The sequence below is a fragment of the Colwellia sp. SU-HH00943 genome (assembly GCF_057546125.1).
The window spans coordinates 230687-288357 of sequence record NZ_BAAJLW010000003.1 but is presented as its reverse complement, the minus strand read 5'-3'; the positions used below and the strand labels follow the sequence as shown (position 1 = coordinate 288357).

41 protein-coding genes and 1 tRNA gene (2 of these 42 running past the window's edge) are annotated in these 57671 nt (G+C 37.5%); 14 read left to right on the top strand and 28 right to left on the bottom strand.

All coding sequences use genetic code 11. The features are described 5' to 3' along the window. The 3 genes from AC27GZ_RS09740 to AC27GZ_RS09730 form a co-directional block, all read right to left on the bottom strand. On the bottom strand, nt 1-477 hold the start of the coding sequence (locus tag AC27GZ_RS09740; RefSeq protein ID WP_487094769.1) for a FecR family protein. It extends 678 nt beyond the left edge of the window; 477 of the gene's 1155 nt are visible here — the first part of the coding sequence; it begins with the start codon at nt 475-477; the stop codon falls past the left edge of the window. Further along, nucleotides 474-1082 carry an RNA polymerase sigma factor gene (locus tag AC27GZ_RS09735; protein WP_487094767.1) on the bottom strand — a complete coding sequence of 203 codons (609 nt, stop codon included), beginning with the start codon at nt 1080-1082 and terminating at the stop codon, nt 474-476. Before AC27GZ_RS09735 ends, AC27GZ_RS09740 begins: the two co-directional genes overlap by 4 nt. Before the next feature lie 384 nt (nt 1083-1466). Next, nucleotides 1467-2975 carry an arylsulfatase gene (locus AC27GZ_RS09730; RefSeq protein ID WP_487094766.1) on the bottom strand — a complete coding sequence of 503 codons (1509 nt, stop codon included), beginning with the start codon at nt 2973-2975 and terminating at the stop codon, nt 1467-1469. Nucleotides 2976-4109: 1134 nt separating this feature from the next. Between AC27GZ_RS09730 and AC27GZ_RS09725 the strand changes: the two genes are divergently transcribed. Beyond that, nucleotides 4110-6977: a TonB-dependent receptor domain-containing protein gene (locus tag AC27GZ_RS09725; RefSeq protein ID WP_487094765.1), complete on the top strand. Its 2868-nt coding sequence runs from the start codon at nt 4110-4112 to the stop codon at nt 6975-6977. 719 nt (nt 6978-7696) lie between these two features. On the opposite strand, the gene AC27GZ_RS09720 is transcribed toward AC27GZ_RS09725, so the two are convergent. The 5 genes from AC27GZ_RS09720 to AC27GZ_RS09700 are packed head-to-tail and all read right to left on the bottom strand — an operon-like array spanning nt 7697 to nt 14193. Next, nucleotides 7697-9637 carry a purple acid phosphatase family protein gene (locus AC27GZ_RS09720; RefSeq protein WP_487094764.1) on the bottom strand — a complete coding sequence of 647 codons (1941 nt, stop codon included), beginning with the start codon at nt 9635-9637 and terminating at the stop codon, nt 7697-7699. 27 nt (nt 9638-9664) lie between these two features. Next, nucleotides 9665-10846, bottom strand: coding sequence for an N-acetylglucosamine-6-phosphate deacetylase (gene nagA / locus AC27GZ_RS09715; RefSeq protein ID WP_487094763.1), 1182 nt, complete (start codon nt 10844-10846; stop codon nt 9665-9667). Further along, nucleotides 10839-11747 carry an ROK family protein gene (locus AC27GZ_RS09710; protein ID WP_487094762.1) on the bottom strand — a complete coding sequence of 303 codons (909 nt, stop codon included), beginning with the start codon at nt 11745-11747 and terminating at the stop codon, nt 10839-10841. The genes nagA and AC27GZ_RS09710 overlap by 8 nt, the downstream gene beginning before the upstream one ends. A 29-nt stretch (nt 11748-11776) precedes the next feature. Continuing rightward, nucleotides 11777-12895 (bottom strand): SIS domain-containing protein, encoded by a 1119-nt coding sequence (locus tag AC27GZ_RS09705; RefSeq protein WP_487094761.1) that lies wholly within the window; start codon nt 12893-12895, stop codon nt 11777-11779. Between the two features lie 14 nt (nt 12896-12909). Further along, nucleotides 12910-14193 (bottom strand): D-tagatose-bisphosphate aldolase, class II, non-catalytic subunit, encoded by a 1284-nt coding sequence (locus AC27GZ_RS09700; RefSeq protein ID WP_487094760.1) that lies wholly within the window; start codon nt 14191-14193, stop codon nt 12910-12912. A gap of 259 nt (nt 14194-14452) precedes the next feature. Between AC27GZ_RS09700 and AC27GZ_RS09695 the strand changes: the two genes are divergently transcribed. Next, nucleotides 14453-15910, top strand: coding sequence for a Gfo/Idh/MocA family protein (locus AC27GZ_RS09695; RefSeq protein WP_487094759.1), 1458 nt, complete (start codon nt 14453-14455; stop codon nt 15908-15910). 83 nt (nt 15911-15993) lie between these two features. Next, complete coding sequence (locus AC27GZ_RS09690; RefSeq protein WP_487094758.1) at nt 15994-16590, top strand: peptidylprolyl isomerase; 597 nt, start codon at nt 15994-15996, stop codon at nt 16588-16590. 577 nt (nt 16591-17167) lie between these two features. On the opposite strand, the gene AC27GZ_RS09685 is transcribed toward AC27GZ_RS09690, so the two are convergent. The 3 genes from AC27GZ_RS09685 to AC27GZ_RS09675 form a co-directional block, all read right to left on the bottom strand. Next, a complete protein-coding gene (locus tag AC27GZ_RS09685) occupies nt 17168-19345 on the bottom strand; it encodes a prolyl oligopeptidase family serine peptidase (RefSeq protein ID WP_487094757.1) in 2178 nt (725 codons plus the stop codon). A gap of 30 nt (nt 19346-19375) precedes the next feature. Continuing rightward, nucleotides 19376-20158: an endonuclease/exonuclease/phosphatase family protein gene (locus AC27GZ_RS09680; RefSeq protein WP_487094756.1), complete on the bottom strand. Its 783-nt coding sequence runs from the start codon at nt 20156-20158 to the stop codon at nt 19376-19378. A gap of 64 nt (nt 20159-20222) precedes the next feature. Continuing rightward, nucleotides 20223-21665, bottom strand: a complete 1443-nt coding sequence (locus tag AC27GZ_RS09675; RefSeq protein WP_487094755.1) for an arylsulfatase — start codon at nt 21663-21665, stop codon at nt 20223-20225. A 190-nt stretch (nt 21666-21855) separates the two neighbouring features. On the opposite strand from AC27GZ_RS09675, the gene AC27GZ_RS09670 reads away from it, so the two are divergent. Continuing rightward, on the top strand, nt 21856-22773 hold the full coding sequence (locus AC27GZ_RS09670; RefSeq protein WP_487094754.1) for an endonuclease/exonuclease/phosphatase family protein: 918 nt from the start codon (nt 21856-21858) through the stop codon (nt 22771-22773). Between the two features lie 91 nt (nt 22774-22864). Here AC27GZ_RS09670 and AC27GZ_RS09665 read toward each other — a convergent pair whose 3' ends face one another. Beyond that, a complete protein-coding gene (locus tag AC27GZ_RS09665) occupies nt 22865-24613 on the bottom strand; it encodes a DUF885 domain-containing protein (protein ID WP_487094753.1) in 1749 nt (582 codons plus the stop codon). A 330-nt stretch (nt 24614-24943) separates the two neighbouring features. Between AC27GZ_RS09665 and putP the strand changes: the two genes are divergently transcribed. Next, nucleotides 24944-26446: a sodium/proline symporter PutP gene (gene putP, locus AC27GZ_RS09660; protein WP_487094752.1), complete on the top strand. Its 1503-nt coding sequence runs from the start codon at nt 24944-24946 to the stop codon at nt 26444-26446. A 106-nt stretch (nt 26447-26552) separates the two neighbouring features. After that, nucleotides 26553-28115, top strand: a complete 1563-nt coding sequence (locus tag AC27GZ_RS09655; protein WP_487094751.1) for a sodium/sugar symporter — start codon at nt 26553-26555, stop codon at nt 28113-28115. A 79-nt stretch (nt 28116-28194) separates the two neighbouring features. Here AC27GZ_RS09655 and AC27GZ_RS09650 read toward each other — a convergent pair whose 3' ends face one another. After that, nucleotides 28195-29469, bottom strand: coding sequence for a sugar MFS transporter (locus tag AC27GZ_RS09650; RefSeq protein ID WP_487095257.1), 1275 nt, complete (start codon nt 29467-29469; stop codon nt 28195-28197). Between the two features lie 270 nt (nt 29470-29739). Here AC27GZ_RS09650 and agaR point away from each other — a divergent pair, with 270 nt between their 5' ends. Both agaR and AC27GZ_RS09640 read left to right on the top strand, forming a co-directional pair. Further along, nucleotides 29740-30513 (top strand): transcriptional repressor AgaR, encoded by a 774-nt coding sequence (gene agaR, locus AC27GZ_RS09645; RefSeq protein WP_487094750.1) that lies wholly within the window; start codon nt 29740-29742, stop codon nt 30511-30513. A gap of 165 nt (nt 30514-30678) precedes the next feature. Next, entirely contained in the window at nt 30679-34050 is a 3372-nt protein-coding gene (locus AC27GZ_RS09640; protein WP_487094749.1) for a glycoside hydrolase family 2 TIM barrel-domain containing protein, read from the top strand. Between the two features lie 624 nt (nt 34051-34674). Here AC27GZ_RS09640 and AC27GZ_RS09635 read toward each other — a convergent pair. From AC27GZ_RS09635 to rlmE, 7 genes are all read right to left on the bottom strand, one after another. Then, nucleotides 34675-34759 (bottom strand) — tRNA-Leu (locus AC27GZ_RS09635). A 22-nt stretch (nt 34760-34781) separates the two neighbouring features. Then, nucleotides 34782-35189 carry a preprotein translocase subunit SecG gene (secG, locus tag AC27GZ_RS09630; protein ID WP_487094748.1) on the bottom strand — a complete coding sequence of 136 codons (408 nt, stop codon included), beginning with the start codon at nt 35187-35189 and terminating at the stop codon, nt 34782-34784. 2 nt (nt 35190-35191) lie between these two features. Further along, the gene (gene tpiA / locus AC27GZ_RS09625) at nt 35192-35962 is read right to left on the bottom strand and encodes a triose-phosphate isomerase (RefSeq protein WP_487094747.1); all 771 of its coding nucleotides are present in this window, start codon (nt 35960-35962) and stop codon (nt 35192-35194) included. A 149-nt stretch (nt 35963-36111) separates the two neighbouring features. Continuing rightward, nucleotides 36112-37452 (bottom strand): phosphoglucosamine mutase, encoded by a 1341-nt coding sequence (gene glmM, locus AC27GZ_RS09620; RefSeq protein WP_487094746.1) that lies wholly within the window; start codon nt 37450-37452, stop codon nt 36112-36114. 71 nt (nt 37453-37523) lie between these two features. Next, entirely contained in the window at nt 37524-38306 is a 783-nt protein-coding gene (gene folP / locus AC27GZ_RS09615; RefSeq protein ID WP_487095255.1) for a dihydropteroate synthase, read from the bottom strand. A 160-nt stretch (nt 38307-38466) separates the two neighbouring features. Next, nucleotides 38467-40422, bottom strand: a complete 1956-nt coding sequence (gene ftsH / locus AC27GZ_RS09610) for an ATP-dependent zinc metalloprotease FtsH (RefSeq protein ID WP_487094745.1) — start codon at nt 40420-40422, stop codon at nt 38467-38469. 153 nt (nt 40423-40575) lie between these two features. After that, entirely contained in the window at nt 40576-41205 is a 630-nt protein-coding gene (rlmE, locus tag AC27GZ_RS09605) for a 23S rRNA (uridine(2552)-2'-O)-methyltransferase RlmE (RefSeq protein ID WP_487094744.1), read from the bottom strand. A 91-nt stretch (nt 41206-41296) separates the two neighbouring features. Between rlmE and yhbY the strand changes: the two genes are divergently transcribed. After that, entirely contained in the window at nt 41297-41593 is a 297-nt protein-coding gene (gene yhbY / locus AC27GZ_RS09600; RefSeq protein ID WP_487094743.1) for a ribosome assembly RNA-binding protein YhbY, read from the top strand. A gap of 55 nt (nt 41594-41648) precedes the next feature. On the opposite strand, the gene AC27GZ_RS09595 is transcribed toward yhbY, so the two are convergent. The 5 genes from AC27GZ_RS09595 to AC27GZ_RS09575 form a co-directional block, all read right to left on the bottom strand. Then, a complete protein-coding gene (locus AC27GZ_RS09595) occupies nt 41649-42494 on the bottom strand; it encodes a hypothetical protein (RefSeq protein ID WP_487094742.1) in 846 nt (281 codons plus the stop codon). 3 nt (nt 42495-42497) lie between these two features. Next, nucleotides 42498-43997: a mechanosensitive ion channel family protein gene (locus AC27GZ_RS09590; RefSeq protein WP_487094741.1), complete on the bottom strand. Its 1500-nt coding sequence runs from the start codon at nt 43995-43997 to the stop codon at nt 42498-42500. A gap of 170 nt (nt 43998-44167) precedes the next feature. Continuing rightward, nucleotides 44168-45835: a glutamine--tRNA ligase gene (gene glnS, locus AC27GZ_RS09585; protein WP_487094740.1), complete on the bottom strand. Its 1668-nt coding sequence runs from the start codon at nt 45833-45835 to the stop codon at nt 44168-44170. Between the two features lie 107 nt (nt 45836-45942). Beyond that, on the bottom strand, nt 45943-47802 hold the full coding sequence (locus tag AC27GZ_RS09580; RefSeq protein WP_487094739.1) for a M1 family metallopeptidase: 1860 nt from the start codon (nt 47800-47802) through the stop codon (nt 45943-45945). A 254-nt stretch (nt 47803-48056) separates the two neighbouring features. Beyond that, nucleotides 48057-48974, bottom strand: a complete 918-nt coding sequence (locus tag AC27GZ_RS09575) for a flagellar protein MotY (RefSeq protein WP_487094738.1) — start codon at nt 48972-48974, stop codon at nt 48057-48059. 173 nt (nt 48975-49147) lie between these two features. On the opposite strand from AC27GZ_RS09575, the gene rnt reads away from it, so the two are divergent. Continuing rightward, nucleotides 49148-49849, top strand: coding sequence for a ribonuclease T (gene rnt, locus AC27GZ_RS09570; protein WP_487094737.1), 702 nt, complete (start codon nt 49148-49150; stop codon nt 49847-49849). A gap of 80 nt (nt 49850-49929) precedes the next feature. Here rnt and AC27GZ_RS09565 read toward each other — a convergent pair whose 3' ends face one another. Both AC27GZ_RS09565 and AC27GZ_RS09560 read right to left on the bottom strand, forming a co-directional pair. Then, nucleotides 49930-50535 carry a peroxiredoxin gene (locus AC27GZ_RS09565; RefSeq protein ID WP_487094736.1) on the bottom strand — a complete coding sequence of 202 codons (606 nt, stop codon included), beginning with the start codon at nt 50533-50535 and terminating at the stop codon, nt 49930-49932. Nucleotides 50536-50645: 110 nt separating this feature from the next. Next, nucleotides 50646-50990 carry a Grx4 family monothiol glutaredoxin gene (locus tag AC27GZ_RS09560; protein WP_487094735.1) on the bottom strand — a complete coding sequence of 115 codons (345 nt, stop codon included), beginning with the start codon at nt 50988-50990 and terminating at the stop codon, nt 50646-50648. A gap of 299 nt (nt 50991-51289) precedes the next feature. Between AC27GZ_RS09560 and sodB the strand changes: the two genes are divergently transcribed. From sodB to AC27GZ_RS09540, 4 genes are all read left to right on the top strand, one after another. Further along, complete coding sequence (gene sodB / locus AC27GZ_RS09555; protein ID WP_487094734.1) at nt 51290-51871, top strand: superoxide dismutase [Fe]; 582 nt, start codon at nt 51290-51292, stop codon at nt 51869-51871. A 414-nt stretch (nt 51872-52285) separates the two neighbouring features. Beyond that, complete coding sequence (locus tag AC27GZ_RS09550; RefSeq protein WP_487094733.1) at nt 52286-54220, top strand: PrkA family serine protein kinase; 1935 nt, start codon at nt 52286-52288, stop codon at nt 54218-54220. Between the two features lie 66 nt (nt 54221-54286). Further along, the gene (locus tag AC27GZ_RS09545; RefSeq protein WP_487094732.1) at nt 54287-55564 is read left to right on the top strand and encodes a YeaH/YhbH family protein; all 1278 of its coding nucleotides are present in this window, start codon (nt 54287-54289) and stop codon (nt 55562-55564) included. Nucleotides 55565-55576: 12 nt separating this feature from the next. Next, the gene (locus AC27GZ_RS09540; RefSeq protein ID WP_487094731.1) at nt 55577-57115 is read left to right on the top strand and encodes a SpoVR family protein; all 1539 of its coding nucleotides are present in this window, start codon (nt 55577-55579) and stop codon (nt 57113-57115) included. 34 nt (nt 57116-57149) lie between these two features. Here AC27GZ_RS09540 and fadR read toward each other — a convergent pair whose 3' ends face one another. Then, nucleotides 57150-57671, bottom strand: partial view of a fatty acid metabolism transcriptional regulator FadR gene (fadR, locus tag AC27GZ_RS09535; RefSeq protein WP_487094730.1) — the 3' portion only. It continues 192 nt past the right edge of the window; 522 of the gene's 714 nt are visible here — the last part of the coding sequence; its start codon lies off the right edge, out of view; its stop codon occupies nt 57150-57152.

Sequence of the window (57671 nt, the reverse complement as noted above, 5' to 3'; positions counted from 1 at the left end):
CACTTTTATTCGACTATTAGTATTAAGAACGACTATTGAACCATCCTGTAAGGGAATAGAGGTATGTTTACCAATAGCTGAAGCGTAATATCCGTTAGAACTTTCTATGTCGTCACCTAAAAACAGTATGGGTAGCAGATATTGCTGCAACATCAACATAAAACCTAACATACTTGCTGCCAAAGCCCATGCCCGACCTGAAAATAACGTACGTTTTAAAAAAGGCTCTTTTGGTGTTGGTTTTACTAGAGGAATATTTAGCTCAGTTAATACGAGTAATTCATTAGTAAATACATTAAGACTTTTAATTTCTTTAGCATGTGCTGGACTGCGACCCATCCATTCTTTAAGCGCGAGTAGATCTTCATCAGTAGGTTCAACGTCTGAATCAAGTCTTACGAGCCATTCTACAGCCTCTTGTTCAATTACTTTCTTGTCAAAAGGGTCCTTTGATGGAAACTCTATAATGTTCTTCATAATTTTTCCCCTTTTTGAGGCATATTGATACTTTGCCAACTTCCATTGTTAGATTCTTCAAGTTTTTGTTTATTTCGAACAAACTCCCGACATTTTAAAGTACCTTTCTGTAAATGCATTTCTACATTTCGTAATGAAACCCCCAAAACCTCAGCTATTTCTCGTTGTTTTAAACCATGCACTCTTCGTAGTAAAAATACTCTACGGCAAGTCTCTGGTAAAGCTGCAACCGCATCACAATAAATTCCTAAAGATTGCTCAGCTTCAACTTCGCTCTCTAAAGTAGAACTAGACTCTATAGCTACAGAATCATCACACTCTTCAAGATATTCAGTGATTTTATTCGACTTTTTGGTAAGCTCATTAACAGCAATATTTTTTGCTATCGTAAAGAGGTAAGATTTAGGATGCTCAATAGCTTTTTCTTGCTCTGCACAATATGCCTTAAGGTAGGCTTGTTGAGCAACATCTTCTATATCTTGCTGAGATTGTAAAAAGCGTCTAAGAAAGCTTTTGATAAAGGTACTGTTTTCAATAAATGCGCGGGTAACCACAGAGAGCTTCTTTCGAGAGTTTTCTGTAACCGCATTACTCTCTTGTGTCATATTGTGCCTGCCAAGTTTATATTAGTACTGCAAATCGCATTCAATTATAACAATTTCGATTCAAAATACCGAAGCTTGGTTTTTAAATTTTTTTGTTTTTTTTTAAAACACAGACTTTGTAGAGCTTTATTTTTGTTTTCTAAATAAAAATTCGTAGCAATTTCTAATTCTAATTAAGGGAAATATGATAACAGAACACTCTACGTAAGTAGTATCGATATCATATGGTTTTACTTTATTGCATTAAATTGAATAATAACTTAAGCATTAAGCGCAACAAAGCGACTAGTTAACAGTTAGAGAATACAGTTAAAAAAAAAGCCATTGCTTTAGCTAATGGCTTAATAATTAAAAAGTGACTTTTATTTAGAAGTTAAAAAGACTTTATTTAGATGTTAACTGTTCTAGTGGTGGCACTTTAAAGTCCCATCTTTCAAATACAGACGGGGTTCTTGCAGTCATTACATCGTATATTTTTTTCACCACCTCTGGATGATGAGCAGCAATATCTGTCGTTTCACCAATATCAGTTGATAAGTCATACAACTCAATTTTGCCAATTGGATCGTGTTTAAAGTAACGTACTCCTTTCCAGTTACCTATTCTCACCGCTTGACGATTTACCAATTCCCAATACAAATACTCATGTTCCACTTGCTTACCTTCGTTTGTAAGCGTCGGTAACATACTGATGCCGGTATGACCGTCGTTAGGTTTACCATCAACAATTTCTGCAAAAGTCGCCATCATGTCCCATTGTGCTGAGATATGATCAGATACTTGAGCAGGTTTAATTTTTTCAGGCCACTTAGCAACAAACGGCACTCGAATGCCACCTTCATATACCGCACCTTTTAAACCGCGAAAAGGTTTTGCGCTTTCAAAAAATTCAGAGTCAGAGCCGCCATTAAAGGTTGGGCCATTGTCACTGGTGAAAACAATTAAGGTATTTTCATCTAAACCTAGCTCTTTTAACTTAGCATTAATTTGGCCAACGTAATCATCCATTCGGGTAACCATAGCTGCGTATGCTGCACGCGGCGTACGGTGTGGCAAATACGATAACCAACCTTCTCCTCGACCTGTATACGGAGTTTCTTCAAATGCGCCTTCATATTGTTTTAACGAATCTTCAGGCACTTGTAATGAAACATGAGGAATGGTGACCGCGAAGTACATAAAGAATGGCTGGTTTTTATTTTGTTCAATAAAACTCAACGCTTCGTCGCGCATTAAATCAGGAGAATAGTCATTTTGAATAAACTTTTTATATGACTCAGGATCGTTGATATCAACACCTTCTTCAAGTGCTTGATGATCTTCAATGTATTTATTGTTCAGCATCACAACCGAATCATTTCGCCATAAATGCGTTGGGTAAAAGTTATGGGCGTATTTTTGATCTAAATAACCAAAGAAGTGATCAAAACCTTGTTTATTAGGTAATCCTGTTGACCCAGGGCCACCCATACCCCACTTGCCAATTACCGCTGTTTTATAACCTTGTTCTTGAAACATGTGTCCAATAGTGCGAGTACCTTCTGGTAAAGGGTACTGTCCTAATTCTTCAGGCCAGCCACCTCGCGAATAATTACTGCGAATGATAGTTTCACCTGTATGCTTACCTTCTACAAAGGTGGCACGTGCTGGCGCACAAATAGGACTGCCAGAATAATGTTGAGTAAAACGTATTCCTTGCGCCGCCATTTGATCAATATTAGGTGTTTTAATTTTAGTTTGGCCATACGCGCCTACTTCGTTGTAACCAAGATCGTCAGCTAATATATAGATAATATTTGGCTGCTGTTTAACGTTTTCGTTATTGCCACAGGCAGTTAATCCCATCAGTAGAGAGAGTATGGTCACGACCTGAGTTACTGTGATAGTGCGCATTATTATTCCTATTTATAATTTAACTATTTTTCAATTTCTAGCTAGTAAGCTTTTAGCGTCAATATTATTAAAGCCGTCATCTATTTAGAGATTAATAAATAAACGTGCTCTGTATTAAAAAAAGTTGAGACAGCCCCAAAAGTAAGACTTACAACATACATAACATTAACATGCAACGCAAGGTTACGAAAGTAAAAATGAAATATTGAAATCTTTTGAAAGCAGTAAGGTTATATATTGTGCAGAAATAAGTAGTGATGAAAGACTTTAATCCAGAAAAATGCCTCCAGCGCTAAAGACAAATAAATTCAACGAGAAATTAAGCCTCTTGTGATTATTCTTGGCAACTTTACAAGCCAAGAAACCTTCAAGCGTAGAAAGGCTTTCCCGTGGCACTTTACACATCAAGCTAAATTGAGCTCAAGTTATAGTGTACATAAGACTCTTTAAAAATTTGTTGCCCAAATTTCAGGGTGCGTGTGAGTATAAAAGCCACCTAAAAAGGTTTAAATATCGGGTTAGCTTTTTGGTGATGAATTAATCTTAATAGCGGCTTTGATTTTAAAAGTAGGGTTCTATTTATTACTGGATAATAAGAAGCTGAAACGAAAATTTATCGCTTTGTTACTACAAATTTTGATTAAATTTTTAAAAACAATTGCTAAATAAAAGATGACATAAAAAATTTATAATGAGAGATAAAAAGTTTATATGTGGTTGCTAAACCTCTAGATATCATTAACTTTAATTTAACACAAAACCACCTTAACCATCTGTTTTGATTGAAAATAATAAGAAAGCCATTGCTATAACTCTCTTTAATAAAAGCGAAAACCATTATAGTAAAAACATATAAAAACACCGAAGAAACAACGTTAAAAACAACGCAAGGAAAGCAAACAAACCTTCACTTAACTTCATTTTTTGATTTTATAGCTTTCATTTATCTTCGTATTTGTTATATTAGCTTAAGCTTTACACAATTGATTACATTTTTTTACTCATTACATTAGTTTAAAAGCGTCATTCAAACCCTTTTTGCTTCTTGATACATATAGAAAGCAAAAAATAGCATGTAAAGATAAAAAGCAACTTTCTAACAATGAGCCAAAAAGAGCTATAGGAAATGGAAATATGAAAGAGAATACAATTAAGAATTTAAAAGGAGCTCTAACTCCTTTATGTCTAGCTATACTTTCGTCTTTGTCTATAAGCAACTATGCCTATGCCGAAGAGGAAGAGGAAGCTTCAGAAACGGAACTGATCGAAATAACGGGTAGCCGAATTAAAAAAGCAGCTATCGAAGCAGTAACACCTATAGTTTCAGTTTCAGGTGATGATATCCGTGCAATTGGCGCGTTAAACCTGAGTGAAGCCTTAAATACGTTACCAATGGTCAACCCTGATTTAGGCGACACAACAAGTAACTACAATGGTAGTGCTGGTATGTCTAGTACTAACCTACGTGGTTTAGGCTCAGAACGAACGCTTGTTTTAGTTAACGGTCGTCGTCATGTACCTTCGTTTCCTGGCACTACATCAGTAGATGTTTCGTCAATCCCACAAGCATTAGTCGAGCGTGTCGAAATATTGACCGGTGGTGCATCTGCTATCTATGGTGCTGACGCTGTTGCCGGTGTTATGAACATCATCTTAAAGAAAGACTTTGAAGGCACTAAGTTAGATTTGTCTACAGGTATTTCAGGTCACGGCGACGGTGAACGTCTTAAATTTAACTTAACTCATGGTCAAGACGTTCTTGACGGTACAGGTAATGTAGTAGTTAATTTATCACTTTCTAAATCGAAAGACATTCCTGCAATTGCCCGTGACTATGTATATGTAGACAGAGGGTATGTTGTTAACCCTGAAGATCCAAACATGGACATTGAAGGTATTCCAAATCGCATCGCGATGGAAACAACAAACCTTGCATATAACCATGATCGTAACTTTTTAATGAATGACTTACCTTATCGTGTTGATGCTAATGGCAACAATGTTGCTATCGATACGCAAGGATATGATATACAAGACGCAGATAGAGGCTTTTATTACGCTAAAGTATTGGGAGATTTAGATTACTATTTCTCTAGTTACCACTACCAACTAATTTCAGTACCTACACAAAAAGCAAATATTAACCTTACTTGGCAACAAGAAATCTCAAACACATTAGATTTATTTGTCGATGCTAAATATGCGCGTTCTGAATCTGAGCAAAAATTTGCTCCACCAGCAGTTTATGGTGGCGTAACTCTACCTACTGACTATGATTTTTATAATGATGAACAGCAAGCATACGTTGACTCAACGGGTGCAGGTTTAGATTATGCTGGTTTCTTCCCTGAAGTTGGTCGTTCTGGCCGTGAATGGCAATCAGATCTTTTCCAAGTAGTTGTTGGGTTAGAAGGTACTATTGGCGATTACGAGTGGAATGCATACGTACAACACGGTCAAACCAAAAGTGAATCCACTAACATTAATAATATAAATCAAGAACAATGGCGTCGTTCTACTTTCCAAGATTACGGCTGGCATTCAATTGAAGGTCAATGGCATCGTGACTATGGTTGTAATTTATATGCGGACTGTACACCATTTAATGTTTTCCAACCATTATCACAAACTCAAATAGATTCTGTTTTATTAGATCCTCATACAGATCATAAGCGACTTAAACAAACTGTAGTTGCTGCTGGTATTACGGGTGACTTATTTGAACTTCCTTACGGCACAGTAGAATTTGCTGCTGGCGCAGAATACCGTAAAGAATCAAGTGCTGATGAATACTCAGATGTAAACTTAGCTGGTACAGCTGGCACTACTTATAAAGACGTTGTAGGTGACTATAGTGTTACTGAAGTATATGCAGAAATACGTGTTCCGCTATTAACTGATGTATTTATGGCTAAAAACCTAGCTGTTGAAGGTGCTGTACGTTATGCCGATTATAATTTAGCTGGTGGTAACACGAGTTGGAATATGGGCTTAGATTGGCGTCCAATTGATGATGTTAAGTTAAGAACGTCATATGCAAAAGCAGCTCGTGCGCCTAATATTACAGAAACATTCACTACAGAAAGTTACACCAATGAGTGGATTTATGAACCATGTAACCCATATTACTTAGATTGGGAACCTAGCCCACAAGAGCAATGTGCCAAAGAAGGCATTGATATGGAAAACAATACTGGCTACCCATGGAGTTACGCTGATATCAACTCTTCTGGTAACAAAGATCTAGAGCCAGAAGTTGCTTATACTAAGACTGCTGGTGTTGTCATTTCACCAAGCGCTATCGAAGGTCTAGAATTAACAGTTGATTATTGGGACATTGACTTGGAAGGCAAAATCGCTTCTCTTTCAACTCGTACTGTTCTTGATGGTTGTTACTTCTTAGGATTAGATAACCCAGACTTTTTCTGTGGTTTCCTTTCTCGTAATGAGCAAACGGGCTTAATTGACAATGTTAACTTAACGCAATTAAATCTAGCACAACACCACACTCGTGGTATTGACTACAAAGCGACTTATAGATTTAGCTTAGGCGACGTAGGTGAACTAGAGTTAGGCTTATTATGGTCTCAGTTGAAGGAGCGTACGTTACAAGCTGACGTAACTTCAGATGAAGAAGATACTGTTGGTCTTATGGCTCACCCTGAATGGCGCCGTAATACGCACATCACTTATACTTATGATAGTTTCTTAGTTAAATTAACTCATAGATATATTGGTACGCAAACTGACTCGCTTGACAATACGATTGAAGAGTATGACCCGTATGAAACAGGTTCTTACGACTATTGGAGCTTATTCGCGTCTTATAATATTTCAGATGACTTAAGCGCTTCTTTATCTGTTAATAACTTAACGGATAAAGAAACACCTGAGTTCCCAGGAGCTCACCGTGGTGGTGCAAACTACCGTTATGGTTACTCTAATGGTATGTACGATACTATCGGTCGTTACTTTACCGTAAACTTATCTTATAACTTCTAAGATTAGTCCGTATATGATGAGAGCTGGTAAACAGCTCTCATCATATTTTTCAACAACTCCTAGCAACACATTCCTATAGTTACTTCCTGCTCCGTATCACTACTTCCTGAACCTTATCACTCTTTCCTGCACCTTATCACTAAAGTGAATCACAATTGTTTTACTAATACATATCAAACCGTCAGACATATTTAATCAGGCTAACGTGCTATTAAGATGTTTATTTTTTCTATTCAACTATATAAAACCATTCAAAGCGCAAAACTGTTAAGTGTCAATTTCTCTACCCTTTTTAATCATTAAAACAATACTCTGCTCCGTTTAAACGCTAATAAAATACAATTTACAGTGTTTATTGTAGTCATGGTATTCGCAGTATTCACGGTAAATAGAGGCGATGAGCTACGAGCACCTTATAAGCTGGATTAAAAGCTTATCGAATAGCTAGATAAATACAAAAATACTTTTCAGAATTTAGAATTTAGAATTTAAGAACGGTAGGCACGGGTTTTACAAACTAAAGCACAAACTTCAATATGATGAAAAGGTTATTGAGTTTTACGCAAATATTTTAAAAGCTAAGCCCTGAGACTATGCCCTGAAAATAACCCCTGAAACTAAAGCACTGAAACTAAAGCACTGAAACTAAAGCCTGAGCGAAAACGCCGCTATACATAGTAATGTATAACGGCGTTTTTTGGTGAGTACTTAAAAGAGACTTATTGAGCGGTGTATTGGGTTGTGAATGGTTCGCTTTCACTCCACTTCGACCAATTCATTTCCATGTTTCGGGTTCTTGCACGCCAATAATAGGTAGTATTTAGCTGTAAAGTAAGATTAGGCCTTTGCTCACCATCAAATTCATCGTATGTAGAGACATGACTATTCATTCTTTCAACACGCTTGTTCCAGCGGTAATGTTCATCGCCACCGGCAAGAATGGTTTTCTTAGCTAACAACGCAGAAAGCTCAAGACGAAAAATATTAGTTTGCGTTTGAGTATTGATTGCATCAAATCCTGAATATTTGTTGCCTGTAGTATTCGCGACTGACTGGTAAAACAAGTTTTGTTTACGAGTGTCATTTCCCCAAATATCAAAGACATTTTCACTAAAATCATCACTGGTACTAATTTGCCATTGTACTTCTCGCACCGTATCAGCTTCATTTTGCTGGATACTTAACACCACAGGCGAGTAACCAAATCTTGTATTGGTTTTGTCTACTTTTGGGGTGTTGTTATTTAGCTGTGGTTTAAAAGTAACTTCATCAATGACGTTAAACGCTAAGTCTGTAACTTTTCCTTCATCAACCTTCCAGCCTTTGGTGTCATCATCAAACCCACCTTTTCGTCTAGTTAAGGTTACTGAAGGCTCATCACCTAGTTGGTAAATTAACGCGCTATAACCAAACTCACTACGGCTCATTTCAAAAGTGTTATAGTCAGTGATATTGTCAGTGTAATATTTTTCCGAATGCATGGGCTCTATGTACCCTGCGCTACTGGCAGCATTCAACCAAAGATGAGGGGCATCCATCGACTGCCCTCGGGAATAGGCATGAGTATGACCAAAAAAGTGACCCGTGAATGCGCCTGTATCTTTGCTGTACTTTTCTAATTCACTCACTAACTCACAAGATCCAACTGACTCCCCTTGATTCCAAAGTTCAGACAAACAACCGTGGTGGAATAAGCCAACTACATAAGATTTATCTTTTTCCTTGGCGTCTGCCAGTGTTGCTTTTAACCAATCAAGCTGTGCGGTTAATGTGTGTTTATTAAATTTACCGTGATAAACCGAAATTGGGTAACTGTCTAAACCAACGATGCGGATGTTTTGGTAATCTAAATAAAACCATTGTTCTTCAAAACCTTTTGAGCCGTTTTCTGGTGGCGAAAAATACATTTTGTACATGGATAATTCGTCATCATAGTAGTAATCGTGGTTGCCTGGTACAGGTATTAAAGGTACATAGGGAGTAATCGACTTCATTTCAGCAAATAAGTGTTTTTGCCAATAAGATCGGCTATAACCACCAAACTGAGATACATCTCCCGAAATGGTAATACCTGCCAAGTTTTCAGCACATGTATGAGGCTTTGTTGCATCACACTCAAAGGCTAAAATCCCCTTTTCAATAATGTTTTTCAGAACAGAGCGATAAGTCCAAATGGTTTCATCAGCCACTTTTTCATTTTGATCTAATTGAGTGTCGCTTAATGCGATAAACTTAACCTGCTTAATTTTGTCACCTTTAGCTGGCCATGTTTTAAAAGCATACTGTGGTGTTAAACTAATTTGACCTGCACTATTAACAGTCGAAATATAATATTCATACAAGGTGTTGGATTTAAGAGCCGTTAACTTGGCTTCAAAGACTTTTTTGTCTGGGTGCTCTATTGCATTGAAACTCGAAAATACGCCCTTATTACCAAATTCGCGATACCACACCTTAGGTTTGATCTGATTGGTTTCAAACATCACGGTCATGCTATTTGGACTTGGCGCTTGCAAATAGGGATGAATCAAAAATTCAGCAGTTAAGGTTGTTTTTGGTAAGTTAGTTTCAACAGTTTCAGTGCTAATTTTGTTTGAAATACTTGTGCAGCCAACAACAAAAAGTATCAGCAGCAGAGTGAGCACACTCAGGTTGGACATGTACTTATTCCTTTATTTGGAAAATGATTAATTAAATTGTGTTGCGTCGTTTGATAAGTGAACCAGCTGGCCATCCACCAAGGTTGCTGTGACTTCAAAGTTGTCGTTCATGACACACATACAAGCTCGCTTACCAACAGCGATACTGCCCAAGTGTTCATCAACACCAATGTGCTTAGCGGGTACTAAACTGGCCATATTGACGGCTTCTAATAAAGAAATGTCAGTCATATTCACCAAGTTTTTCACACTTAAGTTCAAGGTAAGTGTGCTGCCTGCAAGAGAGCCTGAGGCAGTTCGGGCTATTCCCTTTTCAACGACCACATCTAATTCACCTAAACGATAGGTGCCATCAGCAAAGCCTCCAGCGTTAATACAATCGCTAATTAACGCCATTTTTTCTGGCCCTTTTAACTGATACACCAATTGCATAATGGTGGGGTGTAAATGTACGCCATCAGCTATCACTTCTGCCACTGCATTTTTATCCATTAATACAGCACCAGCACAACCAGGATCTCTATGGTGAATACCGCTCATACCATTGAATATATGAACACCACCACAAGCACCAGCCGCTAATGCATCTTTAGCCTGTTGATAGGTGGCATTAGTATGACCGAGCATGACTCTAACACCTAAGGAATCTAAGTATTTAATAATGTCGGTAGAATCTTGTAATTCAGGCGCTAAAGCCATGACCTTGAGCGTGCCTTGACTCGCCTCGTATATGGCATCAATACGCTCTTTAGTTAAAGGTAAAAAGAATTTCTCGTTATGGGCACCTTTGTGCGTTTCAGTGAAAAATAGACCTTCGTTATAAGCGCCTAATACTTCCGCACCTATTATGTCTTTATGAGCTGCTTCACCCACCACACTAAAGGCTTTTAGTGTGGTGTCCCAATTTGCCGTGACCGTGGTAGCCAAAAAACCGGTAACCCCGTATTTAGCCAGTGATTTAGAAATGGTTTCAATGGATGACATTTTTGCGTCCATGACATCACACCCTTCACGGCCATGGATATGTAAATCTATCATGCCGGGCATTAAGTTTAATTCGCCAAGATCAAATACTTTTATGCCTACTTTCGGTGATTCTGTAATTTCAGTAATCACTCCGCCGTTAACTAACACGTAATGCTGTGACAATACTTCAGTTTCGGTGAAAGTTTTGTTCGCCTTTAAATAATAGGTTTTTTCATTAATCATTGTTTAATCCTAAAATTGCGGCACCACGAACACCGCTAGAATCGCCAAATTTAGCTCTTAGTACAGGCGGTGATTTAAAGCCGGAAAATAAGTGAGACTCTATTGCTCTGGGTAAACCTGACACCACCTCATCAACTAATGAAATGCCGCCACCCAACACTATAACATCGGGTTCTTGTAACTTAACAAGGGAAGCAAAGGTTTCGCCTAATATATCCAAATAACAATTAAGCACTTGTTGTGCTTGCTCATTATTTACCTTGAGGTTGGCACTCCATTGTTTGGCTTCTACAGGTTCAAAGCCTAAAAACTCATACAAACGCACAATGCCAGGACCAGCGATATAACTTTCAACGCATCCAACTAAACCACAACCACAAGTTATAACGGGCAATTGATATTTTTTTTGTAATTGAGCCGATAACGGCAGATGTCCATACTCACCCGCAATCCCCAACAAGGTGTCTTGCAACTGTCCGTTGACACACAAGCCTCCAGCTGCTCCAGTGCCAATTATGGCGCCAAATACTCTTTGATAACCTTGCCCTGCGCCTTGGTGTGCTTCAGATAATGCAAATAAACGTGTATCGTTTTTAATTGCCACAGGTCTAGTTAATAGCTCGGTTAAGTCTTGGCTAATCAATTGATTTGTTGCACAAGGAATATTGGCAGAAAGTACTTGCCCTTTGCCGTTGATTAAGCCCGGCATGCCCACACCCACTTTACCTTTTTGTTGGCTTAGTTGATCTGCGCGTTGCACTTGTTGCTGAATGGTTTGTAGGAAAGTTTGATAATTGTCAGTTGGCGTTGTTACACGCCAGCTGTCAATCATATTGAGATCTTGGTCAAATATGGCCGTTTCTATTTTTGTCCCGCCAATATCTAAACCGTATATTGTCATTCGAATTTACTCGTATAAATAGATCACATTCAGCTCAAAGGGTGAATAGTGACCCCTTGTACCACTCGATTAACTTCCCCTGTAGGACAAGGGTTGTCAGGTGTAATATCCAAATTTAATGACTTGTAAAAAGACAAGATCTGACAAAATGTTATGTAAGGTAACGCTAACCAAATATCATCAAGCGCTTTACCTGACTCTGGCAATATCGATTTTACATCTAAAACACAGTTAGCGATTTTATCGTTTTTCAATTCATTAATTAAATCAGTATCGTAACACTTAGTATAGGCGTCATTAGACGACAAAATAAAGATATCTGTTTCACCATTCACTAAAGATTTAGGACCGTGACGGAAGCCTAATGGTGACTCAAAGAAGCTTAACACTTTACCTGCAGACAACTCTAAAAATTTTAACGATGCTTCCCTTGCCATCGCAAGTAATGGTCCAGTACCTAAAAAGACAAAACGGTTACTACTACCATCTGCATATTCATTGATTATTTGATGAGAGTTCTGAATTAAATCACCTGTACAATCAATGGCTTTCGATAATTGCGCTTGATTTGGTGCTAACACACACAAGGTAGAGACAAACATTGAAGTAAAACTGCTTGTCATGGCAAAGCTATTGTCTAGTGTTTCTTTTGGCATAATTAAGCTTAACGCTTTACTATTGCCAACCGTACCCTTCGCTAATTCACCTTCTTCATTACACGTAATAACCAAGTGATAACACTGCTCTACAACTTGGTCAGCCAAATTCACAGCCGCTAAACTTTCCGGGCTATTGCCTGATCGTGCATATGAAACCAATAACGTAGGTTGCTGTTTAATTAAATAACTTTCTGGCGAACCTACAATATCTGTGGTGCTGATTGACTCAACTAAACGCCCCGTTGCTTTAGTTAAATAAGGTGCTAATGAGTCGCCTACATAAGCAGATGTTCCCGCACCTGTTAAGATAATTCTTAGGTTATTTAGCTTTAAAACTGGATCTAAGAAGGTTGAAATAGCTTCCGCATTTTCTGATACGATTTCTTCTGCCTGACGCCACATGTTTGGTTGCTGTGTTATTTCTGCAGCAGTCCAATAACCGTTTTTAGATTTCAGAACATCTACGTCTACATTTAATAGTTTATTCATTATTATTATTCCGTTCACGCTTGTTTAAAACAAGCTGTTGAATAAAATTCAGTCACTTGCATTATTCTATGGATAACCATTGCTTTCGCTTTAGCTTCAAGTTTACCGTCCCTAATAGCCCAATATTCATTTGGTAAAAACTGACTAATTAATGGTAACGGAATGGATATTTCGTTTAAATTGTCGAGCAATTTAGTTACGCTCGCCTCTATCGCATCAAGGTTCCAATAGTAACGAATTCTGTCACTGTAACTGAAACGGCGATAGATAGTTTCTTCATTTTCTGGTACTTGGTAGAACTTCTTCCAGTACTTGTTATTGTTGATCATCTGAGTTTCACAAACATCTCTTAACCCTGAGCGATTTGCCTCTGGTACTAACTCATCTTCTATGTAACTTAATGCAAATAACGCTTCTCTCATAGCAAAAGTTAACTGTGGACCTACTTTTAAAATAGCGAAGTGATCAGCAACTAATTCTTTGTATGCATTTGGTTTTTGGTAATCGGTTGAATGGGCTTCATACACTAAGTTAGGAACTTGAGTAACCATATCACTTAATTGCTTTGCTTTTGAAGAGACATAATCAGTTACACCCGTGTGATCAAACTCAACACCTGGCTGTACTACTAAACCAACAACTCGGCTCCAAACATTTTCTAAGCCCTTTGAGTCAAAAAAGCGTTTATGTAATTCAATTGTTTGCTGCGCTCTTTCATTTGGTGTTACTTCAATGGTATCAATTTCTTCAGTTGCTCCACCTGGCGGCGGTACTTCAGTACCAATAACATACACGATATCAGAGCTTCCAAACGCTTCAATGGCAGTTTGTTCTGCCACAAGACATAACTCAGCGGCACGATTGGCAATGATGCTATCGTCTAAATCAACTGCATCATCAGAACATGGCATGCTCGCGTCTAAATGAATTTTTTTAAAACCCGCTTTTACGTAGGCAGCAATCAATTCTTTTGATTTAGCCATTGCTTGCTCTGCCGTTTCATCTACCCAGCACACAGGGCCTAAATGGTCACCACCAAAGACAATTTTTTCTATTGGGTAACTAACAGTATTGGCAATATTATGAACGAAAGAAATAAAATCACTTGGTTTCATCCCTGTATATCCACCAAATTGATTGACCTGATTAGCCGTTGCTTCGATTAACACAAATGTATCGTCTGCAATGGCCTGACGAATAGCAGCTTCTATTACCAGCGGTTGAGCACAACAAACAGAATAAACCCCTACTTTCTGCCCTTTTCTGTTTGCTTTAATTATTTCGTTTATACTTTTCATCGAAATCCTTGGATTAGTGATGTGATTAACTATACTTTTCTTTCAAAAAAATAGTAATGACATTGATAATACAAAAATACTATCAGCTTTCATTTTCTTTCGCAATATAGCTAAACAATTAACTTTGGGTTTTATATATAGAAAAACAAATAAAACAAATTAGATATTGAAAGTTTTTGAAATATAATTTACCTTTATTGAAAATAGAAATGCATCACAGCTTTTGAGCTGACTAACCTATTAATGAACGGAAAAGCTTATGTCTGATTTAGAACGCCGTAATTTTTTAAAAACCCTTGCAACAGGTGCCGCAGCAACTGTTGTCGCAGGTTGCGCCACAACTTCTGAAAAAAACACCCCAATCCTCAAACAACAAGGTAAATCTGTTATGGGCATGACTGTGCCTAAAATGGACGTTGTTCGCGTTGCTTTCATAGGCGTGGGCGCGCGTGGTAAGTATCACGTTCGTCATTACTGTCATATTGAAGGAGTAGAAGTTAAAGCTATTTGTGATATCGACCAAGAGGCTCTGGATAATTCTGTTAAATACGTGACTGATCAAGGATTGCCAAAACCTGCCACCTATACAGGATCAGATTATGCTTATCGAGACATGTTAGCGCGAGATGACATCGATATCGTTATTAATGCAACACCATGGAGATGGCACACACCAATGAGTGTCGAAACTATGGAAAGTGGTAAACACGCATTTGTTGAAGTGCCAGCAGCAACTACTATTGAAGAGTGCTGGCAGTTAGTGAATACCGCTGAGCGTACTCAGAAAAACTGCATGATGATGGAAAACGTTAACTACGGTCGAAACGAATTAATGGTGCTCAACATGTGTCGTTTAGGCTTATTCGGTGACTTAATCCACGCAGAAGCCGCCTATATTCATGAACTACGTTGGCAGATGAAAGAAATAGAGAAGCGCACAGGTTCATGGCGTACATACTGGCATACAAAACGTAACGGTAACTTATATCCAACGCACGGTTTAGGTCCGGTATCTCAATACATGAACATTAACCGAGGTGACCGTTTTGATTACGTTACTTCTATGAGTTCACAAGCATTGGGCCGTGCAGAATACGCCAAAGAAGAATTTCCTGCGGATCATGAACGTAACTCATTGAAATTTATTGCTGGTGACATGAACACTAGTACCATTAAAACCGCGTTAGGTCGTACAATTATGGTACAGCACGACACTACAAGTCCGCGCCCTTATACTCGTCATAACCTGATCCAAGGAACTAACGGTATTTTCCGAGGCTTCCCAAATCGTATCGCACTGGAAAATGCCCCAGAAAATGTGAAAAAGATTTACCAAGCAGAATACGAACAAGAGTTAGCCAAATGGGAAGCTGCTGGCAAGCCTGGTCGCAAACCAAGTATGAAAAACTTCCATAGCTGGGATCGTGACATGGAAAAATGGTACAAAGAATATGATCACCCTCTTTGGACTAGAATGGCCGATCAAGCCGCTATCCACGGTGGTCACGGCGGCATGGACTTCATTATGAACTGGCGTATTATTTACTGTTTACGTAATGGCGAGCCACTTGACCAAGATGTTTATGACGCTGCTGCGTGGTCTTCAATCTTCCCATTAAGTATGGATTCAGTTGCGGATCGAAGTAATAGTAAAGACGTTCCTGACTTTACTCGTGGAGCTTGGAAAACAGGTAAACCACTCGGAATCGTTTCCTAAAATGTTCGCCCTGATGTTGTAATGCGCACTTTTTGCCTGTTTAATTTTTTAAGCAGGCTTTTTTATTTTTAAAGGACAAAAAAATGATCCGCCGTCTATTAATCGTTATAAGTTTATTAATGGCTAGCCCGTTTGGCGTAGCAAATGACAGAGTGAAACTGGTCACCGAGTTAGGTGATATTGTTATCAAACTTAATCATCAACAAGCACCGTTATCAGCAGGTGATTTCTTAACCTACACCGAAGAAGGCTTGTTTTCAGATATAAGCTTTTTTCGTGTTGTGCGCGATGACAACGATCCAACTGACTACAAAGTAAACCTAGTACAAGGCGGTATACTCGACAATAGAAAAAAACACCCTCCCATCGCTCACGAGTCAACCCAACAAACAGGTCTTACCCATAAACGTGGAGCTGTGTCTTTGGCTAGAAGAGCCGTTGGAACGGGAACTGCAGCGTATTTTTTTATTATGGTTGAAGATTCAATTTTATTAGATCATGGCCATGGACGAACAGAAGATAAACAAGGCTTTGCGGTTTTTGGCGAAGTGATTAAAGGCATGGATATTATCGACAAAATTCATAACATAGACAAAAGTGCTTTTACAACAGATGGTTATATGAAGGGGCAAAAATTAAAACAACCTATAGTTATTCATAAAGCCGAGGTTCTTGAATAAACAAAAAAATTGTCGAAAAATCAGAAAAATGTTTTAAAAAGCGCGAGAATATATAATTTTCGCCTTCTGACATAAACAGACTGTTATTGAGAGCAACTTGTTCACTAGTGAAAGCTTCGCCCAAATCATAAACGAAAGCAGAAACTAAAATACCTGAGGCTAAATTTACAAGCTCATTAAAAAAAGCCTCACTTTACTTCTTTCCTTTACCATTGCACCTATTAACTCTTTAAGATAATCCTTGTATAGCCATTCATTTTGCCACTTAAAAGCTTTTGGCAGCAATAATCTTAGTTTATTTAATTTAGTTTACCTAGACAGCAAAAGGCGTTTACAAAGACGGTACATCGAGTTCTAAATAGTCATCCTACATTTAATCCACTTTATAACGTTATCAAGGTATTAATAAGTTCTCAAAGATGGAATTTTAAAGTATTTAATAACACGACTTTTCGCTAGTATTCTTGACAGGATAACAGGAAACTTTTAACAAGGAATATATTCTAGGTTAGGTATAAAACAACAAAGCCACTATCAATAGATAAGTGGCTTTGTATTTCAGAACAAATAGACGACTTTATTTATCAGCTAATTTTTGCATCAAATAAACATATTTCATTGCATAAGATTTCGCGACATCTACATTGCCGACACTGCCAGCATGACCGCCAGTAAAGTTTTCAAAATATAAAAACTCATGACCAAAATCTTGTAATCGTTTCGCCATTTTTCTTGCGTGAGCTGGATGTACTCGATCATCTTTAGTTGAAGTTGTTAAAAATATTTCTGGATAATCAACATCTTTAGCAATGTTGTGATATGGAGATATTTTACGTAAAAACGCACCTTCAACTTCATTATCTGGATCGCCAAACTCACCCATCCAAGAAGCACCCGCTAATAACTTATGATATCGCATCATATCTAACAACGGCACAGCGGTGATCACTGCATTAAACAGATCAGGTCTTTGCGTAAACATAACACCTGTTAACAAGCCACCGTTTGAACCACCTTCAATACCTAGGTGTTTAGGCGAAGTAACTTTTTTATCGATCAAGTCTTCTGCGATAGCAATAAAATCATCATAGATGATCTGGCGCTTAGTTTTTAAACCTGCCTGATGCCACTTAGGACCATATTCACTACCACCTCGAATATTTGACAACACATACACGCCGCCTTGCTCAAGCCATAGCTTACCTATTGAACCTGAATATCTCGGTCGTTGAGGAGATTGAAAGCCACCATAACCATAAAGAAGCGTTGGGTTAGTGCCATCATACTTCATGTCTTTTTTGCGCACTAAAAAGTATGGAATCATAGTACCATCAGTTGATGCGACAAAGTGTTGTTCACTCACCATATCTTTGGCATCAAACCAACTTGGTAATGATTTAACCGCATGTTTTTCTTTGGTTTTAGTATTGTAAGTAAATAAGGTATCCGGTTGTAAGAAGCTAACCGCAGAGATAAACGCAATATCTTCTTTAGCATCAGTAGATCTTAAGCTGATGGCACCATTTTCCATAAATGGTAACTTTTTAGCGGTCCAATTCTCGCCATCCCAGTCATATTCATAAGCTGATGCTTTGACATCTTTAAGTTCAGTTAACAATACTTTTGATAGAGTTCTTCTGTACTGGCTCAAAGAAGATTTAGCATCTGGCTCATAGACTTTATTTACTTGATCAATAACACCATCCTTTGCAAAGTCTTCAAAGGAAAAGCTCACTAATGAGCCCGATTTAAAACCGCGCCAATCCGTGTTGAGCTTTAACATCAATTGGCCCTTGAATTCAAAGCCTAAAAATGAATCTACAGGTACAGGAACTTTTACTTTAGGTAGGAAGTCACCTGCTTCATTTCGTGGATACCAATATTTGTCAATTTTAAATGAGGTTAAAAAACGCGTCGAAAATAATTCTCTATCACCGTTTGCAAAGATTTTCGGACGGATATATAAAGCAACATCAGTAAGCTCACCTCGGTCAATTTCAACAGCTTCTGAAATTGGTGTACCACGTTTCCAAAGCTTAGTGATCATTGGGTAGCCAGAGTTAGTTAAACTTCCTTCACCAAAATCCACACCAATACTTAGTGTATTTTCATCAACCCATCCTAAGTTGCCTTTACTTTCTTTAGTAATAAAGCCGTCATCAACGAAAGTTTTGGTTTTAGTATTAAACTCTCTACGCACAACAGCATCTTTACCACCATCAGACAATCGTAAAATACACAATTCATTAGTAGGTGATAAACAATCTCGACCTTTATAAACCCAATTTTTATCTTCGGCTTTAGCTAACGCATCAAAATCTAATACTGTTTCCCATTCAGGTTTACCAGACAAATAGGCTTCAATAGACGTTCTACGCCACAAGCCTTTACTATGATTTTCATCATGCCAAACATTGTGAATTTGCCCTGCTTCCATTGATAAGTTTGGGATTTTATCTTTGCTATTTAAAATTTCCAGCAAGGTTTTATTGTAACCATCAAAACGAGGATCAGAAGTTAGTCGGTTAACCGTACGCTCATTCCAAACACCAACCTCAGCAAGTGCTTTTTCATTCATTACTTCTTCCAAGTACAAATGATCTTGATCAGTTTGCCCTGCAGTGGTGTAACTTATGGGCTGATAAACCTCATCTTTTGTAATTGTTGAGTCATTTTTATCCCCTACTCCTTGGCAGGCTGTTAGCGTAAACAGACTGGTAAAAATAAGAGAAGCTTTTACATGTTTTATAGACATTGCTTTTTCCTAATGTTATATCGAATTGTATTATTTATTTTCAATTTTCACTTTAGCGATCACTGGCGCGTGATCTGATAATTCTCTTTGGTCAATAACTTGAGTTTCAATAAGCGAAACGCGTTTAGTTAAACTCGAGCGCACAGCAATAAAATCAATTTCTAACTTGCGTCGACCGTGAAACGTATGAGCTTTATTTACGGCAAATTCAAAGCCTGATTGTCTAAATAAATTCATCGTGCGCGAGTTAGGTTGATCGTTAAAATCTCCTGCTAAAATCACTGGATATTGTTCATCTAATTGCGCAAGTAATGCTTTTGCTTGCTTATATCTATCACTATCATCATTTAGCCAATCAAAATGAATAGGCACAAAGATTACCTTTTCACCATTTACTTTCGTTAAACCTTTAATAAACAAACGCGGTTCATGCTTTCCTTCAGGCAACTTAATAGTGCTACTAGATTCAAATTTGGTTTTGGTAAAAGCGGCAATACCATACTCACCACTTTGAAATGGCATAAAGGCTTGAAAAGCATCATCAAGGTTTAAGTATTGACCGATATATTTAGGTTGATTGACTTTGTTTGAGCGTGAAACTTGATTGTCAACTTCCTGTAACGAGAGTAAATCAACTTGGTATTTTTTGATAAAATCCAACTGCATATCTAATGCAGGTTGTCTCTCTAAATCAATACCGTGGCGAATGTTATAAGACATAACAGTGAATACAGTTGACTCATTAGCAACTTGCTCATCAGTGTTAGCACAAGATACAACGACTAGGCTGTTTAACGTAAGCCAAAGTATCATGTTAAATTTAGCTAAGCATTTAGCTAAACGACTATTTTTCAGTAATATTTTCATCTTCAAGCAATTATCTTAATTTTTTCAAGGTAAATTCAGGATGATAAGTTCGAGCGTTTAATAATTTTTGATGAAGCTCTTTTACTATGTGTGGATGAGCATCGGCGACGTTATTCGATTCTGCAATATCTAAGGATAAGTCATAAAGCTCTAAGGGTTTTTGGTATCGCTTAACCAATTTCCAGTTATCTTTTCTAACCGCTTGCTTAGGCCCACCCCACTCATTAAACTCCCAATATAGAAAGTCATGTGACTGTTGTGGTTTACCAACAAGTTCATTAACTATTGATATGCCATCAGTTGTAGGACAAGCTTGACCACCAGCTAGATCACAAAATGTCGGCATCATATCCCAAAAGGCTGAAATGTGATCAGATTCACTTTTCGCCTTGATTTTACCTGGCCACTTAGCGATAAATGGCACTCGAATACCGCCATCATATAAATCGCGTTTCATACCACGTAATTGACCATTGCTGTCGAAAAAGCCACGGTCATATTCATGGCCATTATCACTGGTAAATATCACTAAGGTATCTTCAGCAATATCCATTTGATTTAATACTTCAACAATGCGACCAATATCTTTGTCCATTCGAGAGACCATACCTGCATAGGTAGTGTTACCTTCAGGATCGTTTCGATAATGACCATCAGTTTTCATTTGACGCTCAGGCCAACCGAGATCTAAATATTGCTTTTTAGAGTCTTCAGGCACAGTTAACGCTAAGTGAGGGATAGTGTAGGCAAGGTACAGAAAGAAAGGCTGTTCTTTGCGTTGGCGTTTTACGAAATCAATTGCTTTGTCAGTGAATAAATCATGAATATAAATACCCTCATTTTTTTTATAATCATTTTCTTCAATAACAAAAGGCTCGTTATTTTCAAATAATCGGTGCCAATAATAATGGTGACCATCTAAATGACGTCTAACACCATAAAAATAGTCAAAGCCTTGTTGTAAAGGCATTGCTTTGAGAAACTCGCCATCTTCTTCATTACGCTTTTCCGACATACCCCATTTACCAATAGCAGCAGTTTGATAACCGTTTGCTTTTAACATTTCTGCTATGGTGAAATCTTCAGGTTTCAAATCAACGGCAACACCGCTATTCGTCCAAGCGGGATTACCACGGATAGGGCTATGCCCGCTGTGTAAACCAGTTAATAAGCTTGCACGAGATGGACCACAAACACTTGAGCCAGCATAGTGTTGTGTGAAACGCATGCCCTCCATTGCCAACTGATCGATATTAGGCGTTTTAATTTTAGACTGACCATAAACCCCAACATCACCGTAACCTAAGTCGTCAGCAATAATGTAAATAATGTTAGGTGAGGCATGAGAGATATTTTCACTATCACTTTGACCACTACTACACCCGTTAAGCAAACAAAGTGTAATGACTGTGAAAAATACCTTAAATGGTGTTGTGACATTTGATACCAACATTTGGTACTCCGAAACAATAAAGATGGCTAGCAGCTCTGTCAGTGATAGCTATCATGATTATAAAAACTAAAGCAATGAAAGAAAGATAACACATATGAAAACAAATGAAAGAACTTTAAACGCTAGTATCCTTTCATTCATCGTGTTTTAATAACGAAAACAACTAGCAACTACCCTTGTGAGTCTTATAATGAAAACAACACTATATTATTTTATTTGCCTTTTCCTACTATGTACTAGCTTTACAACTTTAGCGGAGAGTTATCAAATCGCAAGTTACAATGTCAGGCTGTATAGTGGCCATGACCAAGCTAAAGGCCGAGGTTGGGAAGAACGACGTACACATGTTGTCAATCTCATTAAAAAATATGAGATGGACATTGTTGGCGTACAAGAGCCTTTTCTAAATCAAATCCAAGATATGCGGCAGGCACTAGTTAATTACCGTAGCTTTGGGATCAGTGATGATGGCAAACTAGAGCAAGCTTCCAACCATCATCGACACGATATTTTTTATAAAAAAGATAAATTTGATTTACTCGACAGTGGTAATTTCTGGTTGTCTCCTGACGCACCGAGTAACCCGCCAGAAGATTTAATGAAGGCTGGCTGGGGAGGAAAAGCCAAGGTGGTCACTTGGGGAAAATTCAAAGATAAAAATAATTTATCTGAATTTTATGTATTCAATACGCATTTTTATTACGCAAACCAGAAAACGCGAGAAAAGAGTGCTGAATTAATATTAACCCAAGTAGCAAAAATTGCCGGAAACAAACCTATTATTTTTATGGGTGATTTGAACTTTAAACCAGACGCTAAGGCTTATCAAATTTTATCTAACTCGGCCTTGTTAGACGACGCTTATACTATGGCAAAGGTAAAAACTCCTATCGATTCGTATCAATACAAAACATTTAACTATTGGGATCCAAATAACAACAATCCAGAAAAACACCATATGAGAATAGATTACCTATTTTTGTCAAAGCATTGGCAACAAAAAGTAAAGTCTTATTCAGTGCTTTGGGACACATATGAGCAAGATGGAATAAAAAAAATGCCATCAGATCATAACCCTGTGCTCATTGAAGTTTCATTACCTGAATAATCTGTTACCTAAATAAGCTGTCTTACTTCGACAGATTATAGACAATAAAAAAGCAGCTTTACCGCTGCTTTTTTTTATAAATTTACTAAAGTTAGTTTTTTTCAGCTGCTTGCAGCTTGTCGTCAATATATTGATTGATTAACTTTTCTAGTACCGATAGTGGTAATGAGCCATTTTTAAGGATTTCATCGTGAAACTCTCTTAAATCAAAATCTTTTCCTAACGAATCTTCAGCCTGCTTACGTAAGCGCTTTATGGTTAGTTCACCTATTTTATAGGACACAGCTTGCCCTGGCCAAGATATGTAACGATCCACTTCAGTACGCACATTATGTGTTGAAAGTGCGGTATTGCTAGCTAAAAAGTCAATAGCTTCATCACGTGTCCAGCCCTTCACATGTACACCAGTATCAATGGCTAAACGACAAGCACGCCACATTTCGTAAGTTAGTCGGCCAAAGTTGCTATATGGGTTGGTATAAAAGCCAGCTTCTAGCCCTAAATACTCTGTGTATAATGCCCAACCCTCACCAAATGCAGAAATATAACCTTTACGATATCCTGGTACATTCTCCATTTCACGAGCAATTGAGCCTTGCAGATGATGCCCAGGAACTGCTTCGTGCAAAGTTAACGCTTCTAAAACATATAATGGGCGACGATCTAATCTATGAGTGTTAACCCAGTAATAGCCAGCTTGATCGTCTCGACGAGGCGAAATGTATCGACCGGTGGTATATTTTGGAGCGATATTAGCGGGTACAGGCTCAATACCATAAGGTTTTCGTGGTAAATGTTTAAATAAAGAAGGTAGTTTAGCATCCATTTTTTTAGCAATAAAAGACGCTTCTTTTAATAATTCTTCTGCTGTTTTAGCGTAAAATTGTGGGTCTGTGCGTAAAAACTCAACAAAGTCTTTAAAGTCTCCTTCAAAGTTGAGTTCTTTAATAATCGTTTCCATTTCAGCACGAATACGTTTAACTTCAGATAGGCCAATTTCATGCACTTCTTCTGCCGTCATATCTAACGTTGTGTAATGTTTAATTCGGTTGTCGTAATAAGCTATACCATTTGGTAAATGTTCAGCACCAATTTGCTTACGGGCATTAGGAATATAGTCATTAACCATAAAATCATAAAATCCCTGATAAGCTGGAAAAACTCTTTCCTCAATGCTGTTTGCAATTGCTAATTTGTACTTCTGCTTTTGTTCAATTGAAAAGTGCTCAGGAATACGTTTTACAGCACGGTAATACATACTGTCTTTAACATCATCTTTTATATAGGCGGCAATAGAATCTTCAAAACCTGTTAACACGACTTGAGGCTGGGTATAACCAAGCGCCATCCCCTGTCTCATCAAACTGATTTGTTGATCAAAGTAACGTGGTAATTCTTCCAGCATAACTAGGTATTCATCAAAATCTTTTTCAGTAACTAAACGTTTTCCTGTAAAACGCCCAGAAATTGACGAGTGAAATCCAGACTCAGACTTTAAGGGTAAATAATGTTCGCCATTAAGAAAATTGTCTACCTGATTTTCAATACTAAAAACTAATACTGCATAGTTAATTTGGTTATTTTCAGAGAGTTTACTTTCATCAATTGCTTTAATTTGCTGCAATATCTTCGCTAGCTTATTATGATTTTGTTGTAAGGTTTCTAAACTACGATCGGGTAACAACATTTCGTTTTTTTCAGTATCGTCGTCTTTTTTGAATCGGTTTTGGTATGCTTTAACTACAGTTTCGAATTGCGTGTCTTGATTATTCTCAGGTAGATCTGGGAGTTGAGAACAAGCGGTTAGTAAAACCACAAGGACACCGGCAAAGTATTTCATTGTTTTTCTCACAATTTAAATAAAAGATGGATTGATTGTATGCTATCCAAATCAGTGTGCCAGTAGATTTAAGACAAAACAACAGAATAACACCACGAAATGCATTACCTTTCATATCCTTTCATTTTTGCTTATGCTAGTTTATTATCTGGCGTGAAGACTTCAAACTTGGCTGTTAGATATAAAAAATAGAAGTTCCTTAATAGCCATAATTAATTGCACTAAAACAAATCAAACAACTAACACAACGAACAAAAAAACTTTCTAACGAGTAATTCTCTTAAGCGTTTTAAAGTCTTTTGGTACACCAAAAAGAATGAAGAGGTCAATTTGGATATTTATATGATTATTTCGCTCAGTAGCTATTTTATCTTAATGATAGCTATTGGCTTTTATGCGATGAAAAAATCAACATCAAATAACGATGAATACTTATTGGGTGGACGACAAGTAAGCCCTAAAGTCACTGCACTTTCTGCAGGTGCGTCTGACATGAGCGGCTGGATGTTAATGGGTTTACCGGGTGCGGCTTTTGTTGCCGGTTTAGACAGCATTTGGATTGCTATTGGTTTACTTATTGGTGCAGCGGTTAATTACCAAATTGTTGCCCCTCGTTTGCGTGTTTATACCCAAGTTGCCAATAACTCGTTGACCATCCCTGAGTTTTTATCGCAACGTTTTAGCTTAGATAACAGCTTCATTCGTATTATCGCTTCAGTCATTATCATTTTGTTTTTCACTTTATACACTTCTTCAGGTTTAGTAGCAGGTGGTAAGTTATTTCAATCGTCATTTGGCTTTGACTATTCCGTCGGGGTTTGGTTAACCATGGTTGTTGTAATTACCTATACCATTATGGGAGGCTTTTTAGCAGTCAGTCTGACGGACTTTATCCAAGGCTGTATTATGTTTATCGCACTGATTTGTGTACCACTGTTTACCTTTTTTGAATTAGCACCAAATACCGATGTATTAACGCCTTTGCTCAATGATTTTAGTCATGCCGTATCAAGTAAAACTCATTGGGAGTTACTCGGCATTATTAGTCTGATGTCATGGGGGTTAGGATATTTTGGACAGCCACATATTATTGTTCGTTTTATGGCTATCGACTCGGTTAAAAACATTCCTATAGCTCGAAATATCGGCATGGGTTGGATGTTCTTTACCATTGTGGGCGCAGTGTTAACTGGCATAGTTGGTTACTATTACACGAAACAAATTGGATTAGCATTAACAGATCCTGAAACTATTTTTATCTATTTATCAACGACACTATTTCCACCACTTATCATAGGTTGGTTATTAGCTGCCATTTTAGCAGCAATCATGAGTACAATTTCTTCTCAGCTCCTCGTTTCTAGTAGCTCTTTAGTGGAAGATCTGTACAAAGTCTTTATCAATAAAAATGCAAATACTAAGCAATTAGTTATTATCAGCCGTGTTTGTGTCTTGGTTGTTGCATTAATCGCTACTTATTTTGCTTTAGATACGGATCAAAACGTTCTTAGCATTGTCTCAAGTGCTTGGGCTGGCTTTGGTGCGTCTTTTGGTCCAGTGATCATCTTTGCATTACTTTGGAAAAGAATGACTAACAAAGGGGCCATTGCTGGCATGTTAACCGGTGCCATTACTGTCGTTATTTGGTCTCAAGTACCTCTGTTAACAGATGGTAATACACTTAGTTCAATGTTCTATGAGCTAGCACCTGCATTTATTCTAAGCAGCATTGCTATTTACTTTGTCAGCCGATTTGATAAAACTCCAGAACAAACCACTATAGAAAAATTTTCTGATTTCGAAACGCAAATGAAACAAGCAAAAAGTGAATAAAGAAAATTAAAGTAAAATACGATAATAAAGACTTCATTAATGTGATATTTTCTTGTGAGCCACATATGTTTAAAAACAACAATTATAACAATTAACAGGTATTAGTATGAAATTAGAAATGTTAGACGCTGGCGTCTTTGTCGCTTATGTATTAGCACTCTTGTGCATTGCCCTTTGGATCTCTAAAGAAGACAAACAGCACACTAAGAACACGGAAGATTATTTTTTAGCGAGTAAAGCCCTGCCATGGTGGGCTATAGGTGCGTCACTAATTGCTTCAAATATTTCTGCAGAGCAGATCATTGGTATGTCAGGCTCAGGTTATGCAATTGGTTTAGCCATTGCTTCTTACGAGTGGATGGCTGCTATTACCTTAATTATTGTCGGTAAATACATGTTGCCAATCTTCCTTAAAAACGGCATTTACACGATGCCGCAATATTTGGAACAACGATTTAATAGCCAAGTAAAAACGACTTTAGCAATATTTTGGTTAGCGGTTTACATATTTGTCAACCTTACCGCAGTGCTTTGGTTAGGCGGTTTAGCAATTGAAACCGTCGCCGGAGTTGATTGGTTTTATGGCATGATATTTTTAGCGGTATTTTCTGTCGCCTACTCCCTTTATGGCGGTTTAAAAGCGGTTGCATATACCGACATATTACAAGTGGTATTATTAATATTCGGTGGTATTTTCCTAAGTTATTTAGCGTTAGATGCTGTGTCTGACGGTCAAGGATTTCTAGCTGGCTTTGGCATACTGACTGAACAGGCTCCTGCACATTTTGATATGATTTTGTCTTCAGATAATGAGCATTACATGAGCTTGCCCGGTATATCAGTATTAATAGGCGGTATGTGGGTAATGAACTTTAGTTATTGGGGATTTAACCAATACATTATCCAACGTGCCCTAGCTGCAAAAGATATTGGTGAAGCACAAAAAGGCATTGCCCTAGCAGCATATTTAAAACTGTTAATGCCTTTCATTATTGTGGTGCCAGGTATTGCGGCAGTTATTCTCTACCCACAATTGTCTTCACCAGATCAAGCCTATCCATCAATGATGTCGTTAATGCCAATAGGTATTAAAGGTTTAGTATTTGCCGCTTTAGTTGCTGCCATTGTGTCTTCACTTGCGTCGATGACAAACAGTATTTCAACTATTTTCACAATGGATATATACAGCAAGTTAGCGCCAAATCGTTCACAAAACCATTACGTGAACACAGGCAGAATAACCTCGGTAGTAGCCTTAATAATTGCTTTGATTGTAGCAAAACCATTGTTAGGCCAATTTGATCAAGCTTTTCAATATATTCAAGAGTTTACTGGTTTCTTTACCCCTGGCATTGTGGTTATTTTTGTCCTAGGTATGTTCTGGAAGAAAACTTCATCAGCGGGTGCACTTGGTGCTGCAATCGGCTCAGCTGCGTTCTCACTTGGCTTAAAGTTGATGTGGCCTGAATTACCATTTATGGACAGGGTTGGTTTGGTCTTTTTATTATGTTTGGCACTTTGTGTTTTGATTTCATTAGTAACCTCTTCAAAATCAAGTGACCAAAGTGTTGACTTAACTCAAGTCAGCTTTGAAACTCAAAAAGGCTTTAATGTTGCAGCAGTAGGTGTGATTTTGATCTTAACAGCGCTATATGTAACTTGGTGGTAAGCCCCTCTTAAAACGTAGCCATAAAAAAAGCCTTTCAAAAGAAAGGCTTTTAATCCACTTAAATTAGATGGCCAACAAATTACCAACTGCGTTTTCTGTGGCCTATGATCGCGTAATATAGAATCACGGCATAACAAGGTAACATAACCCAATAAGCCCCTTGTTCATTACCACTAACATCTGCAAAAGCACCGTATAGTAGCGGTAATAAAGCGCCACCGGAAATACCCATAATTAATACTGCTGCACCTTTTTCAGTAGCTTTACCTAAACCATTTAACGCCATCGGCCATACAGCAGGCCAAACTAGCGCGTTAGCTAAACCTAAAAGCGCGACTAACATAACTGCATCTGGTATCGCCGAATCACTAAAGTGACTAAACAATCCGTTCCATATTACTTGACTTGATTGATCTACTGTTACGATCATAACGGTTAGCACTAACCCTAATATTGCAGAGCCTGCTAGGGCTTTCTCTTGACTCACCCACTTAGGAATAATGATCATACCTATAATGTAGGCAAACACCATAAATGCCATTGTGTAAGATGTTAATTCACCGAAATTTTCTACACCCAAATTCTTTCCGTATAAGCCTATGGTGTCTCCTGCAATAACCTCAACACCGACGTAGAAAAATAAGGTAACCGCACCTAATACCAATTGTGGATATTGTGTTATTTTCTTCTCTGTTGAAACATTCTCATTGGCTTCACAATCAGATTTTGTTGGAGGCTCAGGTAAAGGAGAGAAATATATCAATGCAGCTAATATCAGTAATGCGATAGTCATGGCAATATAAGGTATCACCAAACGCTCTGACAATAATTGTAATTCTGCCACTTTTGCTTCGACGTCTAATGTCGCTAAACGTGCTTCAGTAAATTGTCCCATATCTGACAAGATTAAAGACGTAAAAACAATAGGTGCAATTACACCCGCAAATTTGTTTAATACGCCCATAATACTAATTCGAACTGCGGCGGTTTCTCTTGGCCCTATTAACACGATATAAGGGTTCGATGCAGTTTGTAATAAGGTTAATCCAGTACCTAATAAAAACAACGCGATTAAAAATACACTATAAAGTTTAGTTAACGCAGCCGGTATAAAAATAATGGCACCAAGCGCCATGATAACGAGCCCTATGGCTAACCCGGCTTTATATCCAGTTTTTTCCAAAACTTTTGAAGATGGCAAAGCCATTACCGTATAAGCTATATAAAAAACTAAGGTGACCAAATACGCTTCTAGATGATTTAATTCACAGGCGATTTGTAAAAATGGGATCAATGATCCATTTAACCAGGTAACAAATCCGAACATGAAAAATAGGCCACCTATGATCATCATAGGTAATAAACTCGATGGTTTCCCACCACTTTGTTCGTTGGTTTGTTTTACTTCTTGAGTCACACATTACTCCAATTATGTTTTAATTATTTTCTTCATAGTTTCATATTAAAAAGAAAGAATCAATTCAATATGAAACTTTCATTACCCTTCATATTGCAAAATAGTGAAATGTACGAAAGATTAACTTATCTAATGAAACTCTTTTTCATATTAACGATAAGGTGTATGCTACTTACTTAATGTAAAAAACATATAAATGAGGAAACAATGTTAAGTACCATTGAAAGACGACATGAGATCGTCCTCTTGACAGAAAAACAGGGAAAAGTATCCGTTAAAGAACTAGCAGATAAATTCGATATATCGACTGTAACCATTCGTCACGACTTAAACGAGTTGAATAAGCTTGGGCTTTTAGTGCGTTCTCGAGGCGGAGCCGTAGCGAGCAACCGCTTAACCAAAGAGTTATCAATAAAAGAAAAACACAAAGCCAATCACAAAATAAAAATGGAATTAGGTAAAGCAGTAGCTAATCTGATCTTAGAAGGTGACTCCATAATACTCGACTCAGGCACAACAACTGAAGAAGTAGCCCATGCATTAAATAACAACGTAAGCATTACCGTTATGACAAATGGGTTAAACATCGCCAACGAATTATCTAGACTTGAAAATTGTGATGTTTATATTTCAGGTGGGAAACTACGCCGTAAATCCATGTCTTTTTATGGTGCCCATGCCGAAGAAAAACTAAAACTATATAACTTTAACAAAGTTATTTTAGGAGTGGATGGCATTGATCTTGATACAGGTGTTAGCACGCATTTCGAGCCTGAGGCGAGTTTTAATCGTGCAATGTGTAATGCTGCAAAAAAAATCATAGTAGTGACCGACTCCACTAAGTTTGGCACGCGCTCTTTGCACTCCGTTGTCCCTCTTGAAGCTATTGATACTTTGGTAACTGACAAAGGAATACCACAGAACTTTAAAGATGAATTAACCACATTAGGTGTTGAATTAGTCATTGTGGATGTGGAGTAACCTAAAAATAAAACATAAAATTTCGAAAGGTTTTGAAAGTATTTCGTTGATATAATTCTTTCATAGGTTAGTATATACACTAACCCAGTATAAACTTTGGGTTCCTCATTATCGATGAGGAGCCTGAAACTTTATTAGAAACATTAGAATTATTTGGACGATTATATGAAACGCTTGGCCTTCCTTTCGTTAATTTTTGCCTCGGTTTTAACAGCTTGTAAAAGTGAAGAAACTTCAGAACAAAACTATGTAACACTGTCACCTGCACAACTTAACTCAAACTTGCCCCATTACATAGCCAATGAACAAGTTGTTGCAGAACGTAAAGAGCCAGCTCGAGCTACTTTTACGTCATACCGCACAAAAACAAACGCTTTATCTGATATTCAACACCAAGCTCAATACTTTCAATTGTTAGACGGGAAATGGAAGTTTAATTGGGTGAAAAAGCCAGATGATCGCCCAGAAAACTTTTTCTCAACTGATTACGATGTCAGTAGCTGGGATGAAATTAAAGTGCCAAGTAATTGGGAAGTTGAAGGGTATGGTGTCCCGATTTATCGTAACCACCAATATCCATTTGCTGATTATCGCGCCCCTGTTTCTGACGAAATAGAATTTGAACAAAAAATTTACCCTAAAAATCCAGGACAAGTGCCTATGGATTATAACCCTGTTGGTTCATACCGCCGCGATTTTACGGTTGATGAAAGCTGGACAAAACAGCAAAGCTTTTTACAAATAGGCGGCATGAAGTCAGGTGGTTTTGTTTGGTTGAATGGTCACTACGTTGGATATTCTCAAGGCAGTAAAACACCTGCTGAATTTGACCTAACAGCATATTTAAAAGCAGGAAAAAACACTCTTGCTATTCAGGTATTTCGTTGGACTGACGGCGCTTACTTAGAAGGTCAAGATTTCTGGGACATTAGCGGCATTGAGCGTAGCGTTTATATTTACGCACAACCTAAAGTGCGTATCCAAGACTTTGACTTGTTATCAACGTTAGATAAAAGCTATCAACATGGTATATTTGATTTAACCGTCGATGTTCAATCTCACTACAAAAATAGCCAAGACGTTACGGTAAAGTATCAAGTACTCGATGGCGACACCCCTGTAATATCAGGTAAACAAGAGCTGAAAGTTCAAAATAAAATTGAATCAATCACTTTCAATAACCAAATTAACCATGTTAAACAGTGGAACGCTGAACACCCTACCCTATATAAGCTCCTGATCACTTTGCAAGATAGTAAAGGAAAGTTATTAGAAGCCACTAGCCGTATGATTGGCTTCAGAAGCGTTGAAATTAAACGAGGTCTGTTATTAGTTAATGGTGAACGCATTACTTTAAAAGGTGTTAACACCCAAGAAAGTGATCCTGCCACAGGCCATGTGATCACTAAAGCACTGATTGAAAAAGACATGCGTATGTGGAAGGAAAACAATATTAATGCTGCACGTTTAAGTCACTACCCGCAACCTGCAATGTTCTACGAATTAGCTGATAAGCACGGTATTTACCTTGTTGACGAAGCGAATATTGAATCTCACGGTATGTATTATGGTAAATATTCACTGGCAAAAAAAGCAAGCTGGGAAGAGGCACACTTAGATCGCATGTTAAGTATGGTGGAACGAGACAAAAACCACCCTTCTGTAATCATCTGGTCTTTAGGTAACGAAGCCGGTAACGGTATAAATTTTTATAAAGGCTATGAAGAAATGAAAGCCTTGGATAAAACCAAACGCCCAATTCAATACGAGCGACCATATAAAGATGCAGACCGTGTAATTTGGGATATGGACTACAATACCGATATTTTAGCACCACAATACCCATCTCCTGAGTTTTTTGAAATCATAGGTAAAAGTGTCACTGACCGACCTTTCATTCCTAGCGAATATGCACATGCTATGGGAAACAGTAGCGGTAACTTCCAAGATTACTGGGACATTATTGAGCAATATGACAATCTTCAAGGTGGTTTCATCTGGGATTGGGTTGACCAATCTATCTGGAAAACCGATGAAAATGGCAATAAATTTTATGCCTATGGTGGTGACTTCGGAGAAAACATGCCTACCGATCAAACGTTCTTAAACAATGGCATTGTTTTTCCAGATCGTACTCCTCAACCTGCGCTATTCGAAGTAAAAAAAGCACACGAATACATTAATTTCAAACCTCGAGGTGTAACTAAAACAAACCAGCAAAGAATTCTTGTTGAGAACTTATACGACTTCACCTCGTTGGATAAGTTTGAGTTTATCGCTGAAATTAAAGCCGATGGGAAAGTCCTCAAAACAATTAACGTAGAGCCGTTAGATGTACAACCACATTCAAGTAAGTTAATTAGAATTTCTTACGATGATATAAAGCCACAAGCAAATACAGAGTACTTTTTACACCTAAGCGCTAAACTAAAAGCGGATTGGGGTTTGTTAACACAAGGTCACGTAGTTGCCCATGAGCAACTCAAACTTGACAAACTCACTCAAGCTAGTGACGTTCAGTTTGAAAAAGGTGACGCATTAACGTTATCGAAAAACGGTAATAAAATTATTTTTAATAACAACCGCATAAAGCTTACATTCAACAAAACGAACGGACAAATCGAACAATACGTTTTTGATAATAAATCTCTGATTAAGCTAGGAGAAGGCCCAAGAATTAACTTGTGGAGAGCACCAACTGATAACGATATGGGCGCTAAATACGACCAACGTAATGTGGCATGGAAAAACGCCACGATAAATCACCAGTTAACCAACTTTGAAACAAATAAAGTAGCGAACAATGAATATACAGTAGTGGCCAACTATAAGTTACCTGCTGTAAATAGCGAACTTACAACTCAATACCGTATTTATGGCAATGGTATCATCGAAGTAAGTAATGAATTAACTGCAACTGACTATAAAGCTGACATGCCAAGATTTGGCATGCGAATGCAATTGCCAAACGTATTTAATCACCTGACTTACTTTGGTCGTGGTCCTTGGGAAAACTATGTTGACCGTAAAGCTTCCGCTTTTGTTGATCTTTACCATTCAAGTGTAAGCGAGCAGTATGTGCCTTATATCCGCCCGCAAGAAAACGGCTATAAAACCGATACACGCTGGTTATCTTTAGTTAATGAGCAGGGTTTTGGTCTTTTAGTAACAGGGACTCGAAATACACCTGAATTAGGCTTCAGTGCTTTACATATGGCTAATGAGACCTTTGATATTGCCGATGGCATTGAATATGATAAAGCCAGCTATACCTCACCAATTTATCAAGAAAATGACCAAGTGCTCGTAAATCGAATCAAGCATACAACGGATGTAGTTGAACAAGACTTAGTACAACTCAATATAGACTTCGGACAACGCGGTGTAGCTGGTGATAACAGTTGGGGCGCAATCCCTAAGAAGAAATATCGCATCGATGCTAGCAAGCCACTTAGCTACAGTTATTTCTTAGTGCCGGTGAACTCTAACGACAAGGACATAGCCAATAAGGCTAAACAGGTGAAATACGGCCTATAAAGGTTTTTCATAAAAGTATAAATAACCTGTATTCACAAGGTATTTCGCCATTCTGCCTTACATCAGGATGGCGAACTAAAAACTCTTTAATATAAACCTATAGTAAATATAGAGACCTTTCTAAAGTCGATGAATGACATCCTTTAGTGAGAGAACTCTTTATTAAAGGCTACACTCATTTAACTAATACAACTAATAGCATCAAAGGTTCGTGTTCTGAAGTTGATATCATAGTGCTTTGCGCGAATTAGAATTGAATACTGAAACAATTTAATACTACAGTCCTCTTATAGACCTGTTCTCATTAAGACGACGTTTGCATGTTTCAGCAGATATACCTCCCTCTAGCAATAGCCAAGGCTACCAACATAAAATAGGTATCAGCAATAGATTTGATACCTTTTTAAGTCCATAAGTCTTAATTAGAGCATGATATGTCAGGTCAAAAGATAGAAACGTATGTTGTATCCATAGAGTTAATTTACAACAATAGCGGCATTTATATACCAAGTAATCACCTAGCCAGTAGGTATAATTGCTCCCTTAGATCTCAATGGGTAACTAAACAAAAAAGGCTCGTTTCATGATGAAACGAGCCTTTAATATTGTTTATTGTAAGTTTAATGGTGCGGATGGTGGGACTTGAACCCACACAGCCTAAGCTACCACCCCCTCAAGATGGCGCGTCTACCAATTCCGCCACATCCGCAAATTAAACTTAAAAAGAATTCTTAGTTTGGAACGTCGCCATTATCTTTATTGGCAGCTGGCTTGTCAGCAGCAGGTACATCGCTATTTTCACTAATGATTTTAGGCTCTGCGCTTTCATCAGGAATAGCATCAGTAGCAATAGCTTGCTCACTTGCAGGCGTGCTCAAATCATTCCACTCATCAACAGCTTTAGTACGATTAGCCGTTAAGTTACCTAACACTAAACTGATAGCAAAAAATGCAATGGCTAAATACGTTGTCGTTTTGGTTAAAAAGTTACCTGAACCACCAGAGCCAAATACGGTTGCAGATGAGCCAGCACCAAAAGATGCCCCCATATCAGCGCCCTTACCTTGCTGAATTAACACTAAGCCGATTAATGCTAACGCAATAAGAACATAGGCAATAATTAGAACTTGATACAACATTTTTACTTTCCTTTCGCTGCTGAGCAAATTTCTTTAAATTGCTCAACTTGTAAACTAGCACCACCAATAAGACCACCGTCAATATCAGCTTGTGCGAATAATTCTTCACAGTTTGACGCATTCACGCTGCCACCGTATAACAATGGCACTTTATCCGCGACATTTTCATCAGCTTGCGCTAGAAATTGACGAATAAATTGATGTGTTTCCTGTGCCATCTCGCTTGATGCTGTTTTTCCTGTACCAATAGCCCATACAGGCTCGTACGCAATAACAACATCTTTAAATTTTTCTATACCCACTACATCAATAACAGGTTGTAATTGTGAAGCTAGTACGGTTTCTGTTTGTTCAGTTGCTCGTTCTGATTCACTTTCACCAATGCAAATAATTGGTGTTAAGCCTGCATTTAGAACTGCATTAGCTTTATGAGCAACTTGAGTAGAAGTTTCATGATAATAACGTCTACGTTCAGAGTGACCTATAATAACAAACTCTACTGATAATTCCTTCAACATTTTTGTAGAAATTTGACCAGTATAAGCACCACTTTGGTGTTCGCTTACATTTTGAGCACCTACATGGATAACTTCACTTAAACTTTTTGATTTTACTTTACCTACTAATTCAGATAAATAAGGTGAACTAGGACAAAGAACGACTTTGACATCATCTTGTAATGTCATGTCCGCTAAGCCAGAAATCATGGAATCAATTAACGCTAAATCACCATTCATTTTCCAGTTCGCCGCAACGATTGAACGTCTAGCCATGTCTAATCTCCCAATCACTTTTCAGTAAGTTGTAAATTTAAGCCGCGAGATATTAACGAACCTGAGAATAACTTACAAGTGATAAGTTTAAAACTCGCGATTTTGAGTTAAATTTTAAGATTATTTGTCGTTAATTTAATCATTTACTTCTAGTCAGCTGCCAATTTTACAGCTTCTGCAATATTATTAGCTAATAGAGTCACTTCTTCCAACTCTGGGCCTTCAACCATAACGCGAATTAACGGCTCAGTACCTGACTTTCTTAACAGTACACGACCACGCCCGCTTAATTGGGCATTTGCTTCAGCAACTGATGATTTAACACTAGCCGAATTAATAGGATCTGAATCACCAGAGAATCTAACATTTACTAAAATTTGTGGCAGCATTGTCATGCCTTGACGTAACTCATGTAAAGATTTATTTTGCTGACACACTGCTGTTAATACATTAAGTGCGGCAATAATACCATCACCTGTTGAGGTATGATTCAGGTTAATAATATGACCAGAGTTTTCCGCGCCTAGTGTCCAACCTTTTTCACGTAGCATTTCCATAACATAACGATCACCTACATTACTTCTAGCAAACGGTACATCAAGTTTTTCTAGGGCTAATTCAAGGCCCATATTACTCATCAAGGTGCCGACAACACCACCTTGTAAGTCACCTGTTTGTAAATCATTACACGCGATTATATAAACGGCTTCATCACCATCTATAACATATCCTGTATGGTCTACCATCATTAAACGATCGCCATCACCGTCTAGGGCAATGCCTAAGTCAGCGTTATGTTCTACAACCGCTTCACTGATGGTTTTCATTGATGTTGCACCGCAGTCTTCATTAATATTGGTACCATTAGGTGCAGTACCCACTTCGATAACTGTAGCCCCTAATTCTCGAAATACATTTGGCGCTATGTGATAGGTTGCACCATGAGCGCAATCAACCACAATAGTTAATCCTTGTAGAGACAGTTGGCTCGGGAAGTTACTCTTACAGAATTCAATATATCGTCCAGCGGCATCGTTAATACGCGTAGCTTTTCCTAATAGAGCTGAATCAACACAGCCCATTGATTTATCAAGCTCGGCTTCAATAGCTAACTCAACCTCATCAGGTAACTTTTGACCATCTTGAGAGAAAAACTTAATACCATTATCGTAGTATGGGTTATGAGAAGCACTGATAACAATGCCCGCTTCAGCACGAAAAGTTTTTGTTAAGTACGCGATCCCTGGCGTTGGCATAGGACCTAATAAACCAATATCGATACCTGCAGCTGAAAAACCAGCTTCTAAAGCTGATTCAAGCATATAACCTGAAATACGGGTGTCTTTACCAATAAGTACTTTTTTGGTGCCTTGTGCGGCAAGCACTTTTCCTGCAGCATAACCAAGTTTCATGACAAACTCAGGCGTAATAGGGTAATTACCAACTAAACCACGGACACCATCAGTACCAAAATATTTACGACTAGACATGCTTTTTCCTTTTAATTCTTTACATCATTACTGAACAATTATTGCCAGTATGTTAACTTTTATCTGTAACTTTACGCAGTATATTTGGCAACAGTATTAAGCACTTTTACTACATCTACTGATTGCGGGACATCATGAACTCTAATTATATCAGCCCCTTGCTGCACCGCTACTATGGCCGTAGCTAAGCTTCCTGCTAAACGTTGCTCAACATCACGGTTAAGTAAATTACCTATCATCGATTTTCGAGAAATACCGGCTAATAACGGTAGTTTTAATTTTTTAAATGCTGCAAAGTTAGCTAACATTTGATAGTTGTGCGCTAAATTTTTGCCAAAGCCAAACCCCGGATCTAAAATTAATCGCTGCTTGGCAATACCTTTTTGCTGGCAAGTTTCTATACATTTAACAAAAAAATCAAGTACATCATCAACCACATTTTGATATTGCGGGTTTTCCTGCATGGTTCTAGGCATACCTTGCATATGCATTAAACATACTTGCACATCACTTTGGGCAATGACATCTAGACAACCATCATTTTGCAACGCTCGAACATCATTAATGATATTAGCGCCATAAGTAATAGCTTCACTCATAACAGCCGCTTTACTGGTATCTACCGATATCGTGATATCGTGTCGAGATTTAATCGCTTTTAGTAATGGAATAACTCGTGCTATTTCATCTTTTTCACTCACCTCAAGTGCGCCAGGGCGAGTTGACTCACCACCTATATCAATAATATCAACGCCATTTTCAAGCATAAAGTCAACTTGCTTTAACGCATTATCAAATGTCGAATATTTCCCGCCATCAGAAAATGAATCAGGGGTTACATTTAAAATCCCCATCACTTTTACCTTAGACAATCGTATTCGCTCTGCTGCATCTATTTGAGTTTTCAATCTGATCTCTTCACATTCATTGTGTAAATAACAGTTAAAATAAAGCCCCGATGTTTGCTGAATTCGCAGTGAACAACGAGGCTTGGAGTGACATTATTTAAGTAAGTTATTTAGCCGGAGCATCACCACTTGGCTCAGACATATCTGGTGTTGCCGTAGTGCTTTTACCACTTTCATCTGTTTTCTTAGCTTCACCATCTTTGCTTGAATCAGAACTTGAGCTTGAGTCACTGTCGTCCCAACCAGATGGCTTTCTAACTTCAACTCTTGCCATTAAATCATCAATTTGCAGCGCATCAATAGTTTCATACTTCATTAATGCATCTTTCATGGCATGTAAAATATCCATGTTTTCTTTGATTAAGTTTTCAGCTCGTTGATAATTACGATCAATAACCGTTTTAATTTCTTCATCTATCGCTTTCGCCGTATCATCAGACATATGCAAAGATTTTGCGGATGTACGGCCTAAGAATACTTCACCTTCTTCTTCAGCAAATAGCATAGGTCCCATTTTTGATAGGCCCCACTGAGTTACCATCTTTCTGGCGATATCGGTTGCTCTTTCAATATCATTAGAAGCACCCGTTGACACTTTATCACTTCCGTAAATAACATCTTCTGCAATACGACCACCATAAAGTGATGAAATATTACTTTCTAAATGCTGTTTTGAGTGACTAAATCTATCCTGCTCAGGTAAATACATAGTTACCCCTAAAGCACGACCGCGAGGAATGATACTTACTTTATAAACAGGATCATGATCCGGGACTAAACGCCCGACAATCGCGTGACCTGCTTCATGGTATGCGGTCATTTCTTTTTCAGATTCACTCATCACCATAGATTTACGTTCTGAGCCCATCATGATTTTATCTTTCGCTTTATCAAACTCGATCATACTCACTAAGCGACGTGAAGTACGTGCGGCAAATAGCGCCGCCTCATTCACTAAGTTTGCTAAATCAGCGCCTGAAAAACCTGGAGTACCACGTGCGATAACTGACGCCTTAACATCATCACCCAATGGCACTTTGCGCATATGTACTTTTAAAATTTGTTCACGACCGCGAATATCAGGTAAACCTACCGTTACTTGGCGGTCAAATCTACCAGGGCGTAGTAATGCTGGGTCTAATACATCTGGACGGTTAGTTGCAGCAATAACAATAACGCCTTCATTCCCTTCAAAGCCGTCCATTTCTACTAACATTTGGTTTAAGGTTTGTTCGCGCTCATCGTGACCGCCTCCCATACCAGCGCCACGTTGGCGACCAACCGCATCAATTTCATCGATAAAAATGATACATGGTGCAGACTTTTTCGCTTGCTCGAACATATCACGTACACGCGAAGCACCAACACCGACAAACATTTCTACAAAATCTGAACCTGAAATACTAAAGAATGGTACCTTTGCCTCACCAGCAATGGCTTTTGCTAATAAGGTTTTACCTGTACCTGGTTGGCCAACAAGTAAAATGCCAGATGGAATTCGGCCACCAAGTTTTTGGAATTTAGTCGGCTCTCTCAAGTAATCAACAAGTTCAGCTACTTCTTCTTTAGCTTCATCACAACCAGCTACGTCAGCAAAAGTAGTTTTAATTTGATCTTCGCTTAACTGGCGAGCTTTAGATTTACCAAAAGACATGGCGCCTTTACCGCCACCGCCTTGCATTTGACGCATGAAGAAAATCCATACACCAATTAATAAAATCATTGGGAACCAAGAAACAAAAATAGTCGTTAAGAAACTTGTTTCTTCGGGTAATTTACCTTTAGCGCGAACACCTTGTTTCACGAGATCATTAATTAAGTCACGATCATAACCACCGGGAATGGTTGTAGTATAAGCTTCACCACTACGTTTTTCCCCTGTTATTACGCCATTTCTATCAACATTAGCATCACGAATTTGTCCTTGACGAACATCGGTGATAAAACGCGTATAGTCCATTTGCTGTTCATTGGCCGTATTAGGAGAAAAACTCTGAAAAACAGACATTAAAACAACGGCTATCACTAACCATAAAATAAGATTTTTTGCCATATCGCTCAACTTAATGACCTCTTTGGGTTTAATAAATTTGTAAAAACAAAACTTTTATACGTTATTGTGCCTAATTTACTACAATTCAAGGCTTGCTGCTAATTAACTTTAGTCGGTGTTTACAACTGGTAACAATATACAGCTACAATATTTGAAGAAAGGTTAGCCTTTAAAGCCCGTAGCAACAAGATATACTTCGCGAGAGCGTGCTCGTGAAGACTCCGGCTTACGTGTTTTAACGGTTTTAAAAACTTCACGTACTGCCTTCATAAATTCTTCAAAACCAGCACCTTGGAATACTTTCACAACAAATGCACCATTAGATTTTAATACTTGATGACACATATCTAATGCTAACTCAACTAAGTACATGCTTCTAGCAGAATCAGCACTTTCATTGCCTGTCATATTCGCCGCCATGTCAGACATAACAACATCAATATTCTTGCCATTAATACGTGTTAATAGTGCTTCAAGTACCGCTTCTTCTCGAAAGTCACCTTCTAAAAAATCTACACCAGCAATAGCATCCATCGGCAATATATCACATGCAACAACTTGCCCAGTTTCACCAACCGCTTTTACTGCGTATTCAGACCAACCACCTGGCGCAGCGCCTAAGTCTACAACTTTCATACCTGGTTTAATTAATTTATCTTTATTGTTTATCTCTTCTATTTTAAAAACAGCACGAGAACGTAAACCTAGCTTTTTCGCTTTTTTTACGTATTCATCTTCAAAATGTTCATCTAACCAGCGCTGAGAGCTGACGGTATGCTTTTTCTTTGCCATGTTTGGTAGTTTTTTCGACTATTTATAGATATTAACAGTTAGATAAGGGTAAAATAGCTTTAATTCAAGTTAACCACTATCGAAAATTTAAATGAACTTAAATAAAAAGCAAATTCAACACTTAAAAGGTGTTGCTCACTCGTTAAAACCTGTCGTTTTATTAGGCAGCAATGGTTTAACAGAAGCCGTTGTTGCAGAGATTGATAACGCCCTAAATCATCATGAATTAATCAAAGTAAAAATTCCTACGGATGACAGGGAAACTAAAGCCTTGATTGTTGATGCTATTTGTCGTGAAACAAATGCCATAAAAGTGCAAGTAATCGGAAAAACGTTAATTATTTATCGCCAAAGCGAAGAAAAGAAAATTAGCATTCCTAAGCTTTAGTCGAAATAAAGGTCAAGGTTGGTTTACTATCTGCAATAACCTTGGCCTACACTTATTAAATAGGAAAGCTAAATAAAAAACGTACCGCATTAATATTTTCACTAAATCGGTAACTTATCCCTAGTGTTTCAATACCTGCCCACGAATAACCAATTGTTTCATCAAACTTTAAGGTAAGTCCTAATTCAAAACTGTTAGAAAGGGATACTTTCCTTTCTTCAGCGTTAGCAAATTCTTTTGTTATAGGAAAGTCAAAATTCACTTCGCTAAAATACCAAAAAGCCCCTGCAAATACTCTTGGCTGAAATTCATACCCTAGTACTTCAAACTTATAAGGTAACCCAGTATCTAAACCAATTTGAAGAGCTGCGTATGCATCATCTGCATCATAATTTAGCCCATTGTATGCTGCATAATAAATACGTGAAGCCCAAATAGCATCATAATTGCCCATATCAAAAGAATATAAACTTGATATACCCATAGAATGAACAAATACATTTCTATTAGTTGTGAAGTTTCTTGCGTACCCTAAATCAACATAACTTTGTAAAACAAGTTGCTCGCTATATTGATAATCAAATTGTACACCAGGTGTGAAGGTCATAGTTCCAACACCGTCAGGGAATTCTAACTCAGGAATATCTTTTAAATCAAAATCAAAAAAACCAAATGAGACGGGGGTTCGTAAGGTATAAGTTGTGTTTTCATCCGTCATTAACTCAAAAGAAAAAGGTAAGTTTATTAAAGTAGCATCTTGCCCTGTAGTTCGATAAATACCACTACCCAAATAATTTGCATAGGCATAATGAACAGGCTCAATGTCATTAGCTTTACTGGTAAAAGCCACTAATGACATCACTAATATCGCTAACGCGATAAATTGTATACCCGCGAACATATTTTAGTCTGCTTTTGGTAATTGATGAATATGAACATCGCGTTGAGGAAATGGAATACTAACGCCTTGTAAGTCAAACTGCTCTTTAACTTGTCGTGTTATATCCCAATACACGTTCCAATAATGCTCAGTTTTCACCCAAGGCCTACAAACAAAATTAACCGATGAATCACCTAATTCATGCACTCGCACAATAGGTTTAGGCGAATCAAGTACTTGCTCGTGATCGCTTAGAACTTGTTCCATAATGGTTTGGGCTTTCCCCATATCATCGCCATAACCAATACCAAATACTAAATCAACACGTCTAGTTTTACTGCCGGTAATATTGATAATAGTGTTACCCCAAACATTATTATTAGGCACGATTAAGTGCTGATTATCGTAAGTTTTAATTGCTGTCGACAATAGCGTCATAGAGTGAACAAAACCGGTAACACCATCAATTTCAATAACATCATCAATATCAAATGGACGATAAATCAAAATTAGCATACCACTGGCAAAGTTACTTAAAGTACTTTGAAGCGCTAAACCTATCACTAAACCTGCAGCACCAATAAGCGCAAGTACTGGGCCAACATTAATCTCTAGAATACTTAACGAGACTAAAAAACCTATGCCTAAAATAATCCGTCGAATTGAAGTTTGAATAAATTTTTTCAGTAATTGCGATGCTGTTTTATTACGCGATAGCAATGCATCTGTGATTTTACCCGCCAGTAAAGACAAAAGATAAACCACAAATAAAGATAGTGAAAACTTTATGAGGTTAGCAAGCCAAAGTAAGCCGCCTTCTTTAGAGCCAAACCACGCCTTAATAGTTAACCAAGCTGTGCTTGTGTCTGACAAGTCAACTGAGCTACCATCTATGGCAGTCGCATATAAACGTAAATCTGTGCCGTCGCCACCTTTCGCTTCCCAGTTTGTTAATACCACTTTAAAGCGCTCTAATATGGCAGTTTTTTCTTCTTTAAGTGTTGAGAGGTTGGTGATTAAAGACTCTCTTCGTCTTTTAAGTTTTTCATTATAATCATCTGCTTTTTCAGATAATTTAGTCAGGTTTTCAGCTGAGTTACTTAACTGGTTTACCGTTTTTTCTGCTTTTTCATTATCTAGCTCATGACTAAGCTCTTTAAGCTCAGATAACTCTTGCGTCAGCTTTTCTTTGCTAGCTTCATTTTGGTCATTCGTTTTTAATAATTCCGCACTACTTTCACTCACATTGGCAATTTCTTCAACAGTTTCAATGTTTTTTTGTTTTTGACTTACCAATATTTCTGCTTCACTAACTATGGTTGCTTTGGCTTTTAACACTTGCAACCATGCCTGTAGCTCAACCTCTACTTCATCTTTAACTAAAGGCGTTAAAGCAAATTCAAGCTCATTAATATCTACATTGATATTTTTTGCAGTAACTGCTTGATACGATGTACTTTCATAAGCAACTACACTAAAGCTAAATAAGCTCAAAACAACAAGCATTAAACGATTAATAAACATGTCAATTCCCTTTTTTCGAAGCGATATTATCTGTAAATAATATAATAAAAACGATTTGTTACGCTAGTACTCTTCTGCAGTCAATTAAGTTCAGTTAGATTTAGTTAATATAAATAATAAAGCCGCGAAATTTTAAAAATTCGCGGCTTTATTTTTAATAGCTAAAATCACTATTGAGATATTTTAGCCCAAGTATCTCGTAAACCAACCGTTCTATTAAACACCAGCTCGCCACCGTGATCATGGTTGTCTAAACAAAAATAGCCTTGACGTTCAAACTGGAACGCTAACTCTGCTTTAGCCTCGGCCAATGAAGGCTCTAATTTTGCTTTTTCAATAGTAATTAATGATTCAGGATTCATCACACTATAAAAGTTATCTTCAGCAGCAGGATTAGCAACAGTAAATAACCTGTCGTATAAACGTACAGTAGCATCAATTGAGCGATTAGCATCAACCCAGTGAATGACTCCTTTAGGTTTAGTGCCATCACTTGGGTTTTTACCTAAAGTATCTTCAAGATAATTACAATAAACCGTAGTGACATTACCTTGTTCATCTTTATCACAACGTGTTGCAGTGACAACATAAGCGCCACGTAAACGTACCGCTTTATCTAAGACTAAGCGCTTATATTTTTTATTTGCTTCTTCTCTAAAATCTTCTGCTTCTATATAAAGCTCACGACTAAATGGAACAATTCGTGTACCTTGGCTTTCATCACTAGGGTGATTTTTCACAACTAAATCTTCAGTTTTATCTTCAGGGTAGTTTTCTATGATTAGCTTGATTGGCTCAAGTACTGCCATTGCGCGCGGTGCATTGTCATTTAAGTCTTCACGGATACAGGCTTCAAGCACACTCATTTCAACCGTGTTATCCATTTTAGTCACACCAATACGCTTCGCAAACTCACGCATTGACGCAGGTGTGTAGCCTCGACGCCTGAATGCCGCAATAGTTGGCATACGAGGATCGTCCCAACCATCTACTAAATTTTCTTCAACTAAGGTATTAAGCTTACGCTTACTCATTAATGTATATTCAAGGTTTAAGCGAGAAAATTCGTATTGATGTGGCGTAGCCGGTACAGAAACATTTTCAATTACCCAATCGTATAAACGACGATTATCTTGAAATTCAAGCGTACAAATAGAATGTGTAATACCTTCGATGGCATCAGATAAACAATGTGTAAAGTCATACATTGGGTAAATGCACCACTTATCCCCTGTTTGATGATGATGTGCAAAACGAACACGATAAATAATAGGATCACGCATACACATAAAACTAGAGCTCATGTCTATTTTAGCGCGTAAAGAACACTCACCTTCTTTGAACTCACCTAAACGCATTTTTTCAAATAATGCTAAGTTTTCTTCAACCGAAGTATCACGGTATGGGCTATTTTTCCCAGGTTTATTCAGCGTGCCACGATATTCACGCATTTCGTCGCCCGTTAAAAAACAAACGAAAGCTAAGCCTTTTTCAATAAGCTCAACAGCGTAACCATGTAATTGGTCAAAGTAATCCGAAGAATAATGTACATCTCCAGCCCATTCGAAGCCTAACCAACTAACATCTTTTTCAATAGCTCTTACGTAGTCGATATCTTCCTTTTCAGGGTTTGTATCATCAAAACGTAAATTACATAAACCATTATAATCTTGCGCGATACCAAAATTTAGACAAATAGCTTTTGCATGACCAATATGCAAAAAGCCATTCGGCTCAGGTGGGAAGCGTGTTTGCACATTGGTATGCTTACCACTAGCCAGATCAGCATCAATAATTTGACGAATAAAATTAGTTGGTTTGTTTTCAGCTTCCGACATCTACAGAGCCTCTAAAAGAAGTAAAATTAAAAAATAGAATGTTCGACATTATATCAATAAAAAAGGCTCTAACGAGCCTTTTTAGTAAAATTAATCATAAGTTTGCACTATTTTATCAAAATAGCATCAACTGTGCCTTGAGCAAGACCGTGATAACCAGGACGAGCTTGTTCATATACTTTTATTGCCCAAGCTTTACCCGCTTCTGTTTTCGCTAATTCTTTATACAAAGGTACGATTAACTTGCGACGACCAATGGATATTAAGTAATCAGACATTGGCGCATACACAACCTCATAACCCACTCGTATTGAAAGCAAATACCATGCATGAGCAATTTCAGCGTTGGTACTGTGTGTTAAATTAAACGCTTTATCTAACTCAACCATACGTTCAGCGCTAATATCTAAAGGTAGGTTATTAATAAAGTATAACCACTCATGCACAGTCCAAGTATCAGTTGGCAATTGATTAAGGCTAGCTTCGTCGCTTAACCATGCAGTTACTTTCGAGTCTATTGTGGTAAAAGCTGACGAAGTAGGCTTAGGTACATAGCTTGGCAAGCCTTGCTCATAAATCCATTCTTGAATTTCTTCATCACTAACAATATTAGGGTATTTATCGGTAAGGTTGGCTTTCAAGTATTTAACAAACTCTGCGGTGCCTAAACTCTTAAAAGCATGGCTATTAAAATACTCAACAACAAAAGCATCAAAACGTTCACGGCCAAATTTCTTTTCTAAGTAAATTAAAAATAGCTGCCCTTTCGTATAGGGTACACTCGAGAATGCATCATCAGGGTCTCGCCCTTTCAGATCAATATAAAGTTGTGTATCGCCCGGTTGCAACTCTGCGATATTATAATTAAGACTTTGAGCATCAAGAGCTTGTTCCATGTTGGCACGTTGTGTACCAAAAACTTCTTCCATAATGCGGTTTTCAACATAACTGGTAAAGCCTTCGTTTAACCAAAGATCTCGCCAGCTTTCATTTGTTACTAAATTGCCCGACCAAGAATGTGCTAACTCGTGAGCAATCAAGTTAACCAAACTCTTGTCTCCCGCTACAACGGTTGGAGTGATAAAAGATAAGCGCGGATTTTCCATGCCACCAAAAGGAAAGCTTGGCGGTAAAATTAATAAGTCATAACGGCCCCAACGATACTTACCGTAGAGTTTCTCAGCAATATCGATCATCGCTTGCGTATCGTTAAACTCGGCAACAGCCCTATCAAGAATATACTCTTCAGCGTAAATTCCTGTTTGATGACTCATGGCTTTAAATTGTAAATCACCCACAGCAATTGCAATTAAGTAGGCAGGAACAGCTTGTGGCATCGAGAAGAAGTAATCGCCGTCACGTGCAGTATCAGGATCGTTATTTGCACTCATCACTGCAAGTAACTCTTTATCAGTGGTTATACGAGCAGTATAAGTTACACGCACACTTGGTGTATCTTGGATAGGTATCCAAGAGCGAGCGTGAATGGCTTGGTTTTGACTAAAAAGAAACGGTTGACTCTTACCTGCTGTTTGCGCAGCTGATAACCATTGCAGGCCTGAAGCTTTTTCAGTTGAATGATAGTAAATACGTAGCTTTTTCGATTGTCCTTGAGTGTTTATTGTCAGTTTAGCGCCCAAAACATCATCACGCTCAGCAAGAGTGAAATTTACTGATTGCCACACACCTTGTGTATTTTTTGCCATGACCTTGTGAACAACAAGATCACGTGTATCTAATACAACCGTGTTTGCTTGAGCAGATAACCACTTTAAAGATAACTCTGCAAAACCTGATAATGACTTTTGGTTAAAATCAACATTGAGATCTAAATAAAGGTGCGTTGTGATGACTTGATCATAGTTTGAATAAGTATAAACATCATTTAAAACACTACCCTTTGAAGCTGAAACTAGCTGTGAAACAGACAGCATAGCAAGCAAGATGAGTCGTAAAAAAATTTTCATTAAATAAATCCCAATATAATTTACAAGGCTTAAAAAATAGCCTGTAGATTACAGCGAATCGACAGGCTTATTCAACTAATTACGATAATAAAGGTATTTAGAAAAACTAACGAATTTGCAAGAATGGTTTACACTATTGAGTGTGAAAATAGAGATTAAAAGTAAAAGCGTTTAAACGTAACGCTGTATAACGTTTTTCAACAATCACTATCATCGACTTCAAAAAAACAAGTTATACAGCTACTGGCATTTTACTACATTTTTTGCATTTGAATCACAACTCTGCGGTTCTTATCACGGCCTAAAATGGTACCATTTGATGCAATATGGCGTTTTTCACCATAACCTTTCGCTTCAATTCTGCTTGCATCAATGCCATTGGCTACAAAATATTCACGAATTTTATTAGCACGTTTTTCTGATAACTTTAAGTTCGACCAACGGCCACCATAACTATCAGAATGAGCATCCACAAGTACTAACTCAAGTTCAGGATCTAAGCTCAAATATTCACGTATCATATTAATACGTCTTTGCGAGGCTTTAGTAAACTGGTCACTGTTAGATTGATAGTTTAAAACCGTGTAAGCAATATCATCAAAGCTATAGTTAAGTAAATTACCTACACATGAAACAAAATTTCTATAAGCGGTTTTAAAGCGCACATTTGATAATCCCACAGACACTTCGTCTTGCTCGCTATACCAATCATTATAATAAAAGGTTGGGTTCATTCCTTGCTCAAGCTCGCTTAACATAGTCCAAGCAACTTTCTTAGGTAAGCTTGGGTTAAATTGCTTATAAAGTTTCATGTCAGCTAAAACGCGACCACCATTGCCAGGTTTCCACTTAGGTGATTCACTACGAACCTGGGCAAGAGAATAGTTATCAGGCAAGAGCATCATATCTAATTCAAATTCCATGTTTAACTGACGGCTCGCTTTTGCTGAAAATCGTGCTTGCCCGTAATTAGGGATTTGATGAGCTAATGTGCACTGTAAGCGTGAATTATCTGCTAGTTGCCACTGAGAATTTCCTAAAGTAGCGCTATATTGGCGAATACCTGCCTGTGCTTGTGAAGCAGTAAAAATAAAGAATAGTACAAAAAACACAGTGACAAAAAGTGACGATGTGAAGAAACATTTATATGTGCTTGAAGCGTTTATTTTCATGATATTGCAACATAATTAATTGGCGACATTATTTATATCGTCTGAAATTAAAATAACTTTAACATTTTATTGGCTATTTTGCATAAGCACACTATCGTGTTTAGGATAGTTTTCTGAGATAATCACCACAACCCTACTCATCCTAACACTTGCCAGCTAACCAAAAGAATAATATGTCAGATACTGCAAAAACAAAAGACGAAGAAGTAGAACAAGTAATAGACAAGCCATTATTGGCGCAACGATTTCGTGGATACTTTCCTGTTGTCATTGATGTTGAAACAGCAGGCTTTAATGCCCAAACAGATGCGTTACTTGAAATTGCAGCTTCAGTGTTGACGCTTGATGAAAATTCAGGTCAGCTGTCAATTGATGAAACAATACAATTTAATGTTAACCCGTTTGAAGGAGCTAACTTAGAGCCCAAAGCATTAGAGTTTACAGGTATAGACCCAACACACCCTCTTCGAGGTGCTGTAGATGAAGAAGTTGCGTTAAAAACAATATTCAAATTAGTAAGAAAAAAAATGAAATTGGCTGGTTGCCAACGAGCCATTATTGTTGCTCATAATGCCGCTTTTGATTTGGGCTTTTTAAATGCTGCAACCACTCGCTGTAAAATCAAACGCAGTCCGTTTCACGCCTTTGTTAGTTTTGACACTACAACTTTATCTGGTTTAGCTTTAGGGCAAACAGTATTAGCAAAAGCGTGCGAAGCAGCTAAGATTGATTTTAATAACAGCGAAGCTCATACAGCGCTATACGACACTGAAAAAACAGCTGAATTATTTTGCTATATCGTCAATAAATGGCAAGCATTAGGCGGATGGCCGTTACCAGTACCTGCTACACAAACTGAAGAAACGAGTAGCTAGACTTTCATCCATTTACTAAAAAATAGGCATAAAAAAACCGCTAACGCGGTTTTTTTAAATCATCAATTAATGCATTAAGCTTATAATTGCTCAGCATTATCAGTTAGGTAAGCAGCTACACCTTCTGGAGAAGCAGTCATACCTTTATCACCTTTGTTCCAGCCAGCTGGACATACTTCGCCGTGCTCTTGGTGGAATTGAAGTGCATCAACCATACGAAGCATTTCATCAACGTCACGACCTAATGGTAAATCGTTAACTACTTGATGACGTACGTTACCTTCTTCATCAATTAAGAAAGAACCACGGAAAGCAACACCAGCTTCTGGATGCTCAACATCGTATGCTTGACAGATCTCGTGCTTAGTATCAGCAACTAAAGTGTATTGAACTGGACCAATACCACCATCGTTTACTGGAGTGTTACGCCATGCATTATGAGAAAACTGTGAATCAATAGAAACACCAATTACTTCAACGCCGCGGCTTTTAAATTCTTCCATACGGTGATCAAAAGCTAAAAGCTCAGAAGGACAAACAAAAGTAAAATCTAACGGGTAGAAAAATACTACTGCTTTTTTGCCTTTAATAGCTTCGCTTAAAGTAAAGCTATCTACAATTTCACCACTGCCTAATACTGCTGCTGCAGTGAAGTCCGGTGCTGGACGACCAACTAATACACTCATTTTGTGCTCCGTTTTTTGTTATAAAAATTTATATAAATAAATTGAGAAATCACAATTTATTATTGTATCTAATTAAAAAATTTCAATGGGTATTGAAGTTTTAAATAAATTTATTCTGCACTTGCTTCTTCTGATGCGTTTTTAGCGGCAGCTTCTTTAATTAAGGTTTGTAATTCACCTTGTTGAAACATTTCAATAATAATGTCACAGCCACCAACTAATTCACCTTCAACCCATAATTGCGGGAAAGTAGGCCAATCAGCATACTTAGGTAACTCAGCACGAATATCTGGATTTTGTAAAATATCAACATAAGCAAACTGCTCACCACAAGAAATTAATGCTTGTGATGCTTGAGAAGAAAAACCACAGCTTGGTAATTTTGGTGAGCCTTTCATATAAAGTAAAATTGAATTCTCACTGATTTGTTCTTTAATACGTTCTATAGTATCCATAATAACCTCTAATAAATAATACTTATTATATTGAGTTGAACTTGGCTTACTGATTGTTTGCCACAGATTAACAAATAATGGTGACAAAAATGTCGTTTTCAACACAATATAATAAATACTTAAAATATGATTAAATTTTAGCTAGCACCTTGAAAAATAACTAAAGAAAACCTATACAGTAAGCTGTCTATATAGTATAAACTAATACCCGAGTATTTTACTCAAGTTTTAAAGGAAAATATACTGTTTATTCCCTAATACACAGTAACTTTTTAAAGAAAGAAAAATTGGAGAGAGCAATGGCTATCGAATTACCTGCATTACCTTACGAACAAAACGCTTTAGAGCCACACATTTCAGCAGAAACTTTATCTTTTCACTACGGAAAGCACCATAACACTTACGTTGTAAAACTGAATGGATTAATTGAAGGCACTGAATTTGCCGACAAATCATTAGAAGAGATTGTAAAAAGTTCTTCTGCTGGTATTTTCAATAATGCAGCTCAAATATGGAATCATACTTTTTACTGGAATAGCCTAAGCCCTAATGGTGGCGGTGAGCCAACAGGCGCTTTAGCAGACGCTATTGTAGCAAGCTTTGGTTCTTTCGATGACTTCAAAGCAAAATTTACTGACAGTGCTATTAATAACTTTGGTTCAAGCTGGACTTGGTTAGTAAAAAATGCTGATGGTAGTTTAGCTATCGTTAACACTTCAAATGCTGCAACACCATTAACTGAAGACGGTGTTACACCATTGTTAACTGTAGACTTATGGGAACACGCTTACTACATTGATTACCGTAATGTACGTCCTAACTATATGGAAGCATTTTGGGCATTAGCTAACTGGGATTTTGCACAAGCAAACTTTGCTTAATTACCCGTCATGCCAAGTCGCTTCGCTTAATCAATATAGTGCTTAATCGATTTAGTTAAGCAAAATGGTTAATCGATAAAATAAAAAACGAGCCTTTGGGCTCGTTTTTTTTATCTCAAACAAAAGTTGAAACATTACTTATCTAAAATATGTTAACTTCATTTAAGCCCTGAAACTCAGTTGCTGTTAAGTAAACTAAATATTGTCATACCAATAAGTTGTCATTGAATGTTAATTAGCAAATATTCCTAGCCCTAGCAATCCCTTGATATTTATTGTTTTTCATATAAAAAAAACAAATAAAACCTCGCCGCTGTTTACAATTTTTATTAGCAATAATACGTAAAGCAACTAATCTTAAAAGTAAGAGATGATAATTTGTTTGCTTATCAAGGAAACTTTTGGGAGGCGGTCATGAGTATTTTTCAACACTACCAAGCACGTTATGAACAAGCACAACAGGAAGAGTTTAGCCTGCAAGAATTTTTAAATCTTTGTAAAGACAATAAACTTGCTTATGTCTCAGCATCTGAACGGCTACTTAGTGCTATTGGCGAACCAGAAGAAATAGATACAGCGACTGACCCTAGGCTGAGCCGAATATTTTCAAATAGAGTTATTAATCGTTACCCTGCCTTTAAAGATTTTTACGGTATGGAAGAAGCTATTGAACAAATAGTGTCATACCTTAAGCATGCTTCTCAAGGCCTAGAAGAGCAAAAACAAATACTCTATTTATTAGGCCCTGTAGGGGGCGGCAAATCATCGTTAGCGGAAAAATTAAAAGCACTTATGCAACAAGAGCCTATTTATGTATTAAGTGCTAATGGCGAGCGCAGCCCTGTTAATGATCACCCATTTTGCTTATTCGATATACATTCTGACGGCAAAATACTTAAAGAAGAGTACAACATTCCTTCACGCTACCTAAATAGTATTATCTCGCCTTGGGCTGCTAAGCGTTTACACGAATTTAAAGGCGATATAGCGCAATTTAAAGTCGTGAAAATATTCCCTTCTATTCTTGATCAAATAGCCATTGCCAAAACTGAACCGGGTGATGACAACAACCAAGATATTTCTGCCTTAGTCGGTAAAGTTGATATTAGACAGTTAGAGCACTTTGCACAGAATGATGCTGACGCATACAGCTATTCAGGTGCTCTTTGTCGAGCCAATCAAGGCTTAATGGAATTTGTAGAAATGTTTAAAGCGCCAATTAAGGTATTGCACCCATTATTAACAGCAACACAAGAAGGCAATTACAATCCTACAGAAGGCCTTTCAGCCCTTCCCTTTAATGGTATTTTACTTGCTCATTCAAATGAATCTGAGTGGCAAACGTTTAGAAACAACAAAAACAATGAAGCATTTTTAGATCGTGTTTATATCGTCAAAGTGCCTTATTGCATGCGTGTGTCTGAAGAAATCAACATTTATAAAAAACTGCTCGAGCACAGCGAATTGAAAGATGCGCAATGTGCACCCGACACCTTAAAAACCTTAGCTCAATTTTCTGTACTATCTCGTTTGAAAGAACCTGAGAACTCTAGCATTTATTCCAAAATGCGCGTTTATGACGGAGAAACACTAAAAGATACAGATCCTAAAGCTAAATCCTATCAAGAGTATCGTGATTATGCGGGCATTGATGAAGGGATGTCAGGTTTATCTACACGCTTTGCGTTTAAAATTCTATCCCGAGTATTTAATTTTGATCATCAAGAAGTAGCCGCTAACCCGGTACATTTATTCTATGTACTTGAGCAGCAAGTTGAACGAGAGCAATTGCCAAAAGAAACAACCGAACGTTATTTAGAATTTATAAAAGGCTACCTAACGCCGCAATATATTGAATTTATTGGTAAAGAAATTCAAACCGCGTACCTTGAGTCATACTCTGAATATGGACAAAATATTTTTGATCGTTATGTCACATATGCTGATTTCTGGATTCAAGATCAAGAATATCGAGATAACGAAACAGGGCAACTTTTTGATAGGCAATCACTGAATGAGGAATTAGAAAAAATTGAAAAACCCGCAGGAATCAGTAACCCGAAAGATTTTCGAAATGAAATAGTCAATTTTGTACTTAGAGCCAAAGCTAATAATAACGGTAAAAACCCCTTATGGACTAGCTATGAAAAACTACGCACGGTTATTGAGAAAAAAATGTTTTCTAATACAGAAGATCTTTTACCTGTTATTTCATTTAACTCAAAAACATCCAAAGATGATCAACAAAAACATGATGACTTTGTTGAACGTATGATGAGTAAAGGTTATACGAAAAAACAAGTAAGACTGTTATCTGAGTGGTATTTACGCGTTAGAAAATCTTCTTAAGCAGTATCTCTTTACACAGTAGTTTTCGCCAAGTAGCAAAACGTAAAAAGAGATAAGGAGTCTATAATGGCTAACTTTATTGATAGAAGGCTAAACAGTAAAAACAAAAGCACAGTTAATAGACAGCGATTTTTAAGACGCTATAAAAATCAAATTAAGAAATCAGTATCTGATGCTATTAATAAACGTGGTGTCACTGACATTGAGTCAGGTGAAAATATTGTTATTCCTAAAAAAGATTTATCTGAGCCTATATTTCATCAAGGTGAAGGTGGAGTGCGTGACAGAATTCACCCGGGTAATGATCAATTTTCAACAGGTGACCGCATCAAAAAGCCACCTAAACAACAAGGCCAGGCCAGTGGACAAGGTGAAGCAAGTGATAGTGGTGACGGAGAAGATGATTTTACCTTTTCGATTTCTAAAGACGAATACTTGAACCTGTTATTTGAAGATCTCGAATTACCGAACTTAGAAAAGAACCAGTTAGATAAGTTACTAGAATATAAAACCGTTCGCTCGGGCTTTTGTGCTGAAGGCGTGCCCGCCAATATCGACATAGTTAAGTCATTGCAAGGTTCTATTGCTAGACGCATTGCAATGACGTCATCAAAAAGAAAACAATTAAAAGCCTATGAAGAAGAACTTAACCAGTTAAAACAAGATAAACATGATCATATTAAAGAAGAGCGAGAGCTAATAAATAAAATACAGACATTAAAAGAAAAAATCGCCAAAGTCCCTTTCATTGATACCTTTGATTTACGCTTTCGAAATTATGCAAAACAGGCAGTACCCACCTCAAAAGCAGTGATGTTTTGCTTAATGGATGTTTCTGGCTCTATGGACCAAGCTACTAAAGATATGGCCAAGCGTTTCTATATTTTACTTTATTTGTTTTTAAGCAGAACCTATAAAAACATTGATGTGGTTTATATCCGTCACCATACCCAAGCTAAAGAAGTTGATGAACATGAATTCTTCTACTCTCAAGAAACGGGCGGCACTATAGCTTCAAGTGCATTAGTGTTAATGGATGAAATCATTCGCGCTCGATATAACGATAACCAATGGAATATTTATGGCGCACAAGCTTCAGACGGTGACAACTGGGCAGATGATTCACCTCAGTGTAAATCGTTATTGGTCAATAACATTTTACCTAAGGCTCGTTATTTCAGCTATATAGAAATAACCCAGCGGGCTCACCAAACACTCTGGCAACAATATCATGAAGTAACTAAAACTCACTCAAACTTTGCTATTCGTCATATTAAAACTGTTGACGATATTTATCCTGTATTTAGGGAACTATTTAAAAAAAATACCAAAAGTGCGGCATAAAGGGAGAGTAGCATGGTGACAAATAAGCATAATAACCAAAAACAACGTAAAGCTCTCGATGATTGCCCTGATTGGACATTCGAGCTTTTAGAGCAGTATCAAGAGGAAATAGCGAGAGTTGCTAAACATTACCGATTAGATACTTATACTAATCAAATTGAAGTGATTACAGCGGAGCAAATGATGGATGCTTATGCCAGTATTGGTATGCCTATTGGTTATAGTCACTGGACTTTCGGGAAAAAATTTATTCAAACAGAGCAAACCTATAAACGTGGGCAAATGGGTTTAGCCTATGAAATTGTCATAAACTCCGATCCCTGTATCTCCTATTTAATGGAAGAAAACACCATGCCAATGCAAGCGCTCGTTATGGCACATGCATGTTATGGTCATAACTCTTTCTTTAAGGGCAATTACCTTTTTAAATCATGGACTGACGCCAGCTCTATAATTGACTACTTACTGTTTTCAAAAAACTATATTGCCGAATGTGAACAAAAATATGGCATTGATGAAGTTGAAGCCACGTTAGATGCATGCCATGCTTTAATGAACCATGGTGTTGACCGATACAAAAGGCCACAAAAGATATCGCTTGATGAAGAATTAAAACGTCAAGAAGAGCGAGCAGAATATCTACAGTCTCAAGTGAACGCCTTATGGCGAACATTACCCGACATGAAAAAGAAGGAACACACAACCCAACATCATTTTCCTTCTGAGCCACAAGAAAACATTCTTTACTTCATAGAGAAAAATGCCCCACTGCTTCAACCATGGCAACGTGAAATAGTTCGCATTGTTAGAAAGATTTCTCAATATTTTTACCCGCAAAAACAAACGCAAGTAATGAATGAAGGTTGGGCCTGTTTTTGGCATTACACTATATTAAATCACTTATATGATGAAGGAGTGGTAACTGATAAGTTTATGTTGGAGTTTTTACATAGCCATACTAATGTCATTGCTCAACCTGAGTACAATAGTCAGTATTACTCTGGCATCAATCCCTATGCTCTTGGCTTTAATATGTTTATGGATATTAGACGCATTTGCGAGCAGCCAACAGAAGAAGATAAACAATACTTCCCTGACATCGCCGGTAGTAATTGGCTAGACACTATACATTTCGCGATGGAAAACTTTAAAGATGAAAGCTTTATTAGTCAGTATTTATCCCCAAAACTTATCAGAGACTTTAAACTTTTTCATATCCACGATGACACCCAAGAAAATTATGTGGAAATTGGGGCAATACATAATGAGCAAGGTTATAGGAAAATAAGACACAAGCTAGCTAATCAATATAATTTAAGTAACCTTGAAGTAAATATTCAAATTATTGATGCTGATATCAATGGTGATCGCGCTTTAACGCTACGTTATATTCCACACAATGGCATTGAACTCAGTGAATCAAAAACTGAAGTGCTTAAACATTTACATTATTTATGGCAATTTGAGGTCAAAATTGTTCAAGAAAAAGCCAATGGTGAAGATAAAATAATTGCTCAGTGTCCTGAGCCTAATGACAAAAAAGGCGACTAAAAGTCGCCTTGATAGATACGGAAATTCGCTTTAATCAATCGTTTGAAAGCTCTTTAAAAACATCATCTTTTAAATCAGCCCATAAATTACCTGACTCAACCCCGTAATTACGTACTGCAAAAATCGATTCGTCAAAACGATTCTCTTTCGCTAAATCAATCAGTTTTTGATAGTAATTCCTTGATATCTCGCGCCCTTTTGGATGAGCGAAATATAAACTACCAATGCGTGAATACAATCCTCTAAAGCCATTTAAAATTAATAAGTAAATTGAATTGCCCGAAGCAACAACTAACTCTTTATTTATTTTATAGTCAAATTCAGCAAAAGCTTCGCCATTATCTGACACATCTTTATAAGCACTCAATATTTCGATAGTTTTTTGTGGGTTATTTTTAATTGCACCACGAATATAAATAGCACTGATATTAGTACGAGCAGAAAGTAAGTTATCGACTAGATCAGGAATACCTTCTTGATCAAGTTGAGCCAATGTTTCTAGAATATTTAAACTCGATGTCTCCCAAAAGTTATTCACTTTGGTAGGTTTGCCGTG

Bases quoted from the DNA above. Each gene is read 5' to 3' on its own strand.
- yhbY (WP_487094743.1), top strand. From the start codon at position 41,297: ATGAACTTAAATAAAAAGCAAATTCAACACTTAAAAGGTGTTGCTCAC.
- AC27GZ_RS09550 (WP_487094733.1), top strand. From the start codon at position 52,286: ATGAGTATTTTTCAACACTACCAAGCACGTTATGAACAAGCACAACAG.
- AC27GZ_RS09705 (WP_487094761.1), bottom strand. From the start codon at position 12,895: ATGAATAAACTATTAAATGTAGACGTAGATGTTCTGAAATCTAAAAAC.
- tpiA (WP_487094747.1), bottom strand. From the start codon at position 35,962: ATGGCTAGACGTTCAATCGTTGCGGCGAACTGGAAAATGAATGGTGAT.
- glmM (WP_487094746.1), bottom strand. From the start codon at position 37,452: ATGTCTAGTCGTAAATATTTTGGTACTGATGGTGTCCGTGGTTTAGTT.
- AC27GZ_RS09590 (WP_487094741.1), bottom strand. From the start codon at position 43,997: ATGTTTATTAATCGTTTAATGCTTGTTGTTTTGAGCTTATTTAGCTTT.
- glnS (WP_487094740.1), bottom strand. From the start codon at position 45,835: ATGTCGGAAGCTGAAAACAAACCAACTAATTTTATTCGTCAAATTATT.
- AC27GZ_RS09685 (WP_487094757.1), bottom strand. From the start codon at position 19,345: ATGTCTATAAAACATGTAAAAGCTTCTCTTATTTTTACCAGTCTGTTT.
- rlmE (WP_487094744.1), bottom strand. From the start codon at position 41,205: ATGGCAAAGAAAAAGCATACCGTCAGCTCTCAGCGCTGGTTAGATGAA.
- agaR (WP_487094750.1), top strand. From the start codon at position 29,740: ATGTTAAGTACCATTGAAAGACGACATGAGATCGTCCTCTTGACAGAA.
- rnt (WP_487094737.1), top strand. From the start codon at position 49,148: ATGTCAGATACTGCAAAAACAAAAGACGAAGAAGTAGAACAAGTAATA.
- AC27GZ_RS09640 (WP_487094749.1), top strand. From the start codon at position 30,679: ATGAAACGCTTGGCCTTCCTTTCGTTAATTTTTGCCTCGGTTTTAACA.
- AC27GZ_RS09695 (WP_487094759.1), top strand. From the start codon at position 14,453: ATGTCTGATTTAGAACGCCGTAATTTTTTAAAAACCCTTGCAACAGGT.
- AC27GZ_RS09720 (WP_487094764.1), bottom strand. From the start codon at position 9,637: ATGTCCAACCTGAGTGTGCTCACTCTGCTGCTGATACTTTTTGTTGTT.
- sodB (WP_487094734.1), top strand. From the start codon at position 51,290: ATGGCTATCGAATTACCTGCATTACCTTACGAACAAAACGCTTTAGAG.
- AC27GZ_RS09575 (WP_487094738.1), bottom strand. From the start codon at position 48,974: ATGAAAATAAACGCTTCAAGCACATATAAATGTTTCTTCACATCGTCA.
- AC27GZ_RS09560 (WP_487094735.1), bottom strand. From the start codon at position 50,990: ATGGATACTATAGAACGTATTAAAGAACAAATCAGTGAGAATTCAATT.
- AC27GZ_RS09650 (WP_487095257.1), bottom strand. From the start codon at position 29,469: ATGATGATCATAGGTGGCCTATTTTTCATGTTCGGATTTGTTACCTGG.
- nagA (WP_487094763.1), bottom strand. From the start codon at position 10,846: ATGATTAATGAAAAAACCTATTATTTAAAGGCGAACAAAACTTTCACC.
- AC27GZ_RS09675 (WP_487094755.1), bottom strand. From the start codon at position 21,665: ATGTTGGTATCAAATGTCACAACACCATTTAAGGTATTTTTCACAGTC.
- AC27GZ_RS09730 (WP_487094766.1), bottom strand. From the start codon at position 2,975: ATGCGCACTATCACAGTAACTCAGGTCGTGACCATACTCTCTCTACTG.
- AC27GZ_RS09700 (WP_487094760.1), bottom strand. From the start codon at position 14,193: ATGAAAAGTATAAACGAAATAATTAAAGCAAACAGAAAAGGGCAGAAA.
- AC27GZ_RS09540 (WP_487094731.1), top strand. From the start codon at position 55,577: ATGGTGACAAATAAGCATAATAACCAAAAACAACGTAAAGCTCTCGAT.
- AC27GZ_RS09690 (WP_487094758.1), top strand. From the start codon at position 15,994: ATGATCCGCCGTCTATTAATCGTTATAAGTTTATTAATGGCTAGCCCG.
- AC27GZ_RS09580 (WP_487094739.1), bottom strand. From the start codon at position 47,802: ATGAAAATTTTTTTACGACTCATCTTGCTTGCTATGCTGTCTGTTTCA.
- AC27GZ_RS09665 (WP_487094753.1), bottom strand. From the start codon at position 24,613: ATGAAATACTTTGCCGGTGTCCTTGTGGTTTTACTAACCGCTTGTTCT.
- secG (WP_487094748.1), bottom strand. From the start codon at position 35,189: ATGTTGTATCAAGTTCTAATTATTGCCTATGTTCTTATTGCGTTAGCA.
- AC27GZ_RS09565 (WP_487094736.1), bottom strand. From the start codon at position 50,535: ATGAGTGTATTAGTTGGTCGTCCAGCACCGGACTTCACTGCAGCAGCA.
- folP (WP_487095255.1), bottom strand. From the start codon at position 38,306: ATGGGGATTTTAAATGTAACCCCTGATTCATTTTCTGATGGCGGGAAA.
- AC27GZ_RS09680 (WP_487094756.1), bottom strand. From the start codon at position 20,158: ATGATACTTTGGCTTACGTTAAACAGCCTAGTCGTTGTATCTTGTGCT.
- AC27GZ_RS09595 (WP_487094742.1), bottom strand. From the start codon at position 42,494: ATGTTCGCGGGTATACAATTTATCGCGTTAGCGATATTAGTGATGTCA.
- AC27GZ_RS09655 (WP_487094751.1), top strand. From the start codon at position 26,553: ATGAAATTAGAAATGTTAGACGCTGGCGTCTTTGTCGCTTATGTATTA.
- AC27GZ_RS09710 (WP_487094762.1), bottom strand. From the start codon at position 11,747: ATGACAATATACGGTTTAGATATTGGCGGGACAAAAATAGAAACGGCC.
- AC27GZ_RS09735 (WP_487094767.1), bottom strand. From the start codon at position 1,082: ATGACACAAGAGAGTAATGCGGTTACAGAAAACTCTCGAAAGAAGCTC.
- AC27GZ_RS09545 (WP_487094732.1), top strand. From the start codon at position 54,287: ATGGCTAACTTTATTGATAGAAGGCTAAACAGTAAAAACAAAAGCACA.
- AC27GZ_RS09725 (WP_487094765.1), top strand. From the start codon at position 4,110: ATGAAAGAGAATACAATTAAGAATTTAAAAGGAGCTCTAACTCCTTTA.
- AC27GZ_RS09670 (WP_487094754.1), top strand. From the start codon at position 21,856: ATGAAAACAACACTATATTATTTTATTTGCCTTTTCCTACTATGTACT.